The sequence below is a fragment of the Kitasatospora sp. NPDC002522 genome, assembly GCF_053595195.1.
The window spans coordinates 166,626-217,726 of the sequence record NZ_JBSFXE010000010.1 but is presented as its reverse complement, the minus strand read 5'-3'; the positions used below and the strand labels follow the sequence as shown (position 1 = coordinate 217,726).

Here is a 51,101-nt window from a genome sequence, read left to right as displayed (position 1 = left end):
CAGCACCAACTGCACCACCTGCAGAATCGCCATCAGCTTCGTGTACTCGACCTGATTCGCGACCTGCCGCGCCACATCCCCCAACTCCCGCGACAAATCCGCGGTCTCCGCCATCACATCCCCACCCGACACCTGCCCCACCAGATCCCGGATCGCCGCCACGAACGCCTCCGCAGCATCACCCTCGAAATTCTCCAGAATCACCGGCACCAACTCGCCGACATAACCCCCCAACACCTTCAGGTCGTCCGCCACCGCGTAATAGTCGTCCGCCACCGACCGCATCAGATCCTCATCCGCCTCCGGCCACGGCATCCCCGTCACGAACGAGAAGAACCCGGCGATCTCAGGCGAAGGATTGATCGACATGGCGGCAGCCACCTTTGTGCGGAGAACTACGAACGAGGTAGGGGGGTCAACTGGGGTGCGGCAGGTCCCGGGTGAGGGAGTGTTACCAGTTGTTGGACTTCTTGGAGGCGTCGTCGTCGGCGGTCTGGAGCTGATCGGCGGTGGTCTTGCCGGCGGTGCCGACCCGACCGAGGGAGGTGCCGATGTAACCGACGGTCTTGGTGAGGTCTTCGGTGGGCTTGTCCACCTGCTGGTGGTACTGCTTGCCGATGTCGTCGTTGCCGGCCGAGGTCTTGTTGAGCTTGTTGAGGTGGACGATGCTGGTGTTGAGGTTCTTCAGCCGGTGCTCGAAGTCCTCGTAGTTGCCGAAGTAGGCCTTGAGGTCGCTGAGGGCCTTGAGCTTCTTAGCCACTGAATTCCTCCTGCTTCTGGGCCGACTTGCGGCGACGCTTGGGCTCGTCCTGCTTGAACTCGGCCTGCTTCTCGGCGGCGGCCTTCTTGGCGGCGGCGCGTTCCTCGGCCTCGAACTGCTCCTGCTTGGTTCGCTTGGCCTCGGCCTCCTCGGCTTCGAAGCCAGGTCGCATGGCGCGCAGCGGCTTCATCAGCTCCTCCAGGTCGGCGGGCAGGTCGTCGCCGAACCCGGCGGCGGCCTGGACGAGTTGGCCGACGTTGGAGAACTGGGAGATGCGCCGCGTCACCTTCTCGCCCATCCGGCCGCGGGCCTCGTTGAGGACGGTGACCAGGGCGGCGGAGAGTTCGGCGGGTGCCATCGACTGGTAGGCGGTGTTGAGGAACTTGATCGAGGTGACCTGGCCCTGCGGGCCGACGGTGACGCTGACCAGGCGGTCCTTGGAGGTGACCGTGGTGGTGACCTTGTCCAGTTCGGCCTTGGCCGCGGCCATCTTCTGCTGCTGCTCGCGCATCACGGCCATGGCGGCCTCGATGCGCCCTTCGACGTCCAGGTTCATCGCGACTCCTCTCGGGTCTCTCGGGTTGCTACTGATAGGAACGGAGAAGCGGGCGCCCGGGGATCAACCGAACCGGGACGCGATCGGATCGACCGCGGCCACGGCCCGGTTGCCGGGCGCCCGCAGGGGACCGGCGACCCGCCCCACAACGGGCCGCCGGGACTTAACGGTTCAGCGGCCGATGACGCCGCTCACCGACTTGTTCTCGGTGCCCCAGGCCTCCTCGTCCTCGGCGAGCCAGGTGGTCCGCTGCCGGGCCTGCCCGCCGGGGCCGCCCTGGGGCGACATGCCGCCCATTCCGCCCATCGGGGGCATCATCGGGGGCTGCTGGCCGGGGCCGCTGCCCTGGGCGGTGGCCTGCTGCTCGGCGGCGGCCGCGGCGCGCTTCTCGGCCTCGGCCTGGGTCTCCCGCAGCAGGGCGTCACCGCCGGTGGGGTCGCCGCCGCCGGCCACGGCCTTCTGGCTCATCCCGGTCTCCGGATTGAGCAGCGGGGAACTGCCGCCGACCGTGGTCGTGCTGTTCTTGCCGGTGCCGCCGTAGCCTCCGGACCCGGTGCCGGTGGTGACACCGCTGCCGAAGCCGGATCCGGTGCTGACGCCGCTGGTGCCGGTGCTGTAGCCGGAGCTGGTGGTGGACCGGTACTGGTTGCGCGCGTCGAGCAGCGCCTGTTCCTGGTTGGTCACCAGCTGCGAGGTGCGGTCGATCGGCTTGCCGTTGCCGTCGAGCAGGACGCCGTCCTTGATCTGGGCGTCCTTCGGCAGCACGTACGGGTTGCCGTTCGAGTCGACCAGCGGCTTGTTGTTGGCGTCCAGCAGCTGACCGTTGCTGATCTTCGCGCCATCGGGGACGGTGATCTGGTTGAACCGCTGGTCCGGCGTGTAGCCGCTCTGCGGGTCGGACTGCTTGACGCTGGAACCCTTGGGGGCGACCAGCTGCTTGCCGTCCGGGCCGAGGACCGGCTTGCCGGAGGAGTCGAAGACCAGGCCGTTCTTGTCGATCCGGGAGCCGGCCGGCACCATGATCGGCTGCTTGTTCTTGTCGAGGACGGGGTTGCCGTTCGAGTCGACCAGCGAGGACCTGCCGTCGGTGCCGGTGGTCGTGGTGCTGGTGGAGGTCCCGGGCAGCTTGATGTTCGGGTCTCCGCCGGGCAGGCCCGGGGTGGTGCCGGAGACCGTCTTCTTTCCTCCGGTACCGGTACCGGTGCCGGTCGAGTCGAGGCCCGGGATCGCACCGTCCGGTCCGGTCTTGCCGTTCGGATCGGTCTTGCCGTCGGCGCTCCCGCTCTGCTTGAGCTTGTCGAGCTCGTCCTGGTACTTCTTCTGCTGGTCGTCGGCCTGCTTCTGGTACTTGTCCTGCAGCTCCTGCTCCGTCAGCCCGCCCGTTCCGGTGCCCGAGGTGGACGGCTTGGGCATCTCCAGGTTCGGCGGGATGATGCCGCGCCGCAGGGCGCCGGCCACCGAGGTGTACTTGTCGTCGAGCTTGGAGAACGCGTCCTTGGACGCCGTGTCCAGCGTGACGAGGGTGGACATCCACTTCGTCTTCGCGGCCTTCTCGATCTTGTCGAAGAAGGCCTGCGAGTTGACGTCCTCTCCGCTCGCGCTGAGCACCTTGGCGGAAGTGAGCTTGGAGACACCGGAGTTGGAGTCGTAGGTGAACTCCCACTTGACGCTGGCACCGGCCATCGCCTCCAGAAAGGAGTCGTGCAGGGCGTTCAGGGCTCCGGCCCAGCGCTCGCTCATCCAGGCGTGGTACGCGTTGTACATGGCGAGCTGGGCGGACCCCAGCTCCTCGCGGGCGGAGTGCAGCTCCTGCACGTAGTTGGTCGGCTCGGTGAGGTCCGTCTTGACGTTCACCATGGCGAGCGTGAGGGTGCTGAGGAACTTGCGGAAGGTACCGGCCGCGTTGCCGCTCCAGTCGGAGGCCTTGCCCTGGTCGAGGCTCTCCGCCCAGGTCTTGAAGGTGGGAATCCAGGTGTCCAGGAAGCCGCCGACGCCGGTGAGCATCTCGCCCGCGTTGTCGAACGTCCACAGGTCGGTGACCCGGTTCTTGTACGGCATCGAGATGAGCGGGGCCAGGTTCTTCTCCGGGTCGTTGTGGAACGTGTTGTACGCCGACGACGTGGAGTCGAACATCGACCAGTCCGCATTGAACCCGACCACGAAGGCGTAGCCGCTGCCGTAGCCGGCGGTGCCGGTGGCCGCGAACGGGTCGACGAGCTGGGTGGACCACCAGATGTCGAAGCTGTGGTCCTGCTCCGGGACGAAGCTGTTGTACTGCTTCACCGCCCAGCTCTTGCCGTTCCCGCCGATCCAGCGCGCCGACCCGTCGCCGGCCACCGTGAGCCGGTTGGTCGGACCCTGGGTCTGCTTCTCTTCCAGGATCTTGAGCGCGTCCTCCCAGGACTTCTGCACTCCCATGGCGCTGCCCCCTTCCCGTGGCTCAGGTGGTGGTGGTCTCGGTGGTGGTGCTCGGTGCGGACGAGGCGGGCTTCGCCGAGCCCGACTTGATGGCGTTCAGCACGTCCCACATCTGGGCGACCGTCACGGTGTCGTCCGCCGCGTTCTGGATCAGCAGCTTGACGTTCTTCAGGCTGACGAACGTGGCGTGCATGGATCGCTCGAACGACTCGATCGCGTCGAGCAGTTGCTTGCAGAAGGCCTGGAAGGTCGACTGCAGTGAGCGGATGCTCTCCAGCTCCTCGGGGTTGCCGGGCAGCAGCTGCCCGGCGTCGCCGGTGAGCTTGCCCTGGGCCCAGGCCTCGCGGAGCATCATGACCCAGTGGTTGGTCTGAAGGTCCTTCAGGAACGCCTCGACCTTCTTGGCGCACTCCTCCAGGTACTGGTCGGTGACCTTGAAGCTGCCGTCCTCCGGCGGAGCCTTGGGATCCACCTTCTTCTTGTCGTCCGCGGTCTTCTTGTCGTCCGCGGTCTTCTTGTCGTCCGCGGTCTTCTTGTCGTCCGACTGCTCGGTGTCGGTCGTCGTGGCCATCGGGCAGGTCGTCCTCTCGTTGCGCTCGTTCGGGGTCATCAGGGGGAACGGCGGCCTGCCGAACGGCGGTTCACCTCCCGGAACGTGTGAGGACCCGACTCGCGCGGTGCGAGTCGGGTCCTCGGGTGTCCGGCCGAGCCGGCGCTAGCCGAACAGCTGGGCGCTGCGCTGGTCGGCGCTGCGCAGCGTGTCGTGCATGTCGGCGAGGCGGTCGGCACCGGAGTCGAACTCGGTGGTCATCGCGGTGTCCAGCGCCTCCACGGTGCGCTTGAAGTCCTGGAACGCGGTGCCCGCCGCACCCTGGAAGGAGTCGACGGCCGGCATCAGTTCCTGCATCAGCTGCTCGAGGCTGCTGTGCATCTGGTGCGCGTAGGCCTTCATCTGCTCGGTGGCCTCGGTGACGACGGTGTGGTCGACGTTGATGTCCAGATCGGACATGGCAACCCTGCTTTCTGTTCTGGGAGGTTGATCAGCCGTTGAGGACGGTGGCCACGCCGACGTCGTAGCCCGGGCTTGTGGTCCAGCTCTGGGCGACCGCGACGCCGTCCTGGGTCGCCCGGCCGAGGGCCGAGCTCGAGCCGAGGGTGGCCTCGTGCAGCGCCTGGTACTTCTGCATGATCGTGTCGTAGCCCATGATCCACTCCTCGACCTTGCGGCAGAACAGCCGACCGGCCTCGGACTGGAACCCGGTGCCGACCCGACCCATCAGCTCGTCGACCTGGGACTTGGTGCTCCTCATCTGGCTGACGTAGCCGTCGAGGTGCTGGAGCAACCGCTGCAGTACCTCATCGATGGCTACTGTCTTGTTCTCGCCTGCCACGTGTTCTCCTCGGTGCGTGGTGTCTTCGGGCCCGTTTCGCGGCCGCCGTGCGGGGCGGCCCGGCCGAGCCCTCGCCAGGTGGAACGGCCTTGCGCCGCAGGTGGGTTCAGCCGCCCTTGACGGGGGTGCAGGCATCCGCGGGGGCGAGCCGGGAGACCACGCCGCCGTTGGCGAGCGCCGCCGGGTCCAGGCTGGGGCCGGTCGGCAGCAGGGTGAGCAGGGTGTCGGGGACACCGACCGGGATGGCGCCGGCGTAGCCGAGTTTCTTCTCGGCGTCCTTGTTGGGCAGCGGGTACTTCACACCGTTGTCGGTGACCAGGTAGTCGGTGGCTCCGGTGCCGCCGCCGGACAGGGCTCGGACCAGGGCGCCGCCGCCGGGGCGGACGGCGATCCGGTCGGCTTCGGTGCAGGTGGGCAGGATGCCGGGTTCGCGGCTGGGGGCGCGGCCGCCCAGCGCCGCGGTGTCGACCACGGTGACCAGGGTGATCGGGCCGGCGGCGGCCGGCCGCAGTTCGGCGCAGATGCTCTGCCCCTGGGCGGGGTTGAGCAGCTTGGGCGGCTCGGCGGGCAGGTCGGTGCCGTGCGCGGTGGCGACCGGCGGGTGGTCGGCGAGATCGGCCGCGCCGATCGGCAGGGCGAGCGCCGGGGTGTTGCCGTAGGCCGAGCTCTGGGTCCGCGGGTCACCGCGGAGCAGTTCGAAGACCGTGGCGGTGATCTGTTCCAGTCCGCCCTGGCCGAGCAGGTAGTGTTCGCCGGCCGGTCCGGTGAACAGCTGCCCGATCCTGGTGGGGCGTCCGGCGAGTGACGGTCCGTCGGTTCCGCGTCCGGGGACGTCCGGCGGGGCGAGGTCGGCGCCGACCGGCAGCGCGTTGAGGAAGGCGGTGGTCACCGGGTAGGGCGTGGTGCCGGAGTAGCCGAGTGCCCGCGGCGCGCCGTTCGCGGTGTCGAGCTTGTGCCGCTTGCCCTGGCGCAGCAGATAGGGGGTGCCGTCGGGGGTGGCGATCAGGACGCCGTCGGTGGCGGTGAGCGGGTTGCCGTCCCGGTCGGGGGCGATCACCAGGGCGAGTCCGGGGGCGGTGCTGCCGGACGGCGTGGTCTCCCGGGCGGCGCAGGCCAGCCAGCCGTCGCCGCTCAGCGATTTCGCCGAGGGCAGCGCGTCGGGTGCGCCGAGGATGCCGACCGCCCCGCCGCGCGGCGTGTCGCCGAGCGACTTCTCGCGGACGTCGGTGAGCACCATCTTCTCCCCGGCGATCAGTTTGGCGCTGGCCTGGTTGAGGACGGGGTGCAGTTCACCGCCGAGGTAGAGGAACCGGGCGCCGGTCTCGGTGACCACGATCAGCGTGCCGGGTTTGCGCCAGCCGGTCGCGCCGCCGGGCACGATCACTCCGTACAGGCCCATGATCAGGGCGATGCCGACGCCGATGAACAGCCCGTTCCGGACGCCGCGGGTGGTGCGGCCGGTGGGGATGTCCGGCGCGTCGGGCTCGGCCCGCAGCATGCCTGCGGCGAGCCGGCTCATCACGAACAGGTGCGCCTGGACCTGGTCGCGCCTGGACTGCATCTGACTCCTCCTCGGATACGGCGTGCGGGGACGGCGGGGACGACGGCGCGGGCGCGGCGACGGCAGGTGCGGTGGTGGGCGCGGTGGGGCTGCTCAGCCGTTGAGGCCGCGGACCAGCGCGAACACCCCGGCCACGCCGAGGGCCAGCGGGAGCAGGCTCAGCGCGACCATGGTGTGCAGGACGTCGGCGATCCGGCCCCAGTACGGCAGCAGGCGCCGGCCCGGCACCGTCCAGGAGGCGATGGCGAGCACCGCCGCCAGCGCGGCGAGGCCCGCCAGGACCAGCAGCCGCCCGGAGGGGTCCTGCTCGCCGGCGTAGCCCGCGCCGAGCAGCCCGAGCCCGTACACTCCGGGCACCACCATGGCCAGGCGCTGCGGAATGCTGCCGACGGCACGGGCGTGCAGCAGGAGCAGGACGGAGAGCGCGGCGGTCATCGCGACGGCGAGGGTTCCCGTCAGGTCCGACAGCGCGGTCAGACAGCCGACGCAGGCCGCGCCGATGGCCAGGTGAAAGGCCGTCAGGTAGCCGTCGGCGACTCCGGTCCGGTCCAGTACCTCCTCGGCCGGGAACGGCTCGATGTTCTCCTGGAGTTCGTCGGCGGTGCGCGGCAGCGGCGGCAGCCGCAGTCCGGAGAGCTTGAAGGAGATGCCGGGCGCGAACGCGCCGAAGATCACCACGGCCACCGCGAGCAGCGCGGCGGTGTGGCCGGGTTCCAGGTCGGCGAGGGAGAGCGCTCCGGCGAGCACGCCGAGGCCGGAGGCGGCGAGCACGGCGAGGAACAGCGGCGCCGAGCAGGCCACGGCGGCGAGCGCCAGCACGGCGGCGCCCGCGGCGGCGGAGCTGCCCGCGAGCAGTCGAGCGGCTGTCAGGTCGGTGGCCCCGGCGGGCAGCAGGGCGCCGGCCAGGGCGAGGTAGGGAACGGCGGCGGCACCGAGTGCGGTGCCGGCCGCGCCGTCGCCGACCGCGCGCGAGGCGCTGCCCGCGCCGAGCAGCAGCAGTCCGCCGAGGGTGGCGGCGGCGAGCAGCCGCGGCTGGTGCGGGCCGGGGAGCACGAGCAGCACGAGGCCGGCGGCCAGCGACAGCATCGACAGTCCGAGCGCCAGGTGGTGGGTGATCGCGGGTCGCCAGGAGTCGGCGCGCTGCTGCATGCCGGTGGTGACGCCGTCGATCAGGTCGTCGAAGTGGACCGGCGGCAGTGCGTCGCGGCGGTGCCGTAGGAAGAGTTCGGTGCCGTCGTTGAGCTTGAGCGCCTCGGGTGTCTGGTCCTCGTCGAGCGGTTCCTCGCCGAGCCGTTGCAGCACCCAGCCGCCGTGCTCGACGGCGTCCTCGTCCAGGTCCTGCCCCGCGTAGCCGATGATCGTCGGGAGCAGGTCGGCGAGCGGGATGTCGGCGGGTACCGACAGCTCGAAGACCTTCTCCGGACCGTGGAACCTCAATCGGCACAGTCCTGCCACGGTACTGCTGCTCACTGCCCCGTCCTTCCCGCCGTCCACGCGCCGTCGGGCGCCTCGCGCCGAAGCGCCTCCGGACAGCGGAACGGGCAGGGTGCGGGGTTCAGTTCACCGGCGGGCGGCGGAGCGGCGCAGGACGTCCAGCAGGTGTTCGACGCCCGCGTCGCCGCGGCGTTCGATCAGCACGGCGAGCCAGCAGCCGGCCTGGTACCGGTCGGGCAGGCTCCAACTGCCGACGGAGGGGTGCTCGTCGAGGACCAGCGACTCGGCGAGCAGCCGCAGTTCGGTGAAGCGGCGGTCCGCGAGGGTGCTGAGCTCGCGCGGGGCGGCGTGCCGGGCGGTCGGGCCGAGCAGGTCGCGGACGGCCCCGATCAGCGTGGCGGCGTCGCCCGGCGGGACGTCCAGCGCGGGCACGTCGAGCTGGGCGTCCGCGGCCGGGCGCGGGGCCTCCAGCCAGTCGCGCAGCAGGAGGCGCACCTCGTCCTCGCGCTCGTCCCGGTTCACTCGGCCCCCTCGGCAGTCCTGGTGTACCTACCCCACAGTAGCGACCGGGGCGGACTGCCGACAGGTCCGTACCAAACCCGTGGCGGGCCGCGGCACGTACTCTCCTGAGGACCCGCGCCGAGCGGTCCGGACCGGTGGCTGCTGCCGCCGGGCCTCGCAACTCCTGCCCCGAACCGAGGTATCGCCGTGGCGACCGTACTCATGCCCCTGCCCAGCCGTGACTTCGACCCCTCCGAGGCCGCCGTCAGCTGGCGGGTCCTCACCGACGCCGGCCACACGGTGCGCTTCGCCACCCCGGACGGCCGGCCGGGCGTCGCCGACGACCTGATGGTCACCGGCCGCGGCCTCGACCCGTGGGCCCGGGTGCCGGGCCTGGGCCGCCTGGTGCTGGTCGGCCGCGCACTGCGCGCCGACGCCGCGGCTCGGCGGGCGTACGCCGAGATGACCGCGGACCCCGCGTACCGCGCGCCCGCCACCTGGTCCGGGTCGACGCTGGACGGCGTGGACGGGCTGCTCCTGCCGGGCGGTCACCGGGCGCGCGGCATGCGGGAGTTCCTGGAGAGCGCCGACCTGCAGTCGCTGGTCGCCACCGCCTTCGCCCGGGACCTGCCGGTCGCGGCGATCTGCCACGGCGTGCTGCTCGCCGCGCGCAGCGCCGACCCCGCGACGGGCCGCTCCGTCCTCCACGGCCGCCGTACCACCGCCCTCACCTGGTCCCTGGAGGGCCGCGCCTGGCGGGTCGCCCGCCGCACCCGCTTCTGGGAGCCCGACTACTACCGCACCTACCCCGACGGCCCCGGCAACCCCGCGGGCTACATGTCGGTGCAGCAGGAGGTCACCCGCTTCCTGGCCTCCCCCGCCGACTTCCTGGACGTCCCGGGCACCGACCCCGACGCCCGGCGCAAGCTCGCCGGTCGGCACCGTGACACCCCGTCGGACGCCCGCCCCGCCTTCGTGGTCCGGGACGGGCGCTACGTCTCCGCCCGCTGGCCGGGTGACGCGCACACCTTCGCGGCGGTGTTCGCCGAGGTGCTGACGGAGACGGCGACCGGCTGACGGACCGTCGGGCACCCGCTGCGGTCCACGCCTTCAGCCGTGGGAGGCGCGATGGACCGCGGCGGTGCCTTCGGTCGCTCGGGTGTAGGGGCCGAGCCCGGTGAGTTCGATCATGGTGGTGGCGAGGCCGAGGAAGGCGCGGTGGAGGGTGCGGCCGGACGCGGCGGGCAGGCGGTGGGTGCGGCGGAGGGCCTGGTCGGTGTCGGGCAGGAGGGTGGGGTCGGGTTCGGCGGTGACGGCGTGCCAGGTGCGGGTCAGCAGGTCCCGCAGCTCGTCGTGGCTGGTGCCGAGGTCGGGAGCGGTGGCGGTGGCGGCGTCGAAGAGTTCGCGCCAGCGGGAGCCGAGGCTGCGCAGGGCGCGGCTGTCTGCGGCCCAGTCGCAGTCGGTGAGGACGGATTCGGCGAGCGCTTTGACGGTGCGGGCGTGGTCGGTGTCGGGGATGCGGGCGCCGAGGGTGCGGCGGGTGGCGCGGCGGGCCAGCTGCTCGGCGGGGCCGCCGGGCGGGGCGGGCCGGGTGGACCACAGCGGGTGCCCGTCGGGGTGGTGCAGCAGGTGGCCGGGGCGCAGGACGGTGGCCGCCGCGGCGCGCAGCCTGGTGTGGGCCGGACGGTGGCGGTAGGCGGTCCGGGTGGGCGAGTCGTCGGCGGCGCGGGCGTGCAGCTGGACGAGGATCGCGGGCGACGGGGCCAGGACGTGCCACAGGCAGGCGCCCATGGCGGCTTCGGCGGCCTGTTCGTGGCCGACCCGGCCGCAGCCGCAGAGCAGGACCTCGTCGGTGGCCCGGGCGATCGCTTCGGCGTAGCCGGTGAGGGCGGCGGGTCCGCGGGCGGCGAGCGCTTGGCTGAGCGGCTCGCCGCGCACGTGGTCGGTCAGCAGGCGGGCGATCGCGTCGTAGCGGGGGGCGGAGTCGACGGTGCGCCGGATCCGGCCGCAGCTGCCGGCGAAGGTGAACTCGCCGACCGAGTCGGCGAGTTGACCGAGCGGGCGGGTCGCTGCGGGGCGGGTGGCGACGGGCCCGGCGGGCCGCAGGACGGTGGCGGCTGCTCTCACGCTCCGCTCTCCGGGCCGTGCTGGCGGTGGAGGCGCACGGGGAGCGCCTGGAGGCTGTTCAGCGCGATGGCGGGGCTGGGGGCCAGCTCGGCGTCGGGGACGGCGAGGTGCAGCTCGGGGTAGCGCTCGAACAGGGCGGGGAGGGCGATCGCGGCTTCGAGGCGGGCCAGGTGCGAGCCGGGGCAGATGTGCGGGCCGTGGCCGAAGGCGAGGTTGCGGGTGGCCGGGCGGGTGACGTCGAAGCGGTCGGCGTCGGGGCCGTGTTCGGCGGGGTCGTGGCCGAGCGCGCCGTACGCGACCAGCACGGCTTCGCCCTCCTCGACGAGGGTGCCGGCCAGGTCGATGTCCTCGGTGGCGTAGCGGGCGAGGAAGTTGTTGACCGGGGAGGCCCAGCGCAGGGTCTCCTCGACGGCGGCGGTCCAGTCGGCCCGGCCGGTGAGCAGCAGGTCGAGCTGGTCGCGGTGGCCGCAGAGCGCGCGGACGGCGTTGACGATCAGGTTGACGGTGGTCTCGTGGCCGGCCGCGACCATCACGGAGAGGGTGCCCTGGACTTCCTCGTCGGTGAAGCGTTCGCCGCCCTCGCCGGCGGCGAGCAGGGCGCTGGCCAGGTCGTCGCCGGGGTGGGCGCGCTTGTCGTCGAGGACCCGGGTGTAGAAGGCCCGCAGGGCGGCGATGGTGGCCATCACCTCGGCGGGGCCGGCGACGGAGGAGAACAGCGAGTCGTAGAGGCGGCGCAGGTCGCCGGTGTCCGCGCGGTCGAGGCCGCAGAGTTCGCCGATCACGTTCATCGGCAGCGGGAACGCGAACGCGCTCTTCAGGTCGACGACCTCGGTGCCGTGGCCGGCCAGGTGGTCGAGGAGTTCGTCGGTGACCTCGGTGATCCGGGGCCGCAGCGCGTCGACCCGGCCGGGGGTCAGGGCGGCGGCGGTGAGGGAGCGCAGGCGGCGGTGGTCGGCGCCGTCGACGGTGACCACGCTGCGGCCGGGGTTGACGGCGGCGGTGAGCGACCAGCCTTCGGGGATCTCGCCGCGCTGCCAGGCGCCCCAGCGGTTGACGTCCTTGACGAAGCGGGCGTCGGTGAGGAGTCGGCGGGCGGCGTCCTGGTGCGTGACGGCCCACATCCGGACGCCGCCGGGGAGTTCGACCCGGGCGACGGGGCCGGCGGCGACCAGGCGGGTGCGTTCCGCGTCGCGGTCGGCGGCGTGCGGATCGAGCGGGACGAGCACGGGGGTGTCGGTCATCTGCGGTCTCCGTAGCTGGATGGGACGGGCGGGTGTCACCACGGCGCGCGCTGGGCGTCCGGGTGGTCGGCGCGGGCCCGCTGGTCGGCGTGGACGGCGGCGAGTTCGGCCTCGGTGAGGCTGTCGTCGGGCCGGCCGGGCGGTTCCTGGGCGCGCAGTCGCGCTTTGGCCAGCAGGACGCCCGCCGGGGCGGCGCGGGCCAGGCGGCGGGTCCAGCGGCTTTCCAGGCGGTCGATGAGCTCGGTGGGGCCGGTGCGGTTGACCAGGCCGTAGCGGGTGGCGGTGGCGGCGTCGACGCGTTCGCCGAGCAGGACGAGCTCGCGGGCCCGGGCGGGTCCGATCTCGGCCACCAGACGCGTCAACGCATCGCCCCAGCAGGGCGGTTGACGGACGTACAGTTCGGGGAGCCGGAAGACGGCGTCCTCGTCGGCGAGGCGCAGGTCGCAGGCGACGGCGAGGGACAGGCCGAGTCCGGTGGCGGCGCCGTGGACCCGGGCGAGGGTGACGGCGGGTGCGGCGGTGACGGCGGCGACGGCGCGGGCGGAGAGGGCGGCCTGTTCGGCGGCGGCGTCGGGGTGGTCGGTGCCGGGTTCGGCGAGGTCGACGCCGGTGCAGAACGAGGGTCCGGCTCCGCGCAGGGTGACGACCCGGATCGCGGGGCGTTCGGAGAGGCTTTCGAAGACGGCGGCGAGGTCACGCAGGGCTGCGCGGTCGAGGGCGTTGGCCCGGTCCGGCCGGTTGACGACGACGCGCATCAGCGGGCCGTCGACGTCCACCACAATGGCGCTGCCTGCGGACACGGCACGCCCACCTCTTCCCTCACGTCCGGCGGGGTCCGTTTTTGGGGACGCTCCGCTCCTCACGGTCGAACGGGCCGCGAGGGTCGGGTGGTTCAGCCTCGTCGAAGGAAATTTCGACGAGTTCTCCGGCGGCTGCCGACGGCGGGTCAGCGCCCGGCCGCGAGGCGTTCCACCAGGCGTTCCACTCCTTCCGCGCCGAGTCTGGCGATCAGGACGGCGACCCATTCGGTGACGGCTCGACGTTCGACGGGGCTCCACCCGCCGACGGAGGGGTGCTCGTCGACGACGAGGGCACCGGAGATCCGGCACAGCGCCGCGAAGCCGGGCGCGGTGCGGGCGACGGCGACCAGCCTCGGGTCGGGGTCGCCGCCGAGGGCGAGCACGTTGCGCGCCTCGCGGATGACGGCGGAGGCGTCGGCGGGCGGCAGGTCGAGTCCGCCGACCGGTCGGTCGTCCGGGGTGTCGGGCGGCAGCTCCACCGGCTGCCAGCTGCCGATCATCAGGCGGACCGCGTCCGCCTCGATCCGTCGGCCGAACCTCACGTGGCCACCCCCTGAACAGTCGTCGACGGGTCCGTCCCCCCTGTTCCGCACAACGAGAAGGGCCGTCCCAGTGGTTCACTCCTGACCCGCCGGCCGGTAGTGTCGGTCGCACCCGGGGGCGACACGAGATGGCAGGAGATCTGTGGACGTCCTGGTGCTGGGCCCGGTCGAACTGCGCACCGAGAGCGGCGCGGTGCTCGCCGTGGGCGGCGCGCGGCGCTGGGCGGTGCTCGCCGTGCTGGCGGTACACCTCAACGAGGCCGTGACGGTGGAGTCGCTGGCCGACCAGGTGTGGGCGGGCGAACCCCCGCCGACCGCCCGGGCCGCCCTGCAGGGACACGTCGCGGCGCTGCGCAAGCTGCTCGGCGAGGGTCTTCACCTGGTCAGCACGCCGGGCGGCTACCGGCTGGAGGGCGACCGGGCCCGGGTCGACTCCTGCCGCTTCGAGGACCGCTTCGACGAGGCACGGGCGGTGCGCGACGACGAGGAGGCGGCGCGACTGCTGCTGGCCGCCGTCAAGTCCTGGCGCGGCGACGGGTTGACCGGCCCGAACGGCGAGGTGGTGTGCCCGCCGCTGGCGCGCCGGCTGTCCGAGCGGCGGATGCGGGCGATCGAGGCGTACGCGGAGCGGATGCTGCGGCTCGGCCGGGCCGGGCAGGTCGTCCCGGCGCTGACCATGGCCGTGCGGGCTCACGCGCTGCGCGAGCCGCTGGTGCGGCTGCTGATGCTGTGTCTGCACCAGACGGGCCGCACCGCCGAGGCCGTCGAGCTGTACGAGCAGACCCGGGAGGGCCTGGCCGACGAGCTCGGCGCGCAGCCGGGCCCGCAGCTGCTCGACGCACTGGCCCGAATCAGCGTCCGGCCCGAGCCCGCGGCACCTGCCGCGGGTCCGGCCCTGGTGCCCCGTCAACTGCCGCGCCGCACCGGCGGGTTCGTCGGCCGGGAGGCGGAGCTGGCGGAGCTGGACCGGGCCGCCGCCGCGGGCCCGGGGGTGCTGGCGGTGGTCGGACCGGCGGGCGTGGGCAAGACCGCCCTGGTGGTGCGCTGGGCGCACCGGGTGGCGGAGCGGTTCCCGGACGGTCAGCTCTTCGCGGATCTGCGGGGGTTCGACGAGGGCGATCCGGAGCGCGTCGACGCGGTGGTCTCCGGGTTCCTGCACGCGCTCGGCGTGAGCGGCGGGCAGCTGCCGACCCAGCCCGGCGAACGGGCGGCGATGCTGCGGTCGTTGCTGGCCCGGCGCCGGCTGCTGGTGGTGCTGGACAACGCGCGGGACGCGGCGAGCGTGCGCGGGCTGCTGCCGTCCGGCTCGGGCAGTCTGGCGGTGGTGACCAGCCGTTCGGCGCTCTCCGAGCTGGAGTTGCGGGAGGGTGCCCGCCGGGTGGCGCTGTCGCCGCTGCCCGCCGCGGACGCGGTGGCGCTGGTCGCGGCGGTGGCCGGCGTGGACCGGGTGGCGGCGGAGCCGGAGTCGGCCCGGCGCTGGGTCGAGCTGTGCGACCATCTGCCGCTGGCGCTGCGGATCTCCGCCTCGCGGCTGGTGACCCGTCCGCAGTGGAGCATCGCGCAGACCGTCGCGGAGATCGAGGACGAGCGGCACCGGCTGTCCGGGCTGGCGGTGCCGGGCGGAGTCGGGGTACGGGCGGCGATCGCGGTGACGGGCCGTCTGCTGCCGCCGGAGGCGGCCCGGTTGCTGGCCCTGCTCGGGGTCCTGCCGGTGGAGGAGTTGGACGCCTGCACGGCGGCCGCACTGCTCGGCCAGAGCCTGGCGGAGGCGCGGCACGCGTTGGGCGTGCTGGCGGCGATGCACCTGCTGGAGGAGCCCCGCCCCGGCCGGTTCCGCCGGCACAGCCTGGTCGGCCTGTACGCCCGTCAACTCCTGGCGGAGACGGCGGACCCGGCGGTGGTCGGCGCCGTCTGGCGGCGGCTGACCGAGTACTGCGTGGCCGCGACGTACGCGGGCGCGGGGCCGCTGACTCCCTACCGGCAGTTGCTGGAGCCCGCAGCGGCGGCGAACGCCGGCCTGCCCCGGGCGATCGACTCGCCGGCCGGCGCGGTGGCCTGGTTCGCCGGGAACGAGCCGCTGGTGCGGGCGGTGGTGCAGCAGGCGCTGACCCGCGGCGACCACGACGGGGCCTACCGACTGGCTCAGAACGCGTACATCTTCTACTACCTGGCCGGTCCGGCCGACTCCTGGGTGGCGGTGTGCCGGGACGGCCTGGCCGCGGCGATGGCGGTGCGGCCCGGCGCGGGCGTGGCACACGCGCGCAGTGCGCTGGGGGTGGCGCTGATCGGGGCGGGCCGGGCCGAGCAGGGGGTGAGCTTCCTGGAGCGGGCCCGCGACATGGACGCTCAGCTCAGCGACCCGCGCGACCGGCTGGTCACCTTCATGCGGCTCGGCGTCGGCTACCTGGAGTGCGGGGCGCCGCCGGAGCGGGCCGCGGCCGCGTTCGAGAGCGCGGGGCGCCTGGCGGACGAGCTCGGCGACGATCGCACCAAGTCGGTGGCGCTGTACCACCTGGGCCGGGCCCGGCTCGCGGGCGGGCAACTGGAGCAGGCGCTCGCGGACGCGGACGCCTCACTGGCGCTGCTGCCGGGCGCGAAGGACAACGAGCGGGTGTGGCTGGTGCTGCTGCGTGCCCAGGTGCTGGCCCGGCTCGGCCGGGCGGAGCAGGCCCTGGCGCCGGCCGAGGAGGCGACGGCGGTCCTCGGGCGGCTCGGCTACACCGCGCGGGAACCGGAGGGGCACCGGCTGCTGGCGGAGCTGTTGCTCGCCGGCGGCCGGGCGGCCGAGGCCAGGAAGCATCTGCGGCTCGCGGTCGACCAGCTGGTGCGAGCGGGGTCGCCGCTGGCCGAGCAGGCCCGGCGGGAGCTGGCGGCGGCCGAGGGCGTGCGCGGCTCGTGAAACCGGTCCGGCGCGGATGAACCGTGGGCATACGGTGAAGAAATTCGTCGCAGGTCAGATAGCGTTTTGAGGTCTTTTCAGCGGCTCCCTTGACGTGGCAACGCTAGGTGCGGAATCTTCGATCTGTCAGAACGGTGCAGGTCGGAGCGGGTCACCCGGTCCGCCGGCCGTTCGGTCTGCGTGCGGCGGGCGGACAGTGGGCGATGTGAATGGGGTGTGGTCGGTGTGAGGGTGTCGCTGCTGGGATCGGTGGAGTTCACCTCATCGACTGGCGACACCCTGGACGTACCGGCCGGTAAGCGGCGGTCGGTACTCGCCCTGCTCGCCCTGGAGATCAACCGCGTCGTCCCGGTGGAACGTTTCTTCGACCTGGTGTGGGACGGCGACCCGCCGCCGCAGGCCCGCGCCGCGCTGCAGGGCCACATCGCCGGACTGCGCAAGCTCTGTGACGGCACGTCACTGACCGTGGTCACCCAGGCCCCCGGCTACCTGCTGCGCGGTGACGAGGAGCAGGTAGACGCGCGGCGGTTCGACCGGCTGATCGCCGAGGCCCGCACCGCTCCCGACGAGCAGGCCACCGAGTTGCTCGGCCAGGCCCTCGCACTGTGGCGCGGCGAGCCGCTGACCGGCGTCCCGGAGGGCGAACTGCGGACCCGCTGGGGCAACGACCTCGCCGAGGCCCGGCTGCGCACCCTGGAGGAGTGGGCGCAGCGGCTGCTGACGCTCGGCCGGGCCGGCGAGGCGACCGGCGCGATCGAGGCGGCGCTGCGCGAGGACGGGCTGCGCGAGCCGCTGGTGCGGCTGCTGATGCTGGCGCTGCTTCAGGAGGGCCGCCAGGCGGAGGCGCTGACCGCCTACCACCGCTGCCGGCGGCTGCTCGCCGACCAGCTCGGCGTGGTGCCGGGCCCGGCCCTGCAGGGCGCGCTGGCCGAGGTGCTCGACCAGGCCGGCTCCGAGGAGCCGGTCGCCCCCTCCCCCACGCCACCGGCCCGGTCGTCGGCGCCCGCGCCGGTGGCGGCGGCGCGAACCCAGGTGCCCCGTCAACTGCCACGGCTGCAGGGCGGGCTGGTCGGCCGTGACGCGGAGACGGACTGGCTGGACGAGCAGCTCGGCGCGGACGGCGACGGCGGCGGCCTGGCGGTGGTGACCGGCGCGGCCGGGTCGGGGAAGAGCACGACGGTGCTGCGGTGGGCGCACCAGCGGGCCGACGGCTTCCCGGACGGCCAGCTCTTCGCCGACCTGCGCGGCCTGGACCGCGGCAGCCCGGTCGAGCCGCACGAGGTGTGCCGGACCTTCCTGCAGGCACTGGGCGTACCCGAGCCCCAGATCCCGGACGAGCCCGCCCGCGCCGAGGACCTGTACCGCTCGGTCACCCAGTCGCTGCGGCTGCTGGTGGTGCTCGACAACGTGGGGCGCGCGGACACCGTACGGCCGCTGATCCCGGCCGGCTCGGGCAGTTCGATGGTGGTGACCAGCCGCAACGTGCTGAGCGACCTGGTCGTGCTGGACGGCGCGGCGACGCTGTCGCTGGGCGCGCTGCCGGTCTCCGACGCGATCGAGCTGGTGGAGCGCCTGGTCGGCGGCGAACGGGTGCGCGCCGAGCCGGAGATGACGCTGCGGCTGGTCGAGCTGTGCGACCGGCTGCCGCTGGCGCTGCGGATCGCGGTGGCCCGGCTGACCGCTCGTCCGGCCTGGCTGATCGGCGACCTGGTCGAGGAACTGGAGGACGAGCGGATGCGCCTCGAACTCCTCGACACGGCGGGCGAGTCCAGCGTCACCGCGGCGCTCGGCGCGACCCTGCACCAGCTCAGCCCGGACGCCGTGCGGCTGCTCACCCGGCTCGCCCTCCATCCCGGGGTGGAGATCGACGCCCCGGCCGCGGCCGCGTTGCTCGGCGCCAACGAGCAGGTCGCCCGGGCCGCGCTGGGCATCCTGGCGGTCTTCCACCTGGTGACGGAGGTCAGCCCGGGCCGGTTCACCTGCCACGACCTGGTGCGGCTGTACTCGGCGCGGCTCGGCGAGCACGACCTGACCGCCGAGGAGCGGCAGCAGGCCGCCGAACGGCTGCTCGACTACTACCTGGCGGCGACCGTCCGGGCCGGCTCCTTCACGACCCTGCACCGCGGTGGCCCGCCGCCGGCCGGCGGCTCCGAGCCGTCGCTGCCGGCGCTCGCCGACGCCGGGCAGGCACTGGACTGGTTCCGCCGCGAGGAGCCCACGCTGCGCGCCCTGGTGGAGTCCGCGAGCACCGAGCGGGCGTACGGGCCGGCCTGGCGGCTCGCCGACGCCGCGGTGACCCTCTACCACGGCACCGGCACGGTCTCGGCGTGGCTGTCCTGCGTCCAGGCGGGTCTGCGGGCGGCGGAGCGGTCCGGCGAACCGGTCGCGGTCGGCCGGATGACGGCAGCCGTCGGTGCGGCGCTCACCGAGCGCGGCCGGCCCGGCGAGGCGGTCCGCCACCTGCGCCAGGCGGTGCAGTACCAGGAGGCGTTGGAGCTCTCCGTCGACCTGGTGCGCAGCCGGCTGGCGCTCGGTGTCGCCGAGGCCGCGCTCGGGCAGCACGAGTTCGCCGCCGACGTCTTCGAACTCGCGCTCGAGGAGAGCCGCCGACTCGGCGACGCCCGGGCCGAGGGCCTCACCCTGGCCACCATGGCGGAGGCGCTGCTGGCCTGCGGCAAGAACGCCGCCGCCCTCGACCGGGCCCGCCAGGCCCGCACCATCCTGGCCGACCTGCCCACCTCCAACACCGCGTTGACCGCGCTGGTCAGCGAGGCGGACGCGCAGCGCCGACTCGGCCGGGACGACGAGTCCGAGCAGCTGTGGGCGGAGGCGATCACCGCCGCCGCCGATCTCGGGCACACCAGGGTGCTCGCCACCGCCGAGTGGCGCTACGCCACGCTGCTGGAGGGCCTCGGGCGCCGCACCGAGGCTCTCGTCCACCTGCGCCGGGCCGCCGAGCTGGCCGCCGAACGGCACGACGCGGCGGCCTCCGCCCGGATCGCCGAGGACCTGCGCCGCCTGACCGAGGCCGAGGCCGACCCCGCGTCCGCCTCCGACCCCGTCCCGCCCCACGCCTCCTTGCCCGCCGCCAACGCCTGACGGGTCGGCGGCCAACGCCTGGGCGCGCCCGCCAACGGCACCCACGGGACGGCGTTGGCGGTTCGTTCGGCCCGCGTTGGCGGCCGCTGACACCGTACGGATCATCAGATCGAGGCGGTTCGGACGGGAGCGAGGTCGGCGATGGGGACTTTGGGCGGCAACACGGGCGCACGGCTGGACGAGGAGACCCTGGGCGAGCTGTACCGGATGCACGGGCCGTACCTGCTGCGCGCCCTGCTCAAGCTCACCGGCGGCGACCGGTCGAAGGCCGAGGACATCCTGCAGGAGACCCTGGTGCGGGCCTGGACCCACCCGGAGGCGTTCACCCAGGGCCCCGAGTACGGTCGGCCGTGGCTGTTCACGGTGGCCCGCCGGATCGCCATCGACCACTTCCGGATGCAGTCGGTGCGCCCGCAGGAGGTGTGGGACGACTCGGCCGCCGAACGGCCCGCCGCCGGCGACCCGTACGAGGCGGTGCTCGCCGGGCACGACCTGGCCGCGGCGCTCGCCCAACTGGCGCCCGACCACCGGGCGGTACTCGTCGAGGTGCACCTGCGCGGCCGTTCCGTCGCCGAGGCCGCCCGCACCCTGGGCATCCCGGCGGGAACCGTCAAGTCCCGTACGTACTACGCGATGCGGGCGCTGCGCCCGGTGCTGGAGGCGCGCGGGATGGGGCCGCTGGCGGCCGTCGGCTGAACCGGCCGGGGCGGCCCGGGTGCACTGAACTCCGGGCCGCACGGGGGCCGTTGAGCGGGATGTTCCCTCATCCCAGGAGGCATTCCCGCCATGGTCACGGCTCCTGTCCACCCGCTCCCGGCCGACCGCTCGGCGCTCGCCGCCGAGTCCCTGCTCGATCTGGCCGACCCGCTGCCGCGGCTCGCCGCCCGGCTGCGCGACGAACCCGCCGAGCGGCTCGCCCCGGTGCTGCACGCCCTCGCCGACGCGCTGCGCGAGCGTCCGCACCCGCTGTTCCGGCTCGTCCCGGTCGACCTGCGCCTGCCCGAAGGCCGGGTCCGGCTGGACCTGCTGGCCCTGCCGAGCATCTTCCCGCCCGACGACGAGTGGAGCGTGGCGTTCCTGCGCGGCCTGCTGCGCAAGCCCCGCCAGGCGTTCCACGACAAGCGGATGATCGAACTGGGTTGCGGCTCCGGCTGGATCTCACTGGCCCTGCTCACCCTCACCGACCTGCGCTCCGTCCTCGGCGTCGACCTCAACCCCCAGGCGGTCCTGGTCTCCCGGCTCAACGCCGTCCTCAACGGCTACGACTCCCTGGGCCGCCCCCGCCCCGGCCGGCTCGCCGAACGCTACGACGCCGTCGCCTCCGACCTGCTCACCGAGCCCCGGCTGAGCGGCCGGCGGGCCGACCTGGTGATCGGCTGCATCCCGCAGGTCGCCACCGCCGAACTCGACCTCGGCACCGAGCAGGGCCCGTACGACCTGTGCAACTACGCCCTTCCCCAGGGCCTGTCCGAGGACCGCTACGGCCTCGGCCTGAACTCCCGTGCCCTCGCCGAGGCGGCCGAACTCCTCGACCCGGGCGGGTCCGTCGTCCTCAACCTGGCCGGCCGCCCCGGTGCCGCCGTGCTGCGCCGGATGTTCCGCCGCCACGGCTACACCTCGGCCACCCTGCACACCGCCCGGGTCCGGCAGGCCGCGGACACCGACATCACCCCGCTCGCCGAGCTGGAGTCGGGGTCCGGCCACCCGTGCGCCTTCTACCTCGAACGCGACGCCGCCGAACCGGTGCCCGCCACCACCGCCCGCGCCGTCCTCGCCAACGGCCGTCCGGTCTACCACGACCTGCACGTGATGGAGGGTCACCGCCCGGCCCGCCGCAGCAACGCGGTCCCGCGGGCCCGCAGCGCCGACACGCCGCACCGCTCCGGGCACGGTGCCTGGTCCCTCTCCCGCCTCGCCGCCCGCTTCGCCGCCCACCTCGCCGACGCGCCGTTCTCCCCGTACCCCCACGAGGCGGGCAGCGCCCGGCTCCGCTCCCGCCTCGCCACCGTCCTCCAGTCCCACCACTCGCTCCCCCTCGCCCCCGCGGAGATCTTCGCCGCCCCCGGCCGCGTCGACCTCCTGCACGCCGTCCTGCTCACCCTCACCACGCCCGGCGACACGGTGGCCCTGACCGAGGGCGTCCGGCCCCGGCTGTCCGCGGCCGTCCGCAAGGCCGGGCTGACGGCCGTCCACCTCCCCGCCGACCCCGTCGAAGCCGCCCGCCGGCTCCCGTCCCTCGACGCCCGCGTGGTGGTGGCCACCGGAGCCGACCCGCGCCTGGCCCGGCTGCTGACGGCCTGTGAGGACACCGATGCCCTCCTGCTGGTGGACGCACCCGCCCTCCTGGCCACCGGACTCCTCGCCACCGGTGCCGAGACCGTCGGCAACGCCTCGCTCCGCCTCCTGCGCGACCACCCCGCCTCCGGCCACCTGGCCGTCCTCACCGAGGCCGGCCCCGCCGGGCTCGCCCTCGGGCTGCTGCTCTCCCGCGACCGGCGCCTGCTGGACCACCTGGAGATCGCCGCCGAACTCACCTGGTCCCGGGTCTCCCAGGTCGCCGAGTTCGCCCTGCTCACCCTGGTGGACGGGCTGCTCGCTCGACCTTCGGCCGCGGACGGCCCTGGCGGGGTGCTGCCCACCGACTCCGCACCCCCACCGCCGGCCAGGCCCGGCCCGCCGCCCGGCCCCACCGCTCGCGAGGCCGCCGCCCACCCGGCGTTCGCCCGGCCCGCGCCCGCCGCGGGCACGATCCGCCTCGACTACGGCGAGAACGAACTCCCCCTGCCGCCCGCGCTGCGCTCCGCCATGGTGCACGGCGTGCTGCGCGCCCGCTCGGCCTCCGGGGAGGCCGAGGCACGCCGGGACCGGGCCGCCGTGGCCGGCTACCTGCGGGCCACCCGGCTGCCCGAGGTGACGGCCGCTCAGGTCACCCTCGGCGCAGGCTCACTCCCCCTGCTCTTCGACGCCCTGCGCGCCCGCCACCGGACGCTGGGCCGCGGACCCGTCGTGCTCCTCCCGCAGGGCTCGTACGGCCTCTTCGGCCCACTCGTCCGCGCCGCGGGCGGCACCGTGCGGACCCTGCCCGCCGTGCCCCCGGACTTCCTCGCCACCCCCGAGGCACTCGCCGCCGCCGGGCCGTTCGACGTCCTGCTCCTCACCAGCCCGGGCAACCCGACCGGCGTCCACGTCCCGCCCGCGGTGCTCCGCTCCCTGGTCGCGGCTGCCTCGGCCTGCGACGCGAAGGTGATCCTGGACGAGGTCTTCGGCCTCCTCGCCGACCTGGACGGGCCCCTCCCCCTCGGCGGCGACCGCTGGGCGGGCCTCAGCCCCGCGGAACGCCGAGCCCTGCTCCTCGTCGGCGGCCTCTCCAAGGAGTTCGCCGCCGGCGGCCTGCGCCTCGGCTTCGCCGCCACCGCCGATCCCGAGTGGAGCGGCGCCCTGCGGGCGCAGCGGCTCTCCCCCCTGCCACCGCACCTGCGCATCACGGCGACCCGCCTGTTCGCCGACCTCCCCGCGCTCTGGCCGGAACTCAAGTCCCTCCGCGCCGAGTTGGCCTCTCATCGGGCCCAACTCTCCGACTGCCTACGGGAACTCGGCTTCGGTCTGCCCGACGGCCCGCGCGGCGGCCTCTTCCTCCACCCGGACGTCGCGCCGCTCACCAGCGACCCCGACGCCTTCGTCCTGGCCCTCGAACAGCAGGCCGGCGTCCGCCTCAACACGCCGTCCTGGTCGGGCACCGCCTCCCGTGCCCGCGCCTGCTTCGCCCTTCCCGAGCACCACCTCGCCGAGGCCCTCCACCGCCTGCGCGGCCACCTCGGCTGACCGAACGGACCGTCAGGAGCTCAGCGGCGGGCGGTGACGCGGAGGAAGGCGAGGCCCGCGGGAGTGTTGCGGAAGAGCTCGTGGGCGAGCGAGTCGAGGGCGTCGTCGTCGACCTGGGCCCGGTCGGCCTCGCCGGGCTGGAGCAGTCCGGCGGCGGTCCAGGAGTCCAGGGCCGCGCGGTCGGCGGACAGTACGGCGGACTCCACCTCGCGGACCAGGTCCAGCAGGGCCAGCTGGTGCAGCGACCAGGCGCGCTCGCGCATCGCGGACCGCGCGGCCGGGTCGGTGCAGTCGGTCGCGGCAGCGGCGAGGGCGAGCATTTCGGCGGTGACGTCGGCGGCGTTCATCGGGTGTCCTCCTGGGGTGCGGGGTCGGTCACCCTGATGAACGGGCGAGGCCGTCGCCGTCGGGTCCGCGTTCTGTCACAGGCGTGTATCAGAGCCACTTTCCACCCCTGTGGTCCAGACCACACCGTGCCGCCGGTCTAGACCTCATAGGTCCAGACCGGTCCGGGACGGTCACAGCCCCGGCAGTCCGGTGGGCTGGTCGGCCCGGGCGACCGTCCGGACCAGGACGCCGAAGCGGATCAGCCGGCCGCGCGAGGAGTACTCGGGGGTGCAGGTGGTGAGGGTGAGGTATCGGCCGGGCCCCCTGAACCCGGAGCCGGCGGGAACCGGTGCGACGACGCCGACCTCACTCGGGGAGACCTCCTCGATGCCGCCGGTGATGCGGTAGACGAAGAACTCCTGCTCGGTCTCCACCACCGCCTCGTCACCGGGCTTGAGTTCGTCGAGGCGGCGGAACGGCGCGCCGTGCGTGGTGCGGTGGGCGGCGAGGGCGGTGTTGCCGCTGCCCTGCCAGGGGTACGCGGACTGCAGGGTGCCCGCGTAGTGGCCGACCAGTCCCCGGTCGAGGACGGGGCCCTGGTCGGTGCCCTCGGCGATCGCGGTGTCGAGGCCGATGGCCGGCACGTGCAGGACGGCGAAGGCCTGCCCCAGCGGGTAGTGCGCGGGGTAGCTGGGCACCGGCCGCGGGGCGGACGCCGAGGCGACAGGTGGGACCGCCGCGGGGGACGCACCGGGGGCAACCGACCTGGCCGGCGCGGGAGTCGACGGTGCGTCGGAGTGCCAGCTGCGCTGGAGCTCGGCGGTGGTGACGGCGCCCTCCTGCCTGGCCTCCTGGTCCCCGACCGTCAACTGGTAGACCAGCGGGGCGGGCAAGGCGATGCCGACCGCCACCAGGGCGGCGCTGCCGGCCCTGGAGAGCTTGAGGCGGCGCAGCTTGGCGCGGCGCAGCGCGAACCGCCGGCGGGGCCCGAAGGACCAGGCGCTCAGCGCGGTGGCAGCGGTTCGGTCGGGGTGCGGCGTCTCCATCGGTACCTCGCTCTGGTCGGTGCGACGGGGCCCGCGGACGGTCGGCCGCACCCCGGAACACCCGCTGGAACGGCCCGTTCGCGTGCGGGGTTCAGCCTCGCCGCGATTGAGCCGACCGGCGGTCCGGCCCGTGTTGACGGGTGAGTCCCCGTCCAACCCCGCGCACCCGCGTACGACCCCGCACGTCAGAGAGGAACCGACCCACCATGCAGGCTTCCAGCGTTCTCGCGGTCCGCCGGATCACCCCGGCCCGCCACCAGCCGGGCGAGCTGCTGCCCGAGCCGGAGTGGGTGCCGGACGCGGCGTGCCGGTACGTCGATCCGGAACTCTTCTTCCCGTCCCAGCACTCCTCCGCGGTGCAACAGCGCGGGCTGGCCGCGAAGCGGGTGTGCAACGCCTGCCCGGTGCGCGAGCCCTGCCTGGCGGCGGCCCTGGTGAACCGCGAACCGCAGGGCATCTGGGGCGGTCTGACCACCCGTGAGCGGCACCGCCTGTTCGTGGAGGCACGTCGCCTGCAGACCCTCGGCCAGGCCGAGGCGTCCGCCCTGCTCGCCGGTCGACCCGCCGAGGTGCGCCTGATCGCGATGCCGTCGGTGGCGTACCGGCTGGCGGACGCGGGCTGGGACGAGGAGGCGATCGCGGTGGCGCTGAAGCTGACCGCCGCGGCCGCCGCCGTACACCTGCGCACCGCCCGCACCGCGGCCCCGTACCGGCACCTGGCCGTGGCCCGGTCCGAGCAGGCCGCCTGATGAACCCGCCGGAAGGCGGCGCCCGTGTCTCCCGTTGGACGGGACCGCCCCGGCCATCCAGGATCGAGGAGCCCTTCGTTGAGCGTGGTCCTTGTCAACCGCCCGGCCCGGCGGCCCGGTCCTGAGATGCCCGACGGGGAGATCCAACTCCAGGAACCCCCCGTCCTGCCCGAGCTGCAGAGCGGCGCCGCCAACATGATCACCATGCTGCCGATGGCGCTCAGCTCGCTCTCGATGGTGTTCGTCTTCCTCCGCCCGGACGGCGGGGTGATGACGTACATCGCGATGGGCACCATGGTGCTGTCCGCGGTCGGCATGCTGGTCACCCAGCTGATCCGCGGCAGCACCGACCGCAAGGCCCAGCTGCGCGGCGAGCGGCGCGACTACCTGCGCTACCTGTCGCAGATGCGCCGTCAGGTCCGCAAGCACATCGGCATGCAGCAGGAGGCGCTGGCCTGGCGCAACCCGGCTCCGGAGGAGCTGCGTTCGCTGGTGCGCACCTCCCGGCTGTGGGAGCGTCGGCTGTCGCACCCGGACTTCACCGACGTGCGGATCGGCGTCGGCTCGCAGCGCCTCGCGGTGCGGCTGGCGCCGCTGGCGACCAAGCCGATCGAGGACCTGGAGCCGCTGTGCGCGCACGCGCTGCGCCGCTTCATCCACGCGTACGGCACCGTGGCCGACCAGCCGATCGCGATCCACCTGCGTGGTTTCGCGCACGTGCTGGTGCGCACCGACGACGAGGAGCAGGCGCGGGCCCTGGTGCGGGCGGTGCTCGCCCAACTGGCGGTGTTCCACGCGCCGGAGGACCTGCGGATCGCGGTGGTGGCGGGTCCGGACCGGCGCGCCGACTGGGAGTGGGTGAAGTGGCTGCCGCACGGGCTGCACCCGGTGGAGAGCGACGGCGCGGGCCCGCTGCGCCTGGTGGCCGGTTCGATCGGCGAGCTGGAGCAGTTGCTGGGCGAGGACTTCGCGGCCCGGCCGCCGTACGAGCCGGAGGCGGAGCCCACTCGGGAGGAGCCGTACACGGTGATCGTGCTGGACGGCGTGCAGTTCGGCACCCCGCACCGGGCGGCGCTGGCCGGCTACCGCAACGCGACGCTGATCGACCTCGGCGACGCCCTGGAGTGGAAGGACACCCGGGCGACGCTGCGGCTGCGGATCGCCGAGGGCGAGTTGGAGATGGTCGGCGCGGACCGCAACCGCAAGGACGAGGTGACGCCGCTGGGCCGCCCCGACGAGCTCTCCGCCGACGCCGCCCGCCGGCTGGCCACGGTGATGGCCCCGTACCGGATGGGCGACACCGTCGAGTCCTCCGAGCCGCTGGCCACCGACTTCGACCTGACCTCGCTGCTCGGCATCCACGACCTGTACAAGCACGACGTGCAGCAGCAGTGGTCGCAGCGCAACCAGCAGAACAAGCTGCGCATCCCGATCGGTCTGGGCGCCGACGGACAGCCGGTCGACCTGGACATCAAGGAGTCGGCGCAGGGCGGCATGGGCCCGCACGGCATGCTGATCGGCGCGACCGGCTCCGGCAAGTCCGAGCTGCTGCGCACCCTGGTGCTGGCCCTGGCGCTCACCCACTCCTCGGAGATCCTCAACTTCGTGCTGGTCGACTTCAAGGGCGGCGCGACCTTCCTCGGCCTGGACGCCCTGCCGCACACCTCCGCGGTGATCACCAACCTGGCCGACGAGGCCGAGCTGGTCGACCGGATGCGCGACGCCCTGCACGGCGAGATGATCCGCCGTCAGGAGCTGCTGCGGGCAGCCGGCAACTACGCCTCGCTGCTGGAGTACGAGACCGCGCGAGCCGCCGGCACCGCGCTGGCGCCGCTGCCGACGCTGTTCGTCGTGGTCGACGAGTTCTCCGAACTCCTCGCCGCGCACCGCGACTTCATGGACCTGTTCGTGATGATCGGCCGCCTCGGCCGATCGCTCGGCGTGCACCTGCTGCTCGCCTCCCAGCGCCTGGACGAGGGCCGGGTGCACGCGCTGGAGTCGCACCTGTCGTACCGGATCGGCCTGCGCACCTTCTCGGCGATGGAGAGCCGCGGCGTCCTCGGCGTCCCGGACGCGTACCAGTTGCCCTCGCAGCCCGGCAACGGCTTCCTGCGCAGCGACATCTCCACGCTGTCGCGCTTCAAGGCCGCGTACGTCTCCGGCGCGTACAAGATGAAGCGCCGCTCGGCGCAGCAGTCCGTGGTGGCCGGCCAGGTGGTCGCCTACGACACCGAGTACGTGGCGCCCCGTCAGCTGCCGGTGGTCGAGGAGGCCGAGCCGGAGGTGGAGGAGACCCGCTCCTTGCTGGAGCTGGCCGCCGAGCGGCTGTACGACGCCGGCCCGCCCGCGTACCAGGTGTGGCTGCCGCCGCTGGACGTCCCGCCGACCCTGGACGAGCTGCTGCCGCCGCTGGCGCCCGACCCGGAGCTCGGGCTGACCACCGAGCACGGCTCCGGCCGGGGCACCCTGCGGGTGCCGCTCGGCGTCATCGACAAGCCGTTCCAGCAGCGCCGCGACCTGCTGACCGCCGACCTGTCCGGCGCCGACGGCCACGTCGGCATCGCCGGCGCCCCGCAGAGCGGCAAGTCCACCATGCTGCGCACCCTGATCACCGGTCTCGCGCTCACCCACTCCCCCGCCGAAGTGCAGTTCTACTGCCTGGACTTCGGCGGCGGCACGCTCACCTCGCTGCGCGGACTGCCGCACGTCGGCGGGGTCACCGGCCGGCACGACCCGGAGCGGGTGAACCGCACCGTCGCCGAGGTGAACGGCGTCATCACCCGCCGGGAGAAGTACTTCGCCGAGCTCGGCATCGACTCCATCGCCACGTTCCGCCGCCGCAAGGCCGCGGGCGAGCTGCCCGACGACGCGTACGGCGACGTCTTCCTGGTCATCGACGGCTGGAACACCGTCCGTCAGGAGTTCCCCGACCTGCCGCAGGCGCTCGGCCAGATCTCCCAGCGCGGCCTCAACTACGGCGTCCACCTGGTGATCGCCACCACCCGCTGGGGCGAGCTGTCCTCCTCGCTGCGCGACCAGTTGCAGACCCGGCTGGAGCTGCGCCTCGGCGACCCGGTCGACTCGCTGATCAACATGCGCGCCGCCGGCAAGGTCCCGAAGTCGCCCGGCCGCGGCCTCACCGACGAGCAGCTGCACTTCCTCACCGCACTGCCGCGGATCGACGGCACCGGAACCACCGACGACCTCGGCGACGGCGTCGCCGACCTGGTCGACGCCGTCGCCGAGCACTGGACCGGCAGGCGCGCCCCCGAGGTACGGATGCTGCCGCTGGTCCTGGACGCCGCCGACCTGCCCGCCCCGCGCGGCAGCCTGCAGGTCGCGCTCGGCCTGGAGGACCAGGACATCTCCCCGCTCTGGCACGACTTCGGCCAGGACCCGCACCTGATGGTGCTCGGCGACAGCGAGTCCGGGAAGACCAACCTGCTGAAGCTGATCGCCAGTTCGGTGATGCAGGCGTACACCCCGGACCAGGCCCGCATCATGATGGTCGACTTCCGCCGCGAGCTGTACGACACCGTCCCCGAGGAGTACCGCCTCGGCTACGCGGTCTCCGTGGACGTGCTGCGCCAGGTGGTCGGCGGCGCCGCGCACGCCATGGTCAACCGGGTGCCCTCCGCGGACATCACCCCCGACCGGCTCAAGCTGCGCGACTGGTGGACCGGCCCCGAGCTGTTCATCATCGTCGACGACTACGACATGGTCTCCCCGTCCGGCACCCACCCCTTCGCCGGTGTCCTCGACTACCTGGCGCAGGGCGCCGAGATCGGCCTGCACGTGATCGTGGCCCGCTCCGTCAACAACGCCGCGCGCGGCCTCAGCGACCCGCTGATGCGCAAGCTCAGCGAGGTCAACTCCCCTGCCCTGCTGCTCTCCTGCCCGCCGTCCGAAGGCATCCTCTTCGGCGGCCTCAAGCCCCGGGTGCTGCCCGCCGGCCGGGCCCACTACATCACCCGGCGGCGCACCGTCCAGGTCCAGACCGGCCGGCTCACCATGGACGGAGACACCCGATGAGCGCCACCACCCGCCCGGCCGCCGACGTGCCCACCCCGCCGCGCCGCCGCCCCGGGGCCCGCAGGGCCCCCGCCGCGCCGCCCGCCCCGGAAGCCGCCGGCTCGGCGCTGCGCCCGGTCGGGCCGCACCTGGTCATCGCGCCCGCCGGGGACGACCGGGCGCTCGGCGACGCGCTCGCCGCGGTCCGCCCCGAGCCCGGCAGCCTGCTCGTACTGGCCGCCGCGCCCGACGCCGCGCCGGTCCTCCGCCGCGACCTCCCCGAACTCGCCCGGCTGGCCGCCGAACGCGGCGCCCACACGCTCGTCCTCGCCGCTTCCGGACTGGCCGCTCCCACGCCCGACGGCCGCCGCCCGGTCGAACAGGTCGCCCGCGCCGCCGGCCTGCCGGTGCTCGCCCCCGACGGCCTGGTCTCCGTCGAACCCGACGGCACCCTGCTGGTCACCTCCCTCACCTCGCCCGAGCCCGGCACCTGGTGGCACACCCCGCCGTCCGGCCCGGCGTCCCCCTACGGCTCCACCTGGCCCCGCCAGGACGGCGACGCGGCCCCCGCACCGGAGGCGGCCGGACCGGACGCCGCCGACACCCCGCCCCCGAGCGGTACGCGGCCGGCCGAGCCCGCGTCACCCTCGCTCCCGTCTCCCGCCGCGGCCGCACCGCCGCCGCCCGTACTGGGCGAGTCGCCCGCCGCGGCCGATCTCAGCGCCGTGCTCTCACCGCGCACGGAGACCCCGCCCGCCGCCCTCGTCGCTGCCCGGGTCCTGCCGCTGCCCGCCGGGCACTGGCTGACCGCGGCCGACGCCCCGGCGGAGCCGCCCGCGGCGGCGCTCGGCTTCGCGATGCCCGAGCGCGGCACCCGGCTGCTGGCGGTCGGCACCCCCGAGCGTCCGCACCTGTCGGGCCCGAAGCTGCTGGAGGCCGTCCGGCAGCACTCCCTCGCCGCCGACGACGTACTGCTCAGCGCGCCGTGGGCCAACACCTCGGCCCTCGTCGGCATGGCCACCGCCCTTGCCGCCGAACTCGGCCGCGAGGTCCGCGCCTCCGTGGGCCTGCCGGTGCTCGGCCCGGCCGGCCCGACTTCGACCTTCCTGGCCCCCGACGGCTCGCCCACCTGGGAGCCCGTGCTGCTGGCGCTCACCGCCTCCCCGGAACGCGGACGGGTCGTCAGCTCCGCCTGGCGCGTCCTCACCGGCCTGGAGCCACTCGGCCCCGCGCTGTACCGCGCCTTCGACGGCTGGGTGGTGGAAGCCGTCCCGGCCGGCGTGTGGCTGCGCCCGGAGGGCATTCCCCGGCAGGCCGCGGCCCGGATGCTCCGCCCGGACCCGCTCCGCCCGCTACTGCTCGTCGGCGAACGCGAACGCCCGGTCGGCGAGGAGGTGTGGAGCAACCTGGGCACCGTCCTGCAGGCCCTCCCCGACCTCGGCGGCACCACCCGCCTCGGCCTCCTGCTGCACGGCACCGCCGACGCCGACGCCCTCGCCGTCGGGGGCTTCATCGCCCGCATGCACAACCTGGACTGGCTCGACCCCGAGCTCACCTCCCCCGCCCCGACCGTCCCCGTCCCCGCCCCCGCTCCCGTCCCAGCGACCGCGCCGGTCCCGGCCTCCCCCGCGGTCCCCGCCGCTTCAGCCGTCGCCGACCCGCCCGCCCCGCTCACCGCGCCCACGCCCAGGCCTGCCGAGGACCCGGCCGCGCTCCTCGACGTCCCCCCTCCCCCGCCGACCGCAGCCCGGACGGTGTCCAGCGCGGTGGTGGATCTCCCGCCACCCGCCGACCCGGACCCGTCAATATCCGCTCCCGCAGCGGTATTTGAGACACCGTCAGCAACGACCGCGCTCGCACCCGAGGCCCCCGCGCCCGCCTCAGGCGCCGCCCTCCTCACCCCCGCCGCCCACCTCCCGGCCGCCGACCTCCCCTCGGCCCGGCTCGCCCTGAAGACCCTCCTGGGCGGCGACTACCACCGCCTCGCCAGCCGCACGGACCTGATCGCCACCCGCCTCCCGGGCCTGCGCTCGGCCCGGCAGGACGACCTGCGGCCCGACCTGGTGGCCGTGATGGTGCATCACGCGGACGGCGAACTCCCGGCTTCCCGCGCCGAGTTGGTCACGGCCGCCCGTGCGGCCACCGCCGGCCCGCTTGCGCCGCTGCTCTCCTGCCTCGGTTCGGGCCTGCGGCGGCTGCCCAGCCACCATGGCGCGGTGCTGCTCGGCGCCCCGATCGAAGCCGCGCTCGCGGACCTGTACGTCCCGGGGACCGTGCTCACCGAACCGGCCGCCGTCGCGGCGGTCGCGGCCCGCGACGTGGAACTGGAAACCCCGGTGGAGTTCGGTATCTGGTCGACCACCGGCCGCCGCACCGGCATCTTCGGCGGCCCGGGCGACGAACCCGAGGTGGTCTTCCCGCCGCACACCCGGTTCTCCGTCCTGGCCGTCCTGCCGGGCGAGCCCGACGTCACCCCGGCGCGGGTCCTGCTGCGCGAACTCGCTGCCACGGAAGGCGAATCCCCGTCCGAGGACCGCGACCGCCAGGTGCTGGCCCGCCTCCAGTCCTGGTTCGAACGCCGCGACGCGGTCTCCCCCGCCGAACGCCGCCGCCTGCCCAAGCCCCACCGCATCCACCTCACCCCGGGCCTGGCCCTCTGACCGCACCGGCCCCCGCCGCACCCGCCCGTGCCCCCACCAACCCCGGGGCACGGGCGGGTCACGCACGCGCACCCACCAGCGAGCCGGCCGCTCCGGCCCTCGACCGGTCCGTTGAACCGGGCTCCCGGGTACGGCCGTTGGTGCGGATGGGCAACGCTCGCCATCACCTCGGCCGCCACCTTCCCCTGGGAGATTCCTTGCGCACCTTCGGCAAGCTCGGCAAGCTCAACCGCCTCGGACTGGCCGCCGCCGCGGCCCTGTCCCTCGCCCTCGCCGGGCAGTCCGCGGCCTCCGCGGCGACCACCCCCGCGCCGACGACCTCCAACGTCACCTACTACCTGTCGCTCGGCGACTCGCTCGCCCAGGGCTACCAGCCCGGCCTGGGCAACACCAACCAGGGGTACGCGGACCAGCTGTTCGCCAAGCTGTCGCAGACCCGCCCCGGGCTGCGGCTGGTGAAGCTGGGCTGCACCGGCGAGACCAGCGTGACCTTCGTGGCCGGCGGGCACTGCGCCTACGACGGCTACTCCAGCCAGCTGGCCGCGGCGGAGGCGTTCCTGTCCTCGCACCGCGGCCAGGTCTCGTTCGTCACGCTCAACATCGGCGCCAACGACCTCAACGCCTGCGCCGGTCCGACCGGCGTGGACGCCGCCTGCGTCCCCGGCGCGCTGAGCACCGTGCGCACCAACCTGACGGCCCTGCTGGCCCGGCTGCACATCGCCGGCGGCAAGAGCCCCGTGTACGTGGGCAACGGCACCTACGACCCGCTGCTGGCGACCTGGCTGACCGGCCCGGCCGGGCAGACCGTGGCCGCCCAGTCGGTCCAGGTGGTCGGGCAGTTCAACACGCAGGAGGCCGCCGACTACGCCGCGGAGGACTTCCGCACCGTCGACTCGGACCAGCTCTGGCACACCGCCGACTTCACCAGCACCATGACGCTGCCCGGCGTCGGCACCGTCCCGCTCAACGTCGGCCTGATCTGCGCCTACACCACCCAGTGCACCGCCGCCCGCGACCTGCACCCGACCCCGGCCGGCTACGGGCTGATCGCCGACGCCTTCCTCGCCACCATCAACTCCGCTGCCGGCTAAAGAGACTCGCCCGGCTCCCGGACGCCGGAATCCGCCGGAAGGGCCCCGGCGCGGGTGATCCACCCGCGCCGGGGCTCGCCGCGTCAGGGCGTCAGTGCCCGAACGAGAACCAGTTGAGGTTGACGAAGTCGGCCGGCTGCCCGCTTTTGAAGGTGAGGGAGACGTCGTGGGTGTCGGCACCTGGACGAAGAGAACAACACCCGCGGCCAAGAACGGCCGCACCTACGCCGCGATGTCCTTCTCGCTGGCCCAGGCGTCGACCGTGACCGTCCCCGCCCACCTGGAGGGCGCGCGGATGTACCTGTCCGTCGGCTCGCCGATGTACATCCCGGTCTCGCCGGACGACGCGGGCTGGGGCGGGCCCGATCTGCTCAACCCCGCCGACCCGAACAGCGACGTGTACTTCGACTGGTACGAGTTCACCTACCAGTACGGCGTGATCCCGTTCGGGGGCAACACCACCCAGGTCGACATGTTCGGCTTCCCCGTCACCGCCCGGCTGGAGCAGACCGCCACCGCCTACGACCAGACCGTCGGCATCGCCCTGACCCGCGATCAGGTCCTCGCCCAGTACGGCTCCGCCGTCGGCGCGGCCTTCCGCCCGCTGGCCGGCGCCGACTGGATCACCGCGCCGCGCAGCGCGTCGGCGTTCCGCCCCGGGGGCGGCCAGGCCGGCTACCTGCAGCCCGCCATCGACCAGGCCTGGGCCTACTACACCGCGAACCAGTTCACCCTGACCCGGCTGAACCAGACCTTCTCCAGGCGGGTGACGGGCGGCCGGCTCCAGTTCACCAAGGACGGCGTCGGCCCGTTCTACCTGAGCAAGCCCACCACCGCGGACGTGATGGCCTGCTCCGGCGCGCTCGCCTCGGCCGGCATGGCCACCACCGAGCTGGAGCTCGGCGCGGAGTTCTGCGCGGCCTTCAACCGCGGCGTGGCCCTCGACACCGCCAAGTGGTACGCCCCGTCCGCCTACTACCCGGCGTCCGGGACGAAGAACGACTACGCGGGCTTCTTCCACACCGTCGGCCTCGGCCACCGCGCCTACGGCTTCGCCTACGACGACATCGACGACATCGACGACATCGACGACATCGACGACCAGAGCTCGGTGCGGATCCTGCCCAACGCCAACCCGCCGAGCCGGCTGACCATCGGGATCGGCTGGTAGCACCGCACGACGCTGCGGCCCGACCGGTCGGTGAGTCCCATTCACCGACCGGTCGGGCCGCAGGGTGCGGTCAGTGGCGCTGTGGCTGCGGCCGGGCGAAGTCCTCGGCCACCATGGCGGCGAGGTCGAAGTAGGCGGCCCGGGTCTTGGGTCGCATCAGGTCGAGGTCGATCTCGGCGCCGAGCGAGAGGTGCTCGTCGAACGGGACCACCACGACGCCGCGGCAGCGGCTCTCGAAGTGCGCGACCACGTCGTCGACGCGCAGCAGCTTGCCGGTCTCGCGGACGCCGGAGACCACGGTGACGGCGCGTTCGGCGAGCTCGTCGAAGCCGTGGGCCTCCAGCCAGTCGAGGGTCATGCTGGCGCTGGTGGCACCGTCGACACTGGGGGTGGCCACCACCACGACCTGGTCGGCGAGTTCGAGCACGCCGCGCATCGCGCTGTAGAGCAGGCCGGTGCCGGAGTCGGTGAGCACGATCGGGTACTGGCGGCTCAGGGTGTCCATCACCCGCCGGTAGTCCTGGTCGTTGAAGGTGCGGGAGACCGCCGGGTCGGTGTCGTTGGCGAGGATCTCCAGGCCGCCGGACATCTGCGACGTGAAGCGGCGGATGTCCATGTAGGTGTCGAGGTCGGGCAGCGCGGAGACCAGGTCGCGGATGGTCGCGTCGGTCTGCCGCTCGACCCGGCGGCCGAGCGTGCCGGAGTCGGGGTTGGCGTCGATCGCGATGACCCGGTCGGCGCGCTCCCCGGCGAGCATCGCGCCGAGCACGGCCGTGGTGGTGGTCTTGCTGACGCCGCCCTTGAGGCTGATCACGGCGATCCGGTAGCAGCGCTGCAGCGGAGTGCGGACGGTGCGGAGCTGGTCGGCGTGCGGACGTCCGCCGACCAGGCCGGTGAACCTGCGAAGGCCGCCGCGCGGGTTGGGCTGTTTGCGGATCAGCTTCTCGGAGGAGAGGTCGACGGCGGCCGCACTTCCCAGCGGCGCCCGCTCGGTCCGCGGCGGGCCGACGGGCCCGGCCTCGGCATCGGTCCCGCCATCGGTCGGAGCGGGAACGGCGGCGGCAGCAACGGCAGCGGCCGGAACGGGCGAAGGAGCGGGAGGCGCCGCCGGCAGGGGCGGCGCCACGGCCACGGTCGGCACCGCGGGCGGTGCCTGCACCACGTGCGGCGCCTGCACCGTGTATGCCGCCTGCACCGGCATCGGCGACACCATCTGCCCGGGCAGCGCGGGCGAGGCGAGCGGCCCGGGCGGCACCGCCACCACGGGCGTCACGGCGTCGACCGGTCCCCCGGCCGCAGGCGACACGACCGGAACGACCGGAACGACCGGAGCAACCGGAGCAACCGGAACGGTCGGACCGGGCGGGGCGACCGTTCCCGGTGGCACGAGCAGCCCGGCCGGCACGACGACCGTGCCGGCGGCTTCCGGCTGCACGGGCTTCAGCGTGGTGCCGAACGCGTCCAGCACGACTCCCGACTCCTGGGGGGTGGCGGGGCGCAGCGAGGCGGCGAGCCAGCCGGCCGGGCCGTAGTCGGGAGCACCCGCCCAGTCCCAGCGGCCGCCCTCTTCGAGCCGCTCCACACGGGAGTCGGCGCCAACCTGTTCGATCGTCACCGGGGCATCCTTCCTTCGTTCCCCATCTGCCTTCAGGGGGTAGAACGGAGCCGCCCGCATCTCCCGTTCACCGGGTGGTCGCGGGCGGCTCGAGTCGTGCGTTCACGGTGCGTCGAGTGATCCGACGGCTGGTGCGCCGTCGGATCCGGCCGCTGGCACGCCATCAGATCCGGCGGCGCGCCCGGCGGGTGAGGTAGGCGGCGCCGAGGCCGCCGCCGAGCAGGACGGCGCTGCCACCGACCACCACCGCCGGGTCCTCCATGCCGGTGTACGCGAGCTGCTGCGCCGGCGGCTTGGTGGGCGTGGGACTGGGCGTCGGCGTGGGGGTCGGGGTGGGCGTCGGCGTGGGCGTCGGGCTGGGGCTGTGGGTGGGGCTCGGGGTGGGCGTCGGGGTGGCCTCCTTGCAGCGCTTCTCGTCGGCGAGGGTGACCGAGGTGCTGAGGTTCTCGCCCTTGTCGGTGACGGCCTTGAAGGTCCACACGGTGCCCGCGCCGTTGTAGTGCACGGTCTTCTCGGTCTTGCCGTGGCCCTCGACGTGTCCGGTGACCTTCTCGGTGGTCTTGTCGTTGGTCAGCGTGAAGTCGATCCCGGCACTGTACGTGTCACTGACGGTCAGCACGATCTTGCCGGGGTCGTTGCGGCAGGTCGCGGTGAGCGTGATGCTCCCGGCCGGCCAGGCGAAGGCGGTGCTCGCGCCGCCCACGGTGATGAGCGCGGTCGTGCCGAGCACGACGGCGCCACGAAGGCGATCCATGGTCGCTCCTGTCGAAGTCGGGTGCCGCGGCGGGGCGGCATCCGCAAGAACGGCACCCGGCGACCGGCGGTTCAGCGGGGCCACGTCCTCGCCTTGCGGCAGCGCGCCTCGAGGGTCGCCCGGGAGCCGGCCCTCGGCTCGGACGTCCCCTGGCGCGGGACCCGCGGTGAACCGCCGCCGCTCCTCGGTCCGTGGTGAGGGATGTGCGGTCCTCGCGTCCTTCTGCCCCCGTCGTTCGCGGCGGACCGCACACCGCCCGGAGTGATCCGACGGCGGCGTCTCCCCTCCGCCGTCGGCCCCTGTGCTCCGGGCTCGTAGGCCCCGGTCCCGCCGTTCCCCGTGCGGTGGGCCGGGGCCCTCGCGTTTTCCGGGCCCAGTCCGCTCTCTCGGATCTGGCCGAAGAGCGGCCCGGCTCGGCGGCGCGGTCCGATCCGGGGGGACGACGAGCGAGAGGCAGACCGGTGACTCGGCAATCGTGCGATGGGAACGGCGCCCGCGGTGTGGGCGACGAGCTGTTCGAGGAGGCGTTGGCGGTGGTCGGCTCGCCAAGCGGGCTCCGGGTGCTGCACGGGCTGGCCGCGCGCCGCGACCGGGAGCGGCAGCGGGCCGACCGCCGGCTGCACCGGGAGCTGGCCGCGGACGGTTTCGGCGGGCCGCGCTTCGAGCTGGTGGCCGCCGAACTCGCTTGCTACGCACTGCCGTTGGTGCTCGCCGCGCTGTACGCAGGCCGGCTGCCCGGGCCACGCTCGGCCCGCCTGGCGGCTGCCGAGTGCGAGGAGACGGCCTACCTGGCGGTGGCCCGGGCGGTGGCCCGGCTGCGCGCCAAGGGCCTGCCCGTCGGCGACCGCCCGGGGAGGCCGGCCCGGCCGCCGGGCAGGCCCTTCCGCAAGGCCACGCGCAAGTCCTCCACCCGCAAGTCCACCCGCACCGCGAGCGGCACCCCGAGCCGCACCGCCACCCGAGCGGTCACCGGCGCTGCCGCCGCCAAGGCCGCCCGCACCGCCCTCGGCCGCGCGATGTCCGCAGCCCCGGTCGGAGCGAACGCCAGGACCGCCACCGCGGCGCGACGACCGGCGCGGCAGGCCGGGTTGAAGGCCGGGTTCCTGCGCTGGGTGGAGCACGAGGTCCGGGTGGTGCTGCGTCGACCCGGCGGGGTGGACCCGGAGCACCGGGCGCTGTTCCACGGCTTCGGGGTGTGGGAGTCCTCACCGGGGGACCCGTTCGCCAACGAGCGCCTGCAGACCGTCGGCCGGGAGCGGTTGGTGGAGTTGCTCGCTCCGCTCGACCACGACCGTGCGGGGGCGGTGCTGGCCCGGGTGCAGGGCTGGAGTTCGGCGGAGATCGGCGAACAGTTGGCGGTGTCGTCCAAGGTGCGGCTGCCCTTCGGCCGGCCGGCCGGCCGCCGGTCCGGGGTGCTGCGCGACCGGTGCACGGGCCTACCGACGGATGCCGAGGACACCGATCTGCGCGAGCGCCACCAGCGGCTGATCGCCTCGACCAGGTCCGCGGTGGCTGCGCTGACCAGGGCGCTCCCGGACGCCCGGTACGAGCACGAGATCCAGCGCTGGGCGGAGCTGCTGTGCCTGGTGCGGCTGCGGTTGGAGCTGGCGGACGGTCAGGAGATCGCGACCGGCGACGGGCTGGGCGAGGTGCTGCAGTTCCTGGAGCTGCTGGAGGCGTCCTCCCTGGGCACGCCCGGGGCGCTCGCACTGCGCCGTCGCACCGGGCCGGCGGCGCTCGGCCGGATGGCGATGCTGGCGCCGGCCCACGGTTGGTCGGGGATCGCGACGGACGAGCCCGGCCGGGCGGAGCTGTGCGGCTGGGCGGAGCTGGTGCTGAGCCTGCCCGGTGAGCAACTGCTGTTGCTGCCTGTGGAGTTCTCGTACTCGGCAGCCGATCCTCACTTCGTCCGCAGCACCTTCCACTTCGAGCCCGGCAGCCACCCGGTGTGGGAACTGCCGCGCGAGGTGCTGCTGGAGGGGCTGCAGCGGCCGGCCGGCCTGCTGGCGGTCAAGGCCCGGCCCGAGGTGTACGCGGGCCGGGCGGTGGTGCACGTGCTGCTTCAGGGTCCGGACGGGCACTGCGTGCTGCTGGTGCCGCGGGCGTTCCTGGAGCTCTTCCTCGAGCGTTCGCTGGCCTTGGCGCCGGCCGGCACGGAGCACGCCGCCCTCGACGTCGACGCGCTGCTGCGCAGTTCCGCGGACGAGATCTGAACCCGTGTCGGCCGGGCCGCCGTGTACCGGTTTCGTAAGATCGCCGAGCCTGAAGGGCGCCCGTCATGGATGTGCCGACCCCAGTTCCGACCCCCGGCGCCCCGCGGCGGAAGGTCGCCGTGATCGGCTCCGGCGTGGCCGGGTTGACCGCCGCCTACCTGCTGCAACGCGCCTACGACGTCACCCTGTTCGAGGCCGACGACCGCCTCGGCGGGCACGCCCACACCCACGACCTGCCGACGCCGAGCGGCCCCGTGCCGGTCGACTCGGCGTTCCTGGTCCACAACGAGCGGACCTACCCGCAGCTGACCCGGCTCTTCCGCGAACTCGGGGTGCGCACCTTCGACACCGAGATGAGCATGTCGGTCACGTGCCGCGGCTGCGGCCTGCAGTACGCGGGCGGCCGGGGGCTGCGCGGCCTGCTGCCCCACCCCGGGGCGGCGGCCCGGCCGCGCTACCTGCGGCTGCTCACCGAGGTGCCGCGCTTCCACCGCCTCGGCCGCGCGCTGGCCACCGCGCCCGCCGGCTCGGACGAGCCGACCCTCGGCGAGTTCCTTCGACTCCACGGCTTCGACCGGTACTTCACCAACCACTTCGTGGTGCCGCTGGTCGCCGCGGTGTGGTCCTGCCCGGCCGGGCAGGCGCTGCACTACCCGGCCCGCTACCTGATGGCCTTCCTGGCCAACCACGGCCTGCTGCGGGTCACCGGCTCCCCGGTGTGGCGGAGCATCGAGGGCGGTTCCCGCGCCTACGTCGAACGGGCCGTCAAGGACCTCACCGCGGTGCGCACCTCGACCCCGGTGCGAGCGCTGACCCGCCACCGCGACCGGGTCGACGTACGCGCCGACGGTGAGCTGCTGCCCTTCGACGCGGCCGTCGTCGCCGTCCATCCGGACCAGGCGCTGCGCCTGCTCACCGACCCGACCGGCGACGAGCGGGCGGTGCTCGGCGCGATCGGCTACGCCCCGAACCGGGCCGTGCTGCACACCGACGGCTCGGCGCTGCCGGGCCGCCGCTCCGTGCGCGCCAGCTGGAACTACCTGGTCGACGGCTGCGCCACCACCGGCGGCGCCGAGGTGCGGATCAGCTACGACGTCAAGCGCCTGCAACGCCTGGACATCCCCGGCGACTGCGTGGTGACCCTCGGCGACCGCCCGGTCCGACCCGGCGCCGCAGTCGCCGAGATGACGTACCGTCACCCGGTCTACACCCCGGCCTCGGTGGCCGCGCAGCGCCGGCTCCCGGAGCTGGACACGGCCCGCACGGTGTACGCGGGGGCGTACCACGGCTGGGGATTCCACGAGGACGGCTGCGCCTCCGGGGTGCGCGCGGCCGCGGCGCTCGGGGTCGGCTGGTGAGGGCGCTGACCCGGCCGCTGCCGGGCGCCGCGCTGTACCCGTGCACGATCACGCACGTCCGTACCGCGCCGATCCCCCACGCCTTCCGCCACCGCGGCTACCTCTGGCTGGTCGACCTGGACCAACTGCCGCGCCTGCCCCGGCCGTTGCGTCCGCTGGCCCGCTTCGACGCCCGTGACCACCTGACCGGCGGCGACCTGCCCCGCGGACGCCGGTCCGCCGCCGGGGCGTCGATCCGGGCGACCGTGCAGGCCGAACTCGCCCGGCACGGCGTCGACCTGGACGGCGGCCGGATCCTGATGCTCACCCAGGCCCGGGTGCTCGGCCACGTCTTCAACCCGCTGACCCTGTACTGGTGCCACCGCCGGGACGGCTCGTCGGCCGGCGTGCTCGCCGAGGTGCACAACACCTACGGCGGGCGGCACACGTACCTGCTGCACCCGGACGAGCGCGGCCGGGCCACCGCCGCCAAGGACTTCTACGTCTCTCCGTTCCACCCGCCGGTGGGTGAGTACCGGATGACCGTGCCCGAGCCCGGCGCCGACCTCGCCCTCTCGGTGGTGCTGAAGCCGCCCGGCGGGCGGCAGTTCACCGCCGCCGTGCGCGGTGTGCGCCGCACCGCCACTCCGGCCGCGCTGCTGCGGCTGGCCGTACGCCATCCGCTCGCCCCGCTGGCCGCCGCCGCCCGGATCCGCCTCCAGGGCGTCCGGCTGTGGCTGGCCGGACTGCCCGTCTTCCCCCGCCCCGCCCGCACCGCCCGCACCGTCCCCGAGGGAGTCCGACGTTGACCACGCCGACCCGCACCCGTGCGCAGCACGCCGCCGCCCTGCCGCAGCCGAACGCCGACCGCTGGCCGGACGTCGCCCGCGTCCCGCGCGCCCCGCTGCGAGCCCGCGCCGCCTGGGCGGTGTTCACCCGCGCCGTGCGTGACCTCCCGCTCTCCGTCGAACTGCCGCCCACCGCCGAGCGGCCCGGCACCGACGGCCGGCTCGGTGCCGGCGGTCCGGTGCTGCGGGTCCACCGGCCGGCGGCGTTCGCGGCGCGGCTCGGCACCGGCGGCCTGGTCGGCTTCGGCGAGTCCTACCTGGCCGGCGAGTGGGATGCCGACGACCCCACCGCGGTGCTGACCGTGCTCGCCGAGCGCCTGGACGGTCTGGTGCCGCCGGTCCTGCAGTCGCTGCGCCGCCTGGTGCTGCCGCGCCGCCGGCTTGAGCGGCACGGCACCGTGGAGGCGGCCAGACGCGACGTGTCCGCGCACTACGACCTGTCCAACGACCTGTTCGCCGCCTGGCTGGACGAGTCGATGACCTACTCGGCCGCGCTGTTCGACACCGACCCGGCGGGCCGGCCGGTGGCCGCCCCCGAGCTGCTGACGGCCGCTCAGCACCGCAAGATCGACCGCCTGCTGGACGCCACCGGCGTCGGCCCGGGCGTGCGGGTGCTGGAGATCGGCACCGGCTGGGGCGAGCTCGCCCTTCGCGCCGCCGCCCGCGGTGCCGACGTGGTCTCGCTGACCCTCTCCCACCAGCAACGCGACCTGGCGCGGCAGCGGATCGCCCGGGCCGGCCTGGCCGACCGGGTCGCGGTGGAGCTGTCCGACTACCGGGAGGTCCGCGGCCGCTACGACGTGATTCTCAGCGTCGAGATGATCGAGGCGGTCGGCTACCGCTACTGGCCGGTCTACTTCCGCACCCTGGACGAGCGGCTGGCCCCCGGCGGCCGGATCGGCCTGCAGGCCATCACCATGCCGCACGAGCGGATGCTGCGGGCCCGCGACACCTTCACCTTCATCGACAAGTACGTCTTCCCCGGCGGCCAGCTGGTCTCCACCGAGGCCGTCGACCAGCATCTCGCCGCCACCTCGCTGCGGGTCACCGACCGGCTGTCGATGGGCGCGCACTACGCCGAGACCCTGCGGCTGTGGCGCGAGGCGTTCACCGCCGCCGCGCCGGCGATCGACGCGCAGGGCTTCGACGAGACCTTCCGCCGGATGTGGACGCTCTACCTCGCCTACTCGGAGGCCGGGTTCCGCTCCGGGTTCCTCGACACCTACCAGCTGCTGATCGAACGGCCCTGACCACCCACCGGCAAGGAACCCAGCGCATCCATGGCACTTCTCCTCCTGCTCGTCGGCGTCGCCTTCTGCGGGCTCGCCGCGCTGGCGCTGCGCCCGCCAGCCGACGCCCCGAAGACGGTCTTCCTCGCCGTCCTGGTGACGGCCGAACTCGCCCCGACCTGGCTGGCCGCCGATGCCTTGCTGACCACGGCGCTGGCCGCGGCCGGGGCGCTGGACCGGACGGCCGGCCTGGTCGGCCTCGCTGCGGCGGCGCTCGGCGCGGCCGGCCTGCTCCGGGTCGTCGCGCTCGCCCACCGCACCCCGGCGGTGCTGCACGCGGCGGGGCTGCCCCCGGCGGGCGGCCCGCCCCTCGCCGGACGGATCGTCACCCGCGACGTGGTGTACGCCGAGGTCGCGGGCGTCCCGCTGCACCTCGACGTGTACCGGCCCGCCGCCGACCCGGTGCCGGAGCGGCTGAGGCCCGGCGTCCTGTACCTGCACGGCGGCTCGCTGCTCGACGGCGACAAGCGCAGCCAGGGCGGGCCGCTGCTGCGCCGTCTGGTCGCGGCGGGCTGGGTCGGGCTGAACGCCAACTACCGGCTCAGCCCGCAGGTCGCCTTCCCCACCCAGCTGGCGGACTGCAAGCGGGCGATCGCCTGGTACCGCGCCCACGCCCGGGAGTTCGGTGCCGACCCGGACTTCCTCTGCGTCACCGGCGGCTCCGCGGGCGCCCTGCTGGCCGCCCTGGTCGCGCTCACCCCGGACGACCCGCGCTACCAGCCGGGTTTCGAGGAGGTGGACACCTCGGTCCGCGCCGCCGTGACCCTGCACGGCGTGTACGACGTCACCGACGCCCGGGAGACCTGGCGTCCGCTGTGGCTGCGCCGGCTGGAGCAGCAGATCATGCAGGTCCCGCTGGACCGCGATCCGGGCGCCTACACCGCCGCCTCCCCGGTCCACCGGGTGCACGCCGCGGCGCCACCGTTCCTGGTCCTGCACGGCGCGGAGGACTGCCTGGTCCCGGCGTCGGGCGCCCGCCGCTTCGCCGACCGCCTGCGCGCGGTCTCCGCCGAACCCGTCGCCTACGCGGAACTGTCCGGCGCGCAGCACATGTTCGACGTCTTCCCGTCCCGCCGCACGGCCGCCGTGACCGACGCGATCACCGCCTTCGTCGACCTCCAGCACCGCCGCTACCTGGGGCGCGAGGTGGAGTGACGGGCCGTCAGTCGCGGTCGTGCTCGCGTTCGGGCAGCGCCCACAGGTGCTCGCACACCGCCAGGTCGGCGGCGGCCATCCGAGCCCTGGTCCGTTCCCGGCGGACCGACACCGTCTTCGCCGCGAACCAGCCGAGCAGCGAGCAGACGTGCAGCGCGAGCACGGCCAGCAGGCCCGCCTTCGCCGTCACCGCCCGACCTCCGTGCGTTCCGCCGCGCGCGGCAGCCGCACCACGGTCTGCACCGGCATCATGTCGAGCTCGGCGACCCGCACGTCGGTGCCGGTGTGCGGCGCGTGGACCACCTTCCCGCCGCCGATGTAGAGGGCGACGTGCGAGCCCTGGTGATAGAAGACCAGATCGCCCGGAGCGATTTCCGACACATTCACCCGACGCCCGGTTCCCAGCTGGTCCCAGGTGGTTCTCGGCAATTCCACACCGGACTTTCCGTAGACGAACTCGATCAGGCCGGAACAGTCGAAGGAATCGGGCCCTTCGGCCCCCCAGCGATACGGTTTCCCGACCTGCTCCAGCGCCAGCCGGACGGCCCGTTCGCCCCGCGCCTCGGTCACCGGCTCGACCACGGTCTGGGCCGCCGGCTGCGCGGCGGGCGGCGGTACCACAGGCAGTCGCTGGACTCCGTGGTCGGCGCCGCGCAGCTCCGGACGGTCCGTCAGATCGGTTGTCAGCTGCGGACGTTCACCGCCCCGGCTCGCGGTGCCGAGCTCCCAGCGCGGGGCCGGCGCCGCCGCCGTGCCGGCATGGTCGGGCGCCGACCGGCCCTGTGCGGGGGAACTCGAGGCCAGCCCCGCGGCGGTGAGCGCGAACACCGCCACCGCACGGACCAGCGAGTTCTGTCGGGTCATTCGGGTTTCCGCCATGCGGGTTCACCTTCTCCGGATCGTGATATCTGCTCCGTTCCCGTTGACGTCCCGCCAACCCCCGCCGGTTCACCGGGAATTCTCCCCGACCACCGACTGATACGCTCAATCACTCTCCGACGGAAGGGAATTCTCCATGCACCGCGCACTCGTCACCGGCGCCACCGGCACGGTGGGCAATCTGGTCGCCCGGCGGCTGCTCGCAGACGGCATCCAGGTCCGCGCGCTGGTCCGCGCACCCGGCCGGGCGGCCGCGCTGCTGCCCGCCGCGGTGGAGCTGGCGGCCGGCGACGTCACCGACGAGGCGAGCGTCCGGCAGGCCGTCGCGGGCTGCGACACGGTCTTCCACGTGGCCGGCCTGCCGGAGCAGTGGCTGTCCGACCCGGGCGCCTTCGAGCGGGTCAACCTCGGCGGCACCCGCCACCTGGTCGCCGCCTCCCTCGCCGAGGGCGTCCGGTGCTTCGTCCACACCAGCACCATCGACGCCCTGGAGCGCAGCCCCGGCGTCCCGTTCGACGAGAGCCGGCTGGCGAGTGGCCGCCTCGGAACCGCCTACCAGCGCTCCAAGCTCGCCGCGGACGAGCACGTCACCGAGGCGGTGCTCCGCGACGGGCTGCCCGCCCGGATCGTCCACCCGTCCGCGGTGTACGGCCCCGGCACGGTCGGCACCACGCTCAACCAGGTCCTGCTCAAGCTGCTGCGCAACCAGGTCCCCGCGCTGCCGCCCGGCGGCCTGCCCGTCGTCTACGCCCCGGATGTCGCCGAAGGCCACCTGCTCGCGGCCGCCGCGCCGGTCGGCTCCCGCTACATCCTCTCCGACCAGTACCTGACGCTCCGTCGGATCGCCGAGCTCGTCGCCGCCGCGGCCCCCGGCGCCAAGGTCCCGCCCACCATGCCCGCCCCCGTCGCCAAGGCCCTCGCCGCCCTCGGCGAGTCCGCCGCCCGCCTGCTGCGCCGTCCCCCGCTGCTCGCCAGCGGCGAACTCCACTTCCTGCTCTCCCACCCCCTCCCCGACGCCACCCGTGCCCGCACCGAGCTGGGCTGGACCACCACCCCGCCCGCCGAAGCCGTCCCCCGCACCGTCCAGGCCCTCCTCGCCTGAGCCCGCGTCACGCCACCCCGGCCGACCGCCGGGAGCACACGGCCCGGCTCCCCGACCGTCCGCCCGGCCCGCCGCAGGCGCCCGGAGCTACGTCCCCAGCCGGCGAAGCAGCCGCGTGCGCACGTCACGGCATTCCCCCCCACCCCCGGTGAGGGCGCCGAGCGTGGAGGGCCGCACAGCCAACGCCGGGGAACGCGATGGTGCTCCTCGCGCGGTGAACGTGGCCGGACACGGGCCGGTTCGAGCAGATGCGGCCGGATTTCGAACCGGTCCCGGCAACGGCCCGTTGCACGGGGTGTGGGGCCCAACGGTGGGCGTTCACCCCGCACACGGGCATCCGACCGGACGGACATCCAGCATGGCGACTGTGCGACCGACCACCTCCACCCCGCTGCTCCAGCACCTGCGCGACGGCACCCGAGCGGCGCACGCCGCGCAGGAGGAGGAACTCGACTTCCTGGCCCGCCTGACCTCGGAGGAGGCGTACGCGGCGGTACTCGGCGCGTTCCTGGGTTTCCAGGAGCCCCTGGAGGACCTTCTCGCGGCGACCGCCGCCGAACACGGCCTGGCCTGGCGGGTCCCGCCGGGCGCCGCGCGGCTGGTGCAGGACCTGCGCCGGCTCGGCTGGTCGGCGGAGCGGATCGCCGCTCTGCCGCGCTGTACCGAGGTACCCCGCCCGGACGGCCCGGCCGGGCTGTTCGGCATGCTGTACGTGGTCGAGGGATCCGGCCTGGGCGCGCAGTTGATCACCCGTTGGGTGAACGACGCGCTGGGCCTGACCCCCGAGCACGGGGTGGCCTTCTTCGCCGGTGACGGCGACGCCCGCCGCCGGTTCCGCTCGTTCGTGGAGGTCGCCGAGGCCCAGGGCTTCGACGATGCCGGGACTGCCGCCGCCACCGCGGCGGCCAGTGCGCACTTCCACGCCTTCGGCCGCTGGCTGCGCCGGTGCCGCCTCGGCGGGCAGGCCGCGACGGGCCCGGGCTTCCCGGAGCTGCTCGCGGGTTTCGCGGCCGAGACCCGCACCAGGCTTGCTGGCCCTGCCGGGCGTGATGCCCGCCCCGATACCGGCCGAGTTCGACGCCCCGGAACTGTCGAGCCCGGACGGCGCGTACACCGTCCGCCCGACGCCGCTGCGCTCCGAGCACTTCGCCTACGTGGACGTCCAGGAGTTCCTCGGCCAGGTCAGCGGGGTGCGGGTGGTGGCCGTGCCGTGGCCGGAGCGGCCCGCCCCGATCCTCGGCCTCTTCGCGGCGGCCGGTCCGCGCGGCGCCCTGGCGGCGGTGGTCGACCTCTCCCCCGTCTCCGAGGCCGGCCTGCCCGAGCGCTACCGGCGCATCCTGGCCACGCCGGACCGGCCGACCCGCTCGGTGGCCCGTGAACTGCCGCCGTGGTGTTCGGTGTTCTCCTCGTTCTGCCTGGCCGTCACGCCCGCCGACCCGGCGGAGCTGGAGGACTTCTGCGCATTCGCGGCCACCGTGATCGAGGAGTACCTGGCCGCGATCGCCTCCGAGGAACCGCTCGACGACCTGCGCTCGACCGCCGACTCCTCGCCCACTGGGACCGCTACCGGGCCGCCCAGCTGACCGACCCGGGTCGCCGCGCGATCCTCACCAGGGTCCTCGGCCCGCAGGAGGCCGAGCGCTACCTCACCGAGGTGCTCTTCCCCGACCTGTCCGGCGCCGCCGTCCACTGACGCACCGTCCGCTGCCACCGTTCCACCGACACCCCGCTCCCGACGCTCCGACACGCGGGCGGACGCCCGTCGTCCGCCCGCCGGACCGTCACCCGCAGCACCTTCCCGACCTGGCGCACCGTCAGGCCCAACGACCCCGACCTCCCGGCAGGCTGGACCGTCAGGTCTCCCGCTCCGCCCGGCGCGCTCCGACCATCCGATTCCCGATCCCGCAGAGGCAGACCCATGCGCTTCCCGGCAGGAGCCACCCCGCAGTTCACCCGCGTCCACAACCTGCGCCTCGCCGTCGACTGGCTCCGCACCGGCGGCCCCGGCTCGCGCGCCGACTTCGCCCGCTTGACCGGGCTGTCCAAGCCCACGGTCTCCGCGATCTTCGAGGACCTGCTCGACAAGGGCCTGGTCCGCGCGGACGGCGCGACCGTGCGCACCGGGCGGCCCCCCGTCGCGTTCGCGCTCGCCCCGGAGGCCGCCTGGGTTCTGGTCGCCGAGATCGGCCCGGACACGTGCCGGGCCCTGCTGGCCGGCTTCGACGGCGTCCCGCTGGCCGAGGTCGAACGGCCCCGCCGCCGCACCGACGACCCCCGCCAGGAGGCCCGCCGCCTACGCGAGCTGCTGCTGCGCGGCACCGGCGTGACGGTCGCCGATCTGCACGGCGGGGTGCTCGCCGTGCACGGCCGCGACGGCGCCAGCGGCCGGACCGCCGCCACCGGCGCCGGGCAGGGCACCGTCGGCCGGGAGACCGTCGCCGAACCGATCCAGGTCCGGCCGTCCCAGCTCGCCGCGTACGCAGAGCACCGGCACCTGCTGAATGCGGGCCGCGAGGTCGAACACCTGGCGTTCGTGGACGTGGCCGATCCGTCCGGCGTAGGGCTGGTGCTGCACCGCCGACCACACCTGGCCGCCCGTCCGGGCTCGCCGCGACCGGTCCCGGCCACGCCCGCCGAGACGCTCGCCCGGCTGGTGGACGCGCTGGTGCCGCTCGCCCTCGCCACCGGCCTGGAGACCGTGGTCCTCGGCGGAAGCGGCGGGCTCGACCCGACCGGGATGCTTCGCCCGCTGCGGGCCGAACTCGCCCGCCGTCTGCCCGAACCGCCCGCCGTCCTCCGCTCCGCGCTCGGCGACCGCGCCGTCCTCCTCGGCGGCACCCACCTCGCCGTGGACCTCGCCGCCCGCACCCTCCTGCACACCGACTCCGCCCGCACCCGCCCCCTCCGCGAGGCCTCCTGACACCCGCCGGTGGCCTAGCGCTGCTCCGCCAGTGCGGGAACCTTCGAAGCTGGGGAGCGCGCGGGATCAGGCTGGCGGAGACCGTCGCCGTTCCGGAGCTCGGCCGGACCCGGTCAAGGCGTACGCGCGAGTTGGCTTCCGGGCGGGTGAACATCGGGTGACTTGGCGGCCGGGGCGACGAGCCGTGCGGGAGAGTGCGGGGAAGGAAAGCTCGCCTCGTACCCGTCCGCCGGGAGGACTCCGGATGCCCATCGACCACTACGGCGTGCTCGCCGCCCGGGCCGTCGACCGTCGCCGCGAGGGCACGACCGACACCCCGCACTACCAGATCCACCTGGTGGACCAGGCCGGCACGCACTTCCGGGCCGCCGTCAACGTCCAGTCGCAGCAGGCCCCTTCGGAGCTGCTGTACCTGGTGGACGAGGACTTCGCACACCCGGTGACGGCGCAGCTTCCGGCCACCGCCGCCGGCTGGACGGCGCTGCCGTCCCGGCCGGGCACGGCGGCGCTGGACTTCGTGCGCGGCAAGCTGTTCGACCACGCGGCGATGCGCACGCTGCCGCCGGACCGCCCGGGCGCGGACAACGACCTGCCGGACCTGCTGGACCGTCAGGTGCTGCAGGCGATCGAGGACCCGCGGGCGGTGCTGTACGTGTTCGGCCAGCGGTGGCCGACCGAGGCGAGCGTGCCGGACAAGGTGTTCGGCTTCAAGCCGGGCAACGGCGTGCACGACGTGCACATGAACCAGGGCAACAGCACGCAGTTCCGCGGCGACGACGGCGTGTGGCAGGACGGCGCGCTGCTGATCCATCTGCCGGGCGCGTCACGCTGGATCGCGATGTTCCTGGCCTTCCAGTCGCAGTCCTGGCACACCGACGACCACACCGGCCACGCGCTGGACAACCACCTGCCCAAGCCCCGCGGCGGCCACCACCCGCGACCCGCCGACCACCACTGACCGACGGCCGGGCCGCCGCCCCGCTCCGCTGTCAGCCCCGGTCCCGGTCGCGGGCGGGCAGCGCCCACAGGCGTTCGCACAGCGCCAGGTCGGCGGCGGCCCGCTCGGCCCGGGCCCGCTCGCGGCGGCCCACGACCCGGTTCACCGCGCACCAGCCGAGCGCCGATCCGGCCAGCACCCCGGCCACGACCAGCAGGGCCGCCCCCGGCGTCACGGCCGCACCTGCCCCCGGGCGAGTTCCGGCGCTTCCGCCCGGCGACCGCCGTCCCGCCGGTCCGGTGTGACTCTGGGCAACTGGACTCCCGCTCCTCCGCAGCGCGCCTTCCGCGCTCCACCAGGTGCCAGCAAGCCACGAACCCGCGCCCGCCGCGCCCTGACGCACCGTCGGCCATCCGATCGAGTGAACACTTTCCGCGCTCGACTTGTCACGCCCCGCCACCGACCCCCGGGATGCCCGCCCGGAGATCAACTCTGGTACGGACCAGGCGGGTTGAGCATCGCGCGTAGATGTGACGGGTGGGGCGGCGAGCCGAGAAAGGTGCTGCAGATACCTAGCGGTAACAAAGCCGGTTGTGTCACATTTCTCGCCATATCCGGCCCTTGGGCGGATCCGCCCCCGCCGGTTCCTGTTTCCCCCGTCGCGCCTTGCTGTGTCAGGCAGTTGAGGCCGAGCGCAGGAGTACCCTCACATGTCACCGATCAGCCCCACCGCGCCCCGGCGCGCCCGCAGACGGCTCACCGCCGCCGCCCTCACGCTCCCGCTCCTCGTCCCGGGCCTGCTGGCCGTCGGCGCCCCCACCGCGCTGGCCGCCCCGGGCAGCGGCCCCGCCATCGCGGTGTCGCTGGGCGACAGCTACATCTCCGGCGAGGGCGGCCGCTGGGCCGGCAACAGCGACACCTCCTCCGGCAGCCGCAGCGGCACCGACCGGGCGTGGAACGGCAGCGGCTACACCCCGGCCAAGGTGTACGGCACGACCTACCAGAGCGGGTGCGACCGCTCCGACTCCGCCGAGGTGCTCAGCGCCTTCGGCTCCGCCACCGCGGTCAACCTGGCCTGCTCCGGCGCCACCACCGCGAACGTGTTCCGCGCCGGCAGCGGCGGCCAGTCCTTCAAGGGCGAGGCCCCGCAGGCCGACCAGCTCGCCACGCTGGCGTCGCAGCGCCGGGTCGGCCTGATCGCACTGTCGATCGGCGGCAACGACCTCGGCTTCGCCGACGCCATCGCGACCTGCGTCAAGGACTACGAGATCTGGTACTCGTACTGCCACGACGACCAGCAGGCCGCCATCGACGCGAAGATCGACTCGGCGATGGCCGACGTCGGCCGGTCGATCGACGAGATCCGCGCCGTGATGACCGCCGACGGCTACGCGGACGCCGACTACCGGATCGTGCTGCAGTCCTACCCGTCGCCGATCCCGCGCAGCTCCGAGGCCCGCTACGGCGAGAGCGGCTGGGCCCGCACCAGCACGGGCGGCTGCCCGTTCTGGGACGGCGACCTGGACTGGGCCCGCGACGGCCTGGTCCCGCAGCTGGCGCAGCGTCTCGCCCAGGTGGCGGCGGACCGCCGGGTGCAGTTCCTCGACCTGCAGAACTTCCTGCAGGGCCACGAGGTCTGCGCCACCGCGGCCCGGCTGGCCACCGACACCAAGCCGGTGACGGCGGCCACCGGCGAGTGGGCGCGCTTCCTCACCACCGGCGCCACCCAGGGCACCATGCAGGAGTCGTTCCACCCGAACTACTACGGGGAGCTCGGCCTCGGCCGCTGCCTGAACCTGGTCTCCGCCCAGCCGGCCGGCCGGAACTTCGCCTGTCGCAGCACCGC

40 protein-coding genes and 2 pseudogenes (1 of these 42 only partly in view) are annotated in these 51,101 nt (G+C 74.3%); 21 read left to right on the top strand and 21 right to left on the bottom strand.

What is annotated here, in order from left to right:
• The 10 genes from ACWD4U_RS11645 to ACWD4U_RS11600 form a co-directional block, all read right to left on the bottom strand.
• Positions 1 to 369: WXG100-like domain-containing protein (locus tag ACWD4U_RS11645; protein ID WP_363459604.1), on the bottom strand; the 369-nt coding region annotated here is incomplete at its 3' end.
• Positions 370 to 451: 82 nt separating this feature from the next.
• Positions 452 to 760, bottom strand: coding sequence for a hypothetical protein (locus ACWD4U_RS11640; RefSeq protein ID WP_363459603.1), 309 nt, complete (start codon positions 758 to 760; stop codon positions 452 to 454).
• Positions 753 to 1,316, bottom strand: a complete 564-nt coding sequence (locus tag ACWD4U_RS11635) for a YbaB/EbfC family nucleoid-associated protein (protein ID WP_363459602.1) — start codon at positions 1,314 to 1,316, stop codon at positions 753 to 755. The genes ACWD4U_RS11640 and ACWD4U_RS11635 overlap by 8 nt, the downstream gene beginning before the upstream one ends.
• A gap of 171 nt (positions 1,317 to 1,487) precedes the next feature.
• A complete protein-coding gene (locus ACWD4U_RS11630) occupies positions 1,488 to 3,734 on the bottom strand; it encodes a hypothetical protein (protein ID WP_363459601.1) in 2,247 nt (748 codons plus the stop codon).
• Between the two features lie 22 nt (positions 3,735 to 3,756).
• Positions 3,757 to 4,305 carry a hypothetical protein gene (locus ACWD4U_RS11625; protein WP_363459600.1) on the bottom strand — a complete coding sequence of 183 codons (549 nt, stop codon included), beginning with the start codon at positions 4,303 to 4,305 and terminating at the stop codon, positions 3,757 to 3,759.
• A gap of 144 nt (positions 4,306 to 4,449) precedes the next feature.
• Entirely contained in the window at positions 4,450 to 4,743 is a 294-nt protein-coding gene (locus tag ACWD4U_RS11620) for a WXG100 family type VII secretion target (RefSeq protein ID WP_363459599.1), read from the bottom strand.
• A 31-nt stretch (positions 4,744 to 4,774) separates the two neighbouring features.
• Positions 4,775 to 5,125, bottom strand: a complete 351-nt coding sequence (locus ACWD4U_RS11615; RefSeq protein ID WP_363459598.1) for a hypothetical protein — start codon at positions 5,123 to 5,125, stop codon at positions 4,775 to 4,777.
• A gap of 106 nt (positions 5,126 to 5,231) precedes the next feature.
• A complete protein-coding gene (gene eccB, locus ACWD4U_RS11610; RefSeq protein ID WP_363459597.1) occupies positions 5,232 to 6,686 on the bottom strand; it encodes a type VII secretion protein EccB in 1,455 nt (484 codons plus the stop codon).
• 93 nt (positions 6,687 to 6,779) lie between these two features.
• A complete protein-coding gene (eccD, locus tag ACWD4U_RS11605) occupies positions 6,780 to 8,156 on the bottom strand; it encodes a type VII secretion integral membrane protein EccD (protein ID WP_363459596.1) in 1,377 nt (458 codons plus the stop codon).
• A gap of 90 nt (positions 8,157 to 8,246) precedes the next feature.
• Positions 8,247 to 8,642 (bottom strand): hypothetical protein, encoded by a 396-nt coding sequence (locus ACWD4U_RS11600; RefSeq protein WP_363459595.1) that lies wholly within the window; start codon positions 8,640 to 8,642, stop codon positions 8,247 to 8,249.
• Positions 8,643 to 8,828: 186 nt separating this feature from the next.
• Between ACWD4U_RS11600 and ACWD4U_RS11595 the strand changes: the two genes are divergently transcribed.
• Positions 8,829 to 9,698, top strand: coding sequence for a type 1 glutamine amidotransferase domain-containing protein (locus ACWD4U_RS11595; RefSeq protein WP_363459594.1), 870 nt, complete (start codon positions 8,829 to 8,831; stop codon positions 9,696 to 9,698).
• Between the two features lie 33 nt (positions 9,699 to 9,731).
• Here the strand turns inward: ACWD4U_RS11595 and ACWD4U_RS11590 are convergent, their stop codons facing one another.
• The 4 genes from ACWD4U_RS11590 to ACWD4U_RS11575 form a co-directional block, all read right to left on the bottom strand.
• Positions 9,732 to 10,748, bottom strand: a complete 1,017-nt coding sequence (locus ACWD4U_RS11590; protein ID WP_363459593.1) for a hypothetical protein — start codon at positions 10,746 to 10,748, stop codon at positions 9,732 to 9,734.
• The gene (locus ACWD4U_RS11585; RefSeq protein ID WP_363459592.1) at positions 10,745 to 11,989 is read right to left on the bottom strand and encodes a cytochrome P450 family protein; all 1,245 of its coding nucleotides are present in this window, start codon (positions 11,987 to 11,989) and stop codon (positions 10,745 to 10,747) included. Before ACWD4U_RS11585 ends, ACWD4U_RS11590 begins: the two co-directional genes overlap by 4 nt.
• Positions 11,990 to 12,024: 35 nt before the next feature.
• Complete coding sequence (locus tag ACWD4U_RS11580; protein ID WP_363459591.1) at positions 12,025 to 12,789, bottom strand: enoyl-CoA hydratase/isomerase family protein; 765 nt, start codon at positions 12,787 to 12,789, stop codon at positions 12,025 to 12,027.
• Positions 12,790 to 12,935: 146 nt separating this feature from the next.
• Positions 12,936 to 13,331, bottom strand: a complete 396-nt coding sequence (locus ACWD4U_RS11575; protein ID WP_363459590.1) for a hypothetical protein — start codon at positions 13,329 to 13,331, stop codon at positions 12,936 to 12,938.
• A 142-nt stretch (positions 13,332 to 13,473) separates the two neighbouring features.
• On the opposite strand from ACWD4U_RS11575, the gene ACWD4U_RS11570 reads away from it, so the two are divergent.
• From ACWD4U_RS11570 to ACWD4U_RS11555, 4 genes are all read left to right on the top strand, one after another.
• A complete protein-coding gene (locus ACWD4U_RS11570; RefSeq protein WP_363459589.1) occupies positions 13,474 to 16,230 on the top strand; it encodes an AfsR/SARP family transcriptional regulator in 2,757 nt (918 codons plus the stop codon).
• A gap of 231 nt (positions 16,231 to 16,461) precedes the next feature.
• The gene (locus tag ACWD4U_RS11565; RefSeq protein WP_363459588.1) at positions 16,462 to 19,329 is read left to right on the top strand and encodes an AfsR/SARP family transcriptional regulator; all 2,868 of its coding nucleotides are present in this window, start codon (positions 16,462 to 16,464) and stop codon (positions 19,327 to 19,329) included.
• Positions 19,330 to 19,470: 141 nt separating this feature from the next.
• Complete coding sequence (locus tag ACWD4U_RS11560; RefSeq protein WP_363459586.1) at positions 19,471 to 20,025, top strand: sigma-70 family RNA polymerase sigma factor; 555 nt, start codon at positions 19,471 to 19,473, stop codon at positions 20,023 to 20,025.
• A 90-nt stretch (positions 20,026 to 20,115) separates the two neighbouring features.
• Positions 20,116 to 23,151: an aminotransferase class I/II-fold pyridoxal phosphate-dependent enzyme gene (locus ACWD4U_RS11555; protein WP_363459584.1), complete on the top strand. Its 3,036-nt coding sequence runs from the start codon at positions 20,116 to 20,118 to the stop codon at positions 23,149 to 23,151.
• A 20-nt stretch (positions 23,152 to 23,171) separates the two neighbouring features.
• On the opposite strand, the gene ACWD4U_RS11550 is transcribed toward ACWD4U_RS11555, so the two are convergent.
• Both ACWD4U_RS11550 and ACWD4U_RS11545 read right to left on the bottom strand, forming a co-directional pair.
• Entirely contained in the window at positions 23,172 to 23,498 is a 327-nt protein-coding gene (locus ACWD4U_RS11550) for a hypothetical protein (protein ID WP_363459582.1), read from the bottom strand.
• A 171-nt stretch (positions 23,499 to 23,669) separates the two neighbouring features.
• Positions 23,670 to 24,524: a class E sortase gene (locus tag ACWD4U_RS11545; protein WP_363459580.1), complete on the bottom strand. Its 855-nt coding sequence runs from the start codon at positions 24,522 to 24,524 to the stop codon at positions 23,670 to 23,672.
• Between the two features lie 206 nt (positions 24,525 to 24,730).
• Here ACWD4U_RS11545 and ACWD4U_RS11540 point away from each other — a divergent pair, with 206 nt between their 5' ends.
• From ACWD4U_RS11540 to ACWD4U_RS11520, 5 genes are all read left to right on the top strand, one after another.
• Entirely contained in the window at positions 24,731 to 25,273 is a 543-nt protein-coding gene (locus tag ACWD4U_RS11540) for a WhiB family transcriptional regulator (protein ID WP_449787169.1), read from the top strand.
• A 78-nt stretch (positions 25,274 to 25,351) separates the two neighbouring features.
• Complete coding sequence (eccCa, locus tag ACWD4U_RS11535; protein ID WP_363459578.1) at positions 25,352 to 29,305, top strand: type VII secretion protein EccCa; 3,954 nt, start codon at positions 25,352 to 25,354, stop codon at positions 29,303 to 29,305.
• Positions 29,302 to 31,944, top strand: coding sequence for a hypothetical protein (locus ACWD4U_RS11530; protein WP_363459577.1), 2,643 nt, complete (start codon positions 29,302 to 29,304; stop codon positions 31,942 to 31,944). The genes eccCa and ACWD4U_RS11530 overlap by 4 nt, the downstream gene beginning before the upstream one ends.
• A gap of 197 nt (positions 31,945 to 32,141) precedes the next feature.
• Positions 32,142 to 33,035: an SGNH/GDSL hydrolase family protein gene (locus tag ACWD4U_RS11525; protein WP_363459575.1), complete on the top strand. Its 894-nt coding sequence runs from the start codon at positions 32,142 to 32,144 to the stop codon at positions 33,033 to 33,035.
• A 166-nt stretch (positions 33,036 to 33,201) separates the two neighbouring features.
• Positions 33,202 to 34,206 carry a beta-1,3-glucanase family protein gene (locus ACWD4U_RS11520; RefSeq protein ID WP_449787168.1) on the top strand — a complete coding sequence of 335 codons (1,005 nt, stop codon included), beginning with the start codon at positions 33,202 to 33,204 and terminating at the stop codon, positions 34,204 to 34,206.
• Positions 34,207 to 34,291: 85 nt separating this feature from the next.
• On the opposite strand, the pseudogene ACWD4U_RS11515 reads toward ACWD4U_RS11520, so the two are convergent.
• Positions 34,292 to 35,527: pseudogene (locus tag ACWD4U_RS11515) on the bottom strand (MinD/ParA family ATP-binding protein); the annotation flags it as partial.
• A gap of 457 nt (positions 35,528 to 35,984) precedes the next feature.
• Positions 35,985 to 36,575, bottom strand: a complete 591-nt coding sequence (locus ACWD4U_RS11510; RefSeq protein ID WP_363459572.1) for a hypothetical protein — start codon at positions 36,573 to 36,575, stop codon at positions 35,985 to 35,987.
• A 500-nt stretch (positions 36,576 to 37,075) separates the two neighbouring features.
• Between ACWD4U_RS11510 and ACWD4U_RS11505 the strand changes: the two genes are divergently transcribed.
• The 5 genes from ACWD4U_RS11505 to ACWD4U_RS11485 all read left to right on the top strand — a co-directional run bounded on the left by ACWD4U_RS11505 (position 37,076) and on the right by ACWD4U_RS11485 (position 43,417).
• Positions 37,076 to 38,788 (top strand): SsgA family sporulation/cell division regulator, encoded by a 1,713-nt coding sequence (locus tag ACWD4U_RS11505; protein WP_363459570.1) that lies wholly within the window; start codon positions 37,076 to 37,078, stop codon positions 38,786 to 38,788.
• 65 nt (positions 38,789 to 38,853) lie between these two features.
• Positions 38,854 to 40,146, top strand: coding sequence for an NAD(P)/FAD-dependent oxidoreductase (locus ACWD4U_RS11500; protein ID WP_363459568.1), 1,293 nt, complete (start codon positions 38,854 to 38,856; stop codon positions 40,144 to 40,146).
• On the top strand, positions 40,143 to 40,934 hold the full coding sequence (locus tag ACWD4U_RS11495) for a DUF1365 domain-containing protein (RefSeq protein ID WP_363459566.1): 792 nt from the start codon (positions 40,143 to 40,145) through the stop codon (positions 40,932 to 40,934). The genes ACWD4U_RS11500 and ACWD4U_RS11495 overlap by 4 nt, the downstream gene beginning before the upstream one ends.
• On the top strand, positions 40,931 to 42,223 hold the full coding sequence (locus tag ACWD4U_RS11490; RefSeq protein ID WP_363459564.1) for a class I SAM-dependent methyltransferase: 1,293 nt from the start codon (positions 40,931 to 40,933) through the stop codon (positions 42,221 to 42,223). Before ACWD4U_RS11495 ends, ACWD4U_RS11490 begins: the two co-directional genes overlap by 4 nt.
• 30 nt (positions 42,224 to 42,253) lie before the next feature.
• The gene (locus ACWD4U_RS11485; RefSeq protein WP_363459562.1) at positions 42,254 to 43,417 is read left to right on the top strand and encodes an alpha/beta hydrolase; all 1,164 of its coding nucleotides are present in this window, start codon (positions 42,254 to 42,256) and stop codon (positions 43,415 to 43,417) included.
• Positions 43,418 to 43,424: 7 nt separating this feature from the next.
• On the opposite strand, the gene ACWD4U_RS11480 is transcribed toward ACWD4U_RS11485, so the two are convergent.
• Together ACWD4U_RS11480 and ACWD4U_RS11475 are read right to left on the bottom strand one after the other, a co-directional pair.
• Complete coding sequence (locus ACWD4U_RS11480; protein WP_363459560.1) at positions 43,425 to 43,607, bottom strand: hypothetical protein; 183 nt, start codon at positions 43,605 to 43,607, stop codon at positions 43,425 to 43,427.
• Positions 43,604 to 44,296: a C40 family peptidase gene (locus tag ACWD4U_RS11475; RefSeq protein ID WP_363459558.1), complete on the bottom strand. Its 693-nt coding sequence runs from the start codon at positions 44,294 to 44,296 to the stop codon at positions 43,604 to 43,606. Before ACWD4U_RS11475 ends, ACWD4U_RS11480 begins: the two co-directional genes overlap by 4 nt.
• A 136-nt stretch (positions 44,297 to 44,432) precedes the next feature.
• Here ACWD4U_RS11475 and ACWD4U_RS11470 point away from each other — a divergent pair, with 136 nt between their 5' ends.
• From ACWD4U_RS11470 to ACWD4U_RS11450, 5 genes and pseudogenes are all read left to right on the top strand, one after another.
• On the top strand, positions 44,433 to 45,398 hold the full coding sequence (locus ACWD4U_RS11470; protein WP_363459556.1) for an SDR family NAD(P)-dependent oxidoreductase: 966 nt from the start codon (positions 44,433 to 44,435) through the stop codon (positions 45,396 to 45,398).
• 358 nt (positions 45,399 to 45,756) lie between these two features.
• Positions 45,757 to 46,329, top strand: a pseudogene (locus ACWD4U_RS11465) (biliverdin-producing heme oxygenase); the annotation flags it as partial.
• Between the two features lie 97 nt (positions 46,330 to 46,426).
• Positions 46,427 to 46,981 (top strand): hypothetical protein, encoded by a 555-nt coding sequence (locus ACWD4U_RS11460; RefSeq protein WP_363459554.1) that lies wholly within the window; start codon positions 46,427 to 46,429, stop codon positions 46,979 to 46,981.
• A 335-nt stretch (positions 46,982 to 47,316) separates the two neighbouring features.
• Entirely contained in the window at positions 47,317 to 48,318 is a 1,002-nt protein-coding gene (locus ACWD4U_RS11455) for a DNA glycosylase AlkZ-like family protein (RefSeq protein WP_363459552.1), read from the top strand.
• 244 nt (positions 48,319 to 48,562) lie between these two features.
• Positions 48,563 to 49,276, top strand: a complete 714-nt coding sequence (locus ACWD4U_RS11450) for a YukJ family protein (RefSeq protein WP_363459550.1) — start codon at positions 48,563 to 48,565, stop codon at positions 49,274 to 49,276.
• 31 nt (positions 49,277 to 49,307) lie between these two features.
• On the opposite strand, the gene ACWD4U_RS11445 is transcribed toward ACWD4U_RS11450, so the two are convergent.
• Complete coding sequence (locus tag ACWD4U_RS11445; protein ID WP_363459548.1) at positions 49,308 to 49,490, bottom strand: hypothetical protein; 183 nt, start codon at positions 49,488 to 49,490, stop codon at positions 49,308 to 49,310.
• A 475-nt stretch (positions 49,491 to 49,965) separates the two neighbouring features.
• On the opposite strand from ACWD4U_RS11445, the gene ACWD4U_RS11440 reads away from it, so the two are divergent.
• Positions 49,966 to 51,101 carry the 5' portion of a GDSL-type esterase/lipase family protein gene (locus tag ACWD4U_RS11440; RefSeq protein WP_363459546.1) on the top strand. It continues 43 nt past the right edge of the window, so the window shows 1,136 of its 1,179 coding nt (coding positions 1-1,136); the start codon lies at positions 49,966 to 49,968; the stop codon falls past the right edge of the window.

Coding starts and splice junctions, on each gene's coding strand:
- ACWD4U_RS11500 (WP_363459568.1), top strand. CDS start 38,854: ATGGATGTGCCGACCCCAGTTCCGACCCCCGGCGCCCCGCGGCGGAAG.
- eccB (WP_363459597.1), bottom strand. CDS start 6,686: ATGCAGTCCAGGCGCGACCAGGTCCAGGCGCACCTGTTCGTGATGAGC.
- ACWD4U_RS11585 (WP_363459592.1), bottom strand. CDS start 11,989: ATGACCGACACCCCCGTGCTCGTCCCGCTCGATCCGCACGCCGCCGAC.
- ACWD4U_RS11540 (WP_449787169.1), top strand. CDS start 24,731: ATGCAGGCTTCCAGCGTTCTCGCGGTCCGCCGGATCACCCCGGCCCGC.
- ACWD4U_RS11475 (WP_363459558.1), bottom strand. CDS start 44,296: ATGGCGGAAACCCGAATGACCCGACAGAACTCGCTGGTCCGTGCGGTG.
- ACWD4U_RS11620 (WP_363459599.1), bottom strand. CDS start 4,743: ATGTCCGATCTGGACATCAACGTCGACCACACCGTCGTCACCGAGGCC.
- ACWD4U_RS11560 (WP_363459586.1), top strand. CDS start 19,471: ATGGGGACTTTGGGCGGCAACACGGGCGCACGGCTGGACGAGGAGACC.
- ACWD4U_RS11630 (WP_363459601.1), bottom strand. CDS start 3,734: ATGGGAGTGCAGAAGTCCTGGGAGGACGCGCTCAAGATCCTGGAAGAG.
- ACWD4U_RS11450 (WP_363459550.1), top strand. CDS start 48,563: ATGCCCATCGACCACTACGGCGTGCTCGCCGCCCGGGCCGTCGACCGT.
- ACWD4U_RS11555 (WP_363459584.1), top strand. CDS start 20,116: ATGGTCACGGCTCCTGTCCACCCGCTCCCGGCCGACCGCTCGGCGCTC.
- ACWD4U_RS11550 (WP_363459582.1), bottom strand. CDS start 23,498: ATGAACGCCGCCGACGTCACCGCCGAAATGCTCGCCCTCGCCGCTGCC.
- ACWD4U_RS11470 (WP_363459556.1), top strand. CDS start 44,433: ATGCACCGCGCACTCGTCACCGGCGCCACCGGCACGGTGGGCAATCTG.
- ACWD4U_RS11545 (WP_363459580.1), bottom strand. CDS start 24,524: ATGGAGACGCCGCACCCCGACCGAACCGCTGCCACCGCGCTGAGCGCC.
- ACWD4U_RS11635 (WP_363459602.1), bottom strand. CDS start 1,316: ATGAACCTGGACGTCGAAGGGCGCATCGAGGCCGCCATGGCCGTGATG.
- ACWD4U_RS11455 (WP_363459552.1), top strand. CDS start 47,317: ATGCGCTTCCCGGCAGGAGCCACCCCGCAGTTCACCCGCGTCCACAAC.
- ACWD4U_RS11530 (WP_363459577.1), top strand. CDS start 29,302: ATGAGCGCCACCACCCGCCCGGCCGCCGACGTGCCCACCCCGCCGCGC.
- ACWD4U_RS11625 (WP_363459600.1), bottom strand. CDS start 4,305: ATGGCCACGACGACCGACACCGAGCAGTCGGACGACAAGAAGACCGCG.
- ACWD4U_RS11510 (WP_363459572.1), bottom strand. CDS start 36,575: ATGGATCGCCTTCGTGGCGCCGTCGTGCTCGGCACGACCGCGCTCATC.
- ACWD4U_RS11485 (WP_363459562.1), top strand. CDS start 42,254: ATGGCACTTCTCCTCCTGCTCGTCGGCGTCGCCTTCTGCGGGCTCGCC.